55 protein-coding genes and 1 pseudogene (1 of these 56 cut by a window edge) are annotated in these 54757 nt (G+C 69.8%); 19 read left to right on the top strand and 37 right to left on the bottom strand.

Annotation, left to right across the window (positions count from 1 at the left end; genetic code table 11):
• From ACFZCP_RS12920 to ACFZCP_RS12900, 5 genes are all read left to right on the top strand, one after another.
• A protein-coding gene (locus tag ACFZCP_RS12920; RefSeq protein ID WP_391426706.1) for an extracellular solute-binding protein crosses the window boundary here: on the top strand, positions 1-1115 show its 3' portion. Its footprint begins 256 nt before the window's first position; 1115 of the gene's 1371 nt are visible here — the last part of the coding sequence; its start codon lies beyond the left edge, outside the window; it ends in the stop codon at positions 1113-1115.
• The gene (locus ACFZCP_RS12915) at positions 1112-2050 is read left to right on the top strand and encodes a sugar ABC transporter permease (protein ID WP_362696719.1); all 939 of its coding nucleotides are present in this window, start codon (positions 1112-1114) and stop codon (positions 2048-2050) included. Before ACFZCP_RS12920 ends, ACFZCP_RS12915 begins: the two co-directional genes overlap by 4 nt.
• A complete protein-coding gene (locus ACFZCP_RS12910) occupies positions 2047-2916 on the top strand; it encodes an ABC transporter permease subunit (RefSeq protein WP_391426703.1) in 870 nt (289 codons plus the stop codon). The genes ACFZCP_RS12915 and ACFZCP_RS12910 overlap by 4 nt, the downstream gene beginning before the upstream one ends.
• The gene (locus ACFZCP_RS12905; protein ID WP_391426701.1) at positions 2913-3902 is read left to right on the top strand and encodes an alcohol dehydrogenase catalytic domain-containing protein; all 990 of its coding nucleotides are present in this window, start codon (positions 2913-2915) and stop codon (positions 3900-3902) included. Before ACFZCP_RS12910 ends, ACFZCP_RS12905 begins: the two co-directional genes overlap by 4 nt.
• A gap of 162 nt (positions 3903-4064) precedes the next feature.
• Complete coding sequence (locus ACFZCP_RS12900; RefSeq protein WP_391426699.1) at positions 4065-5288, top strand: TerD family protein; 1224 nt, start codon at positions 4065-4067, stop codon at positions 5286-5288.
• A gap of 63 nt (positions 5289-5351) precedes the next feature.
• Here the strand turns inward: ACFZCP_RS12900 and ACFZCP_RS12895 are convergent, their stop codons facing one another.
• From ACFZCP_RS12895 to ACFZCP_RS12870, 6 genes are all read right to left on the bottom strand, one after another.
• Complete coding sequence (locus tag ACFZCP_RS12895; RefSeq protein WP_362696711.1) at positions 5352-5924, bottom strand: helix-turn-helix domain-containing protein; 573 nt, start codon at positions 5922-5924, stop codon at positions 5352-5354.
• A 150-nt stretch (positions 5925-6074) separates the two neighbouring features.
• Positions 6075-6713: a 2'-5' RNA ligase family protein gene (locus ACFZCP_RS12890; RefSeq protein WP_391426696.1), complete on the bottom strand. Its 639-nt coding sequence runs from the start codon at positions 6711-6713 to the stop codon at positions 6075-6077.
• Positions 6714-6770: 57 nt separating this feature from the next.
• A complete protein-coding gene (locus ACFZCP_RS12885) occupies positions 6771-7265 on the bottom strand; it encodes a hypothetical protein (protein ID WP_391426695.1) in 495 nt (164 codons plus the stop codon).
• Between the two features lie 402 nt (positions 7266-7667).
• Entirely contained in the window at positions 7668-9251 is a 1584-nt protein-coding gene (locus ACFZCP_RS12880) for a TROVE domain-containing protein (RefSeq protein WP_391426693.1), read from the bottom strand.
• A 496-nt stretch (positions 9252-9747) separates the two neighbouring features.
• Entirely contained in the window at positions 9748-11199 is a 1452-nt protein-coding gene (locus ACFZCP_RS12875; RefSeq protein WP_391426691.1) for an alkaline phosphatase PhoX, read from the bottom strand.
• Positions 11200-11590: 391 nt separating this feature from the next.
• Positions 11591-13018, bottom strand: coding sequence for a hypothetical protein (locus ACFZCP_RS12870; protein ID WP_391426689.1), 1428 nt, complete (start codon positions 13016-13018; stop codon positions 11591-11593).
• Positions 13019-13284: 266 nt separating this feature from the next.
• Between ACFZCP_RS12870 and ACFZCP_RS12865 the strand changes: the two genes are divergently transcribed.
• On the top strand, positions 13285-15111 hold the full coding sequence (locus ACFZCP_RS12865) for an endonuclease/exonuclease/phosphatase family protein (RefSeq protein ID WP_391426687.1): 1827 nt from the start codon (positions 13285-13287) through the stop codon (positions 15109-15111).
• A 7-nt stretch (positions 15112-15118) separates the two neighbouring features.
• Here the strand turns inward: ACFZCP_RS12865 and ACFZCP_RS12860 are convergent, their stop codons facing one another.
• The 5 genes from ACFZCP_RS12860 to ACFZCP_RS12840 form a co-directional block, all read right to left on the bottom strand.
• A complete protein-coding gene (locus tag ACFZCP_RS12860; RefSeq protein ID WP_391426685.1) occupies positions 15119-15856 on the bottom strand; it encodes an SRPBCC domain-containing protein in 738 nt (245 codons plus the stop codon).
• A 27-nt stretch (positions 15857-15883) separates the two neighbouring features.
• Complete coding sequence (locus ACFZCP_RS12855) at positions 15884-16489, bottom strand: helix-turn-helix domain-containing protein (RefSeq protein ID WP_391426683.1); 606 nt, start codon at positions 16487-16489, stop codon at positions 15884-15886.
• 116 nt (positions 16490-16605) lie between these two features.
• Positions 16606-16884, bottom strand: a complete 279-nt coding sequence (locus tag ACFZCP_RS12850; RefSeq protein ID WP_391426681.1) for a hypothetical protein — start codon at positions 16882-16884, stop codon at positions 16606-16608.
• Positions 16885-16981: 97 nt separating this feature from the next.
• The gene (locus ACFZCP_RS12845; RefSeq protein ID WP_391426679.1) at positions 16982-17677 is read right to left on the bottom strand and encodes a hypothetical protein; all 696 of its coding nucleotides are present in this window, start codon (positions 17675-17677) and stop codon (positions 16982-16984) included.
• Positions 17674-17814: a hypothetical protein gene (locus tag ACFZCP_RS12840; protein WP_391426677.1), complete on the bottom strand. Its 141-nt coding sequence runs from the start codon at positions 17812-17814 to the stop codon at positions 17674-17676. Before ACFZCP_RS12840 ends, ACFZCP_RS12845 begins: the two co-directional genes overlap by 4 nt.
• A 169-nt stretch (positions 17815-17983) precedes the next feature.
• Between ACFZCP_RS12840 and dapA the strand changes: the two genes are divergently transcribed.
• Positions 17984-18877, top strand: a complete 894-nt coding sequence (gene dapA, locus ACFZCP_RS12835; protein WP_391426675.1) for a 4-hydroxy-tetrahydrodipicolinate synthase — start codon at positions 17984-17986, stop codon at positions 18875-18877.
• Here dapA and ACFZCP_RS12830 read toward each other — a convergent pair whose 3' ends face one another.
• Positions 18878-20098 carry a WD40 repeat domain-containing protein gene (locus ACFZCP_RS12830; protein ID WP_391426673.1) on the bottom strand — a complete coding sequence of 407 codons (1221 nt, stop codon included), beginning with the start codon at positions 20096-20098 and terminating at the stop codon, positions 18878-18880. It abuts the gene before it with no gap.
• Entirely contained in the window at positions 20095-20715 is a 621-nt protein-coding gene (locus ACFZCP_RS12825) for a SigE family RNA polymerase sigma factor (protein WP_391426671.1), read from the bottom strand. Before ACFZCP_RS12825 ends, ACFZCP_RS12830 begins: the two co-directional genes overlap by 4 nt.
• Before the next feature lie 139 nt (positions 20716-20854).
• Here ACFZCP_RS12825 and ACFZCP_RS12820 point away from each other — a divergent pair, with 139 nt between their 5' ends.
• The 4 genes from ACFZCP_RS12820 to ACFZCP_RS12805 all read left to right on the top strand — a co-directional run bounded on the left by ACFZCP_RS12820 (position 20855) and on the right by ACFZCP_RS12805 (position 24037).
• Entirely contained in the window at positions 20855-21370 is a 516-nt protein-coding gene (locus ACFZCP_RS12820) for a hypothetical protein (protein WP_391426669.1), read from the top strand.
• Between the two features lie 136 nt (positions 21371-21506).
• The gene (locus ACFZCP_RS12815; RefSeq protein ID WP_391426667.1) at positions 21507-21731 is read left to right on the top strand and encodes a LuxR C-terminal-related transcriptional regulator; all 225 of its coding nucleotides are present in this window, start codon (positions 21507-21509) and stop codon (positions 21729-21731) included.
• A gap of 884 nt (positions 21732-22615) precedes the next feature.
• The gene (locus tag ACFZCP_RS12810) at positions 22616-23221 is read left to right on the top strand and encodes a hypothetical protein (RefSeq protein ID WP_391426665.1); all 606 of its coding nucleotides are present in this window, start codon (positions 22616-22618) and stop codon (positions 23219-23221) included.
• Between the two features lie 297 nt (positions 23222-23518).
• Positions 23519-24037, top strand: a complete 519-nt coding sequence (locus ACFZCP_RS12805; RefSeq protein ID WP_391426663.1) for a hypothetical protein — start codon at positions 23519-23521, stop codon at positions 24035-24037.
• A gap of 154 nt (positions 24038-24191) precedes the next feature.
• Here the strand turns inward: ACFZCP_RS12805 and ACFZCP_RS12800 are convergent, their stop codons facing one another.
• The 5 genes from ACFZCP_RS12800 to ACFZCP_RS12780 form a co-directional block, all read right to left on the bottom strand.
• Positions 24192-24434 (bottom strand): hypothetical protein, encoded by a 243-nt coding sequence (locus ACFZCP_RS12800; protein WP_362680480.1) that lies wholly within the window; start codon positions 24432-24434, stop codon positions 24192-24194.
• Positions 24435-24884: 450 nt separating this feature from the next.
• The gene (locus ACFZCP_RS12795) at positions 24885-25187 is read right to left on the bottom strand and encodes a hypothetical protein (protein WP_391426661.1); all 303 of its coding nucleotides are present in this window, start codon (positions 25185-25187) and stop codon (positions 24885-24887) included.
• Positions 25184-25924 (bottom strand): GntR family transcriptional regulator, encoded by a 741-nt coding sequence (locus ACFZCP_RS12790; RefSeq protein WP_391426659.1) that lies wholly within the window; start codon positions 25922-25924, stop codon positions 25184-25186. The genes ACFZCP_RS12795 and ACFZCP_RS12790 overlap by 4 nt, the downstream gene beginning before the upstream one ends.
• On the bottom strand, positions 25921-26145 hold the full coding sequence (locus ACFZCP_RS12785; RefSeq protein WP_391426657.1) for a hypothetical protein: 225 nt from the start codon (positions 26143-26145) through the stop codon (positions 25921-25923). Before ACFZCP_RS12785 ends, ACFZCP_RS12790 begins: the two co-directional genes overlap by 4 nt.
• Before the next feature lie 516 nt (positions 26146-26661).
• Entirely contained in the window at positions 26662-26946 is a 285-nt protein-coding gene (locus ACFZCP_RS12780; protein ID WP_391426655.1) for a hypothetical protein, read from the bottom strand.
• Positions 26947-27065: 119 nt separating this feature from the next.
• Between ACFZCP_RS12780 and ACFZCP_RS12775 the strand changes: the two genes are divergently transcribed.
• Positions 27066-27479, top strand: a complete 414-nt coding sequence (locus ACFZCP_RS12775) for a peptidoglycan-binding protein (RefSeq protein WP_391426653.1) — start codon at positions 27066-27068, stop codon at positions 27477-27479.
• Between the two features lie 705 nt (positions 27480-28184).
• Here the strand turns inward: ACFZCP_RS12775 and ACFZCP_RS12770 are convergent.
• On the bottom strand, positions 28185-30224 hold the full coding sequence (locus ACFZCP_RS12770) for a TerD family protein (protein WP_391426651.1): 2040 nt from the start codon (positions 30222-30224) through the stop codon (positions 28185-28187).
• Positions 30225-30428: 204 nt separating this feature from the next.
• Positions 30429-30614: pseudogene (locus tag ACFZCP_RS12765) on the bottom strand (hypothetical protein); the annotation flags it as partial.
• A 79-nt stretch (positions 30615-30693) separates the two neighbouring features.
• On the opposite strand from ACFZCP_RS12765, the gene ACFZCP_RS12760 reads away from it, so the two are divergent.
• Positions 30694-31449 carry a UTRA domain-containing protein gene (locus ACFZCP_RS12760; protein ID WP_391426649.1) on the top strand — a complete coding sequence of 252 codons (756 nt, stop codon included), beginning with the start codon at positions 30694-30696 and terminating at the stop codon, positions 31447-31449.
• A 723-nt stretch (positions 31450-32172) separates the two neighbouring features.
• Positions 32173-32517 (top strand): peptide deformylase, encoded by a 345-nt coding sequence (locus ACFZCP_RS12755; protein WP_391426647.1) that lies wholly within the window; start codon positions 32173-32175, stop codon positions 32515-32517.
• Positions 32518-32710: 193 nt separating this feature from the next.
• Here the strand turns inward: ACFZCP_RS12755 and ACFZCP_RS12750 are convergent, their stop codons facing one another.
• The 6 genes from ACFZCP_RS12750 to ACFZCP_RS12725 all read right to left on the bottom strand — a co-directional run bounded on the left by ACFZCP_RS12750 (position 32711) and on the right by ACFZCP_RS12725 (position 40376).
• Positions 32711-34333, bottom strand: coding sequence for a hypothetical protein (locus ACFZCP_RS12750; protein WP_391426645.1), 1623 nt, complete (start codon positions 34331-34333; stop codon positions 32711-32713).
• Positions 34334-34548: 215 nt separating this feature from the next.
• Positions 34549-35019 carry a hypothetical protein gene (locus ACFZCP_RS12745; protein ID WP_391426644.1) on the bottom strand — a complete coding sequence of 157 codons (471 nt, stop codon included), beginning with the start codon at positions 35017-35019 and terminating at the stop codon, positions 34549-34551.
• A 178-nt stretch (positions 35020-35197) separates the two neighbouring features.
• Positions 35198-35890, bottom strand: coding sequence for a hypothetical protein (locus ACFZCP_RS12740; protein WP_391426642.1), 693 nt, complete (start codon positions 35888-35890; stop codon positions 35198-35200).
• Entirely contained in the window at positions 35887-37539 is a 1653-nt protein-coding gene (locus ACFZCP_RS12735) for a polyprenyl synthetase family protein (protein ID WP_391426640.1), read from the bottom strand. Before ACFZCP_RS12735 ends, ACFZCP_RS12740 begins: the two co-directional genes overlap by 4 nt.
• On the bottom strand, positions 37532-38617 hold the full coding sequence (locus ACFZCP_RS12730; RefSeq protein WP_391426639.1) for a hypothetical protein: 1086 nt from the start codon (positions 38615-38617) through the stop codon (positions 37532-37534). Before ACFZCP_RS12730 ends, ACFZCP_RS12735 begins: the two co-directional genes overlap by 8 nt.
• Before the next feature lie 169 nt (positions 38618-38786).
• A complete protein-coding gene (locus tag ACFZCP_RS12725; protein WP_391426637.1) occupies positions 38787-40376 on the bottom strand; it encodes a serine/threonine protein kinase in 1590 nt (529 codons plus the stop codon).
• A 607-nt stretch (positions 40377-40983) separates the two neighbouring features.
• Between ACFZCP_RS12725 and ACFZCP_RS12720 the strand changes: the two genes are divergently transcribed.
• Positions 40984-41598, top strand: a complete 615-nt coding sequence (locus ACFZCP_RS12720) for a hypothetical protein (RefSeq protein ID WP_391426635.1) — start codon at positions 40984-40986, stop codon at positions 41596-41598.
• 20 nt (positions 41599-41618) lie between these two features.
• A complete protein-coding gene (locus tag ACFZCP_RS12715; RefSeq protein WP_391426633.1) occupies positions 41619-42482 on the top strand; it encodes a choice-of-anchor K domain-containing protein in 864 nt (287 codons plus the stop codon).
• Between the two features lie 608 nt (positions 42483-43090).
• Here ACFZCP_RS12715 and dapD read toward each other — a convergent pair.
• The 3 genes from dapD to ACFZCP_RS12700 form a co-directional block, all read right to left on the bottom strand.
• Positions 43091-44077: a 2,3,4,5-tetrahydropyridine-2,6-dicarboxylate N-succinyltransferase gene (dapD, locus tag ACFZCP_RS12710; protein ID WP_391426631.1), complete on the bottom strand. Its 987-nt coding sequence runs from the start codon at positions 44075-44077 to the stop codon at positions 43091-43093.
• 73 nt (positions 44078-44150) lie between these two features.
• The gene (locus ACFZCP_RS12705; protein ID WP_391426629.1) at positions 44151-44690 is read right to left on the bottom strand and encodes a TetR/AcrR family transcriptional regulator; all 540 of its coding nucleotides are present in this window, start codon (positions 44688-44690) and stop codon (positions 44151-44153) included.
• Positions 44690-45013, bottom strand: coding sequence for an SMR family transporter (locus ACFZCP_RS12700; RefSeq protein WP_391426627.1), 324 nt, complete (start codon positions 45011-45013; stop codon positions 44690-44692). The genes ACFZCP_RS12705 and ACFZCP_RS12700 overlap by 1 nt, the downstream gene beginning before the upstream one ends.
• Positions 45014-45212: 199 nt before the next feature.
• On the opposite strand from ACFZCP_RS12700, the gene ACFZCP_RS12695 reads away from it, so the two are divergent.
• Entirely contained in the window at positions 45213-46022 is an 810-nt protein-coding gene (locus ACFZCP_RS12695; RefSeq protein WP_391426625.1) for an AbfB domain-containing protein, read from the top strand.
• 54 nt (positions 46023-46076) lie between these two features.
• On the opposite strand, the gene ACFZCP_RS12690 is transcribed toward ACFZCP_RS12695, so the two are convergent.
• Genes ACFZCP_RS12690 through ACFZCP_RS12655 form a run of 8 tightly spaced genes read right to left on the bottom strand, consistent with a single transcriptional unit; the run spans position 46077 to position 52648 of the window.
• Positions 46077-46409: a metal-sulfur cluster assembly factor gene (locus ACFZCP_RS12690; RefSeq protein WP_031166063.1), complete on the bottom strand. Its 333-nt coding sequence runs from the start codon at positions 46407-46409 to the stop codon at positions 46077-46079.
• A complete protein-coding gene (sufU, locus tag ACFZCP_RS12685; protein WP_362680444.1) occupies positions 46406-46873 on the bottom strand; it encodes a Fe-S cluster assembly sulfur transfer protein SufU in 468 nt (155 codons plus the stop codon). Before sufU ends, ACFZCP_RS12690 begins: the two co-directional genes overlap by 4 nt.
• A 12-nt stretch (positions 46874-46885) precedes the next feature.
• Positions 46886-48142: a cysteine desulfurase gene (locus tag ACFZCP_RS12680; protein ID WP_362680441.1), complete on the bottom strand. Its 1257-nt coding sequence runs from the start codon at positions 48140-48142 to the stop codon at positions 46886-46888.
• Positions 48139-48903 (bottom strand): Fe-S cluster assembly ATPase SufC, encoded by a 765-nt coding sequence (sufC, locus tag ACFZCP_RS12675; protein ID WP_391426623.1) that lies wholly within the window; start codon positions 48901-48903, stop codon positions 48139-48141. Before sufC ends, ACFZCP_RS12680 begins: the two co-directional genes overlap by 4 nt.
• Before the next feature lie 7 nt (positions 48904-48910).
• Positions 48911-49240, bottom strand: a complete 330-nt coding sequence (locus ACFZCP_RS12670) for a bifunctional 3-phenylpropionate/cinnamic acid dioxygenase ferredoxin subunit (RefSeq protein WP_362680435.1) — start codon at positions 49238-49240, stop codon at positions 48911-48913.
• Positions 49237-50421: a Fe-S cluster assembly protein SufD gene (gene sufD / locus ACFZCP_RS12665; protein ID WP_391426621.1), complete on the bottom strand. Its 1185-nt coding sequence runs from the start codon at positions 50419-50421 to the stop codon at positions 49237-49239. Before sufD ends, ACFZCP_RS12670 begins: the two co-directional genes overlap by 4 nt.
• A 56-nt stretch (positions 50422-50477) precedes the next feature.
• Positions 50478-51899, bottom strand: a complete 1422-nt coding sequence (gene sufB, locus ACFZCP_RS12660; RefSeq protein WP_391426620.1) for a Fe-S cluster assembly protein SufB — start codon at positions 51897-51899, stop codon at positions 50478-50480.
• Positions 51896-52648, bottom strand: coding sequence for an ArsR family transcriptional regulator (locus tag ACFZCP_RS12655; protein ID WP_391426618.1), 753 nt, complete (start codon positions 52646-52648; stop codon positions 51896-51898). The genes sufB and ACFZCP_RS12655 overlap by 4 nt, the downstream gene beginning before the upstream one ends.
• A gap of 184 nt (positions 52649-52832) precedes the next feature.
• On the opposite strand from ACFZCP_RS12655, the gene ACFZCP_RS12650 reads away from it, so the two are divergent.
• Together ACFZCP_RS12650 and ACFZCP_RS12645 are read left to right on the top strand one after the other, a co-directional pair.
• Positions 52833-53648 carry an AAC(3) family N-acetyltransferase gene (locus ACFZCP_RS12650; RefSeq protein ID WP_391426616.1) on the top strand — a complete coding sequence of 272 codons (816 nt, stop codon included), beginning with the start codon at positions 52833-52835 and terminating at the stop codon, positions 53646-53648.
• A gap of 31 nt (positions 53649-53679) precedes the next feature.
• The gene (locus ACFZCP_RS12645) at positions 53680-54603 is read left to right on the top strand and encodes an ATP-binding cassette domain-containing protein (protein WP_391426615.1); all 924 of its coding nucleotides are present in this window, start codon (positions 53680-53682) and stop codon (positions 54601-54603) included.
• Positions 54604-54757: the final 154 nt, after the last annotated feature.

Raw genomic sequence — 54757 nt, 5'->3', positions numbered from 1 at the left:
TCAGCCAGGACTTCGCCAACCAGGCCGGCCAGTACGACGTCGCCACGCTCTCCAACTACGAGATACCGATCTACGCCCGCAACGGGTGGCTGCACGACATGGACGCGTACGTCTCCAAGGACCGGCCCTACGACGAGCAGGACGTGCTGAAGCCGATGCGCCAGTCGCTGACCGGCGACGACGGCAGGCTCTACGGGCAGCCCTTCTACGGCGAGTCGTCCTTCCTGATGTACCGCAAGGACGTGTTCGCGGCGAAGGGCCTGACCATGCCGGCCCACCCGACCTGGCAGCAGGTCGCCGGCCTCGCCGCGAAGGCGGACGGTGCACGGCCCGGCATGAAGGGCATCTGCCTGCGGGGACTGCCCGGCTGGGGCGAGCTGATGGCACCGCTCACCACCGTCGTGAACACCTTCGGCGGCACCTGGTTCGACAAGGGCTGGAAAGCCCGCCTGGACTCCCCCGAGTTCGAGAAGGCGACAAAGTTCTATGTCGATCTCGTCCGCAGTCACGGCGAGTCGGGCGCGGCCCAGTCCGGCTTCGCCGAGTGTCTCAACGACATGACCCAGGGCAAGGTCGCCATGTGGTACGACGCCACCTCCGCGGCCGGTCTGCTGGAGGCGGCCGGCTCGCCGGTCAAGGGCAAGCTCGGCTACGCGCCCGCCCCCGTCGAGCGGACGGACTCCTCCGGCTGGCTCTACACCTGGGCCTGGGGCATCCAGAAGGCGTCCCACAACCCCGACAGGGCCTGGAAGTTCATCTCCTGGGCGTCGGGCAAGGGCTACGAGCAACTGGTCGGAGGCACCAGCGGCTGGTCCGACGTCCCGGCGGGCAAGCGGGCGTCGACGTACACGAACGCCGAGTACCGCAAGTCGGCCGCCGCCTTCCAGGAGATGACGAAGGAGGCCATCGAGAGCGCCCGCCCGGACGACCCCGGCGTGCAGCCGCGCCCCGCGCCCGGCATCCAGTTCGTCGGCATCCCCGAGTTCACCGACCTCGGCACCAAGGTCTCCCAGGAGATCAGCGCGGCCATCGCCGGACGCCAGTCCACCGAATCGGCCCTCGAGAAGTCCCAGCAGCTCGCCGAGAAGATCTCCAAGGAGTACGAGGGACGATGACAGCGACGACGACGGTTCCCGTCACGGCAACCCCCGTAAGAACCATGAACCAGCCCTCGGCCCGGCTGCGCGCCTGGGCCACCCGCGGCCCGCTCCTGCCGGCCCTCGTCTTCATGATCGCGGTGACCCAGCTGCCGTTCGTGGCCACGCTGGTGATCTCCTTCTTCGACTGGAACGCCCTCTACCCCAAGGCCCGGCACTTCACCGGCCTCGACAACTACCGCCAGGTGCTGACCGACGCGGACCTGCGCCACTCGGTGTGGACGACCGTGCTGCTCACGGCGGCGGTGGTGCTGGCCAGCCTGGTCCTCGGCCTGGCGCTGGCGCTGCTGCTGGACCGGAGGTTCCGCGGCCGGGGTGCCGTACGCACCCTGCTCATCGCCCCGTTCCTGGTGGTGCCCGTCGCCGCGGCGCTGCTCTGGAAGCATGTGCTCTACAACCCCGAATACGGCCTGCTGAATGGGTTGTTGCACTATGTGGGCGGCCCACAGCCGGACTGGATCTCGCACACCCCGCTGCTCGCGGTCGAGGCCTCCCTGGTGTGGCAGTGGACGCCGTTCATGATGCTGATCCTGCTGGCCGGACTGCAGAGCCGGGACCAGCAGCAGATCGAGGCCGCACGGGTCGACGGCGCGAGCGACTGGCAGATCTTCCGCCACCTCACCCTGCCCCACCTGCGCCGCTACCTCGAACTGGGCGCCCTGCTGGGCTCGATCTACATCGTGCAGAACTTCGACGCGGTGTTCACGATCACCTCCGGCGGCCTCGGCACCGCCAACCTGCCCTACACCGTCTACCAGAGCTTCTACCAGGCCCACGAGAACGGCCTCGCCTCGGCCGCCGGCGTCCTGGTGGTCATCGGCTCGATCATCATCGCGACCTTCGCCCTGCGCGTGGTGTCGTCCCTGTTCCGCGAGGAGGTGTACGGCGCATGAGCGCAACCGCCGCACCGCGCAGCAGCGCAGCCGCCCGGCCGCGCAAGAGCCGCCGCGGACTCGGTCTCGGCCTGGTGGCCTGGCTGGCCGGGATCGTCTTCTTCCTGCCCATCGCCTGGATGGCCCTGACCTCCTTCCACTCCGAGGCGGACGCGGCGACCAACCCGCCCTCCTTCGCCGCCTCCCTCACCCTGGACGGCTACCGCGAGTTCTTCGGCACGGGCGGCGGCGCGAGCCCGTGGCCCGCGCTGATCAACTCCACGGTGGCGTCCGTGGTCTCCACGGTGTGCGTCCTGCTCCTCGCCCTCCCGGCCGCGTACGCGCTGTCCATCCGGCCGGTGAAGAAGTGGACCGACGTCCTGTTCTTCTTCCTGTCCACGAAGATGCTGCCGGTCGTGGCGGGCCTGCTGCCGATCTACCTGTTCGCCAAGAACACCGGCATGCTCGACAACATCTGGCTGCTGGTCGTCCTCTACACCTCCATGAACCTGCCGATCGCGGTGTGGATGATGCAGTCCTTCCTCGCCGAGGTGCCGGTCGCCGTCATCGAGGCGGCGCGGGTGGACGGAGCCCGGCTGCCGATGATCCTCGCGCGCGTGGTGGCCCCGATCGCCCTGCCCGGCATCGCCGCCACCGCCCTGATCTGCTTCATCTTCAGCTGGAACGAACTGCTTTTCGCCCGAGTCCTGACGGGCGTGGTCGCCGAGACCGCCCCCGTCTTCCTGACCGGCTTCATCACCAGCCAGGGCCTGTTCCTGGCCAAGGTGTGCGCCGCGTCGCTCGTCATCTCCCTGCCGGTGCTCGCCGCGGGGTTCGCCGCCCAGGACAAGCTGGTCCAGGGCCTGTCGTTGGGAGCCGTGAAATGAAGGCCGCCGTCATCGAGTCCGTGGGCCGCGCCGTCGTCACCGAGGTCCCGGACCCGACGCCAGGGGCCCGCGAGGTCGTCGTGGAGGTCGCCGCCTGCGGCCTGTGCGGGACCGATCTGCACATTCTCCAGGGCGAGTTCGCACCCAAGCTGCCCATCGTCCCCGGCCACGAGTTCGCGGGCGAGGTGGTCGGGGTGGGCAGCCGGGTCACCGAGCTCGCGGTCGGCGACCGGGTGGCCGTGGACCCCTCCCTGTACTGCTACGAGTGCCGTCAGTGCCGTGCCGGCCACAACAACCTGTGCGAGCGGTGGGCCGCGATCGGCGTGACGACGGCGGGCGGAGCGGCACGGTACGCGCTCGCCCCGGTGGCGAACTGCGTGAAGCTGCCCGAGCATGTGCGCACCCAGGACGCGGCCCTGGTGGAGCCGCTGTCCTGCGCGGTACGCGGCTACGACGTCCTGCGCTCCCGCCTCGGCGCCCACGTGCTCGTCTACGGCTCGGGGACGATGGGCCTGATGATGCTGGAGCTGGCCAAGCGCACCGGTGCGGCGAGCGTGGACGTGGTGGACGTCAACCCCGCCCGCCTGGAGACGGCCCGCCGGCTCGGCGTCTCGGGTGCCGCGGCCGGTCCGGACGAACTGGACCGTCCGCAGGGCTGGGACGTGGTCGTGGACGCGACCGGCAACGCGGCGGCGATCCAGGACGGTCTGGACCGGGTGGCGAAGGCGGGCACGTTCCTGCAGTTCGGGGTGGCGGACTACGCGACGCGGGTGACGATCGACCCGTACCGCATCTACAACCAGGAGATCACCATCACCGGGTCCATGGCGGTGCTGCACAGCTTCGAGCGGGCGGCGGAGCTGTTCGCGAACGGCGTGCTGGACCCCGATGTGTTCATCAGCGACCGGATCCCGCTGGAGCGGTACCCCGAGGCGCTGGAGCAGTTCGCCGCCGGGGTGGGGCGCAAGATCGTGGTGGTGCCCTGAGCCGATCGGCGCGGGGCAATCGGCGCAGGGCGAACAGCGCGGGGCAATCGGCGCAGGGCGAACAGCGCGGGGCGAACGAGTGCAATCGGGTGCGATCGGCTGTCGGGACGGTCGGTAAGGGAACGGTAAAGCGGTGTCGTTCGTTCACCCGGCATGACAGCTATGACCCCTGGCTCGAACATCCCTCTGGCCGTCGCCCGGGTGACGGTGGACGTCGCCGCACCGGTGCGGCTCGACGTGTCGGGCCTGCTGCTCACCGCCGACGGCAAGGTGCGCTCCGACGACGACTTCATCTTCTACAACCAGCCCGCCGGGCCGGGCGTGACGTACACGTCCGGCGGCGGTGCGGCCCCCGACGCGATCACGGTCGACACCGGCGCCGTGCCGCCGGACATCGAGAAGATCGTGGTCACGGCCAGCCCGGACGCGGCCGGCCAGACGTTCCAGGGCATCGAGCCGACGGCCACGATCCGGGATGCGGACGGCGGGTCGGCCCTGGCCACGTTCACGCCGCCCCGGCTCGGCACGGAGACGGCGCTGGTGATCGTGGAGATCTACCGCCGGGGCGGCGCATGGAAGGCCCGCGCCGTGGGACAGGGGTATGCGAACGGGCTCGCGGGCATCGCCACGGACTTCGGTGTGACGGTGGAGGAGCCCGCCGCCTCGCCCGCTGCTCCGGCGCAGCAGCCGCCCGCCCCGGCTGCCCCGCCCGCTCCTCCTGCTCCGCCCGCCCCGCCGGTGCCCGCCGCGCAGGCCCCCGCCGCACCGCCGGCCCCCGCGGCCCCGCCCGCCCCCGTGCCCGGCGCCGGGAAGATCAACCTGGACAAGGGCCGGGTGAGCCTCCAGAAGAACCAGACCGTGTCGCTGGTCAAGGGCGGACGCCCGCTGCTCTCCCTGGTGCAGATGGGCCTGGGCTGGGAGCCCGCGTTCCACGGCCGGGACATCGACCTGGACGCCTCGGTCATCGCCTACGGCCCGCAGCGCAACGCCGTCGACAGCTGCTACTTCGGCAAGCTGACGATCCTGAACGGCGCGATCAGACACTCCGGCGACAACCTCACGGGTGAGGGCGGGGGCGACGACGAGGTGATCACGGTCGACCTCGGCCGTCTCCCGCAGGAGGTCACCGGTCTGGTCTTCACCGTCAACTCCTTCTCCGGACAGAAGTTCACCGAGGTCGCCAAGGCCTACTGCCGACTCATCGACGCGGCCACCGGCGAGGAACTGGTCCGCTTCGACCTCACCCACGCCGAGCCGCAGACGGGCGTGATGATGGCCAAGCTGGTCCGCCAGTTCTCCGGCGAGTGGGACATGACGGCGATGGGCGAGTTCGTGAAGGCGCGGACGGTACGGAACATGGTCGAGCCGGGGGCCCGGGCCCTGTGACACCCTGCGGGCCGGAGCGGAGGAGACCGCCGGTGTGCCTCCCCGCTCCGGCCCGGCCGGTCCTCACCCCGCCGGCCGCAGTCCCTCCGTCAGCAGCGTCAGATAGCGGCGGATCTCACGCCCCTGTCCGTCCGCCAGCTCCGACGCCGTGGCCACCCCGTGGGCCAGCCGCAGCACCTCGATCGGCTCCAGGTCGGCCCGCAGGACCCCGGCGGCCTGCGCCGCCGCCACCAGCCGCGTCGCCGCGCCCTTCACGGACGTACCGCACGCCGTCATCGCGACCGAGCCGCCGTCCGTGACCGCCGAGCCCAGCAGGGACTTCAGACCGCGCGTCTGGATCGTGGCGACACACAGCTCGTTCAGCCACTCCGTCAGCGCCTCGCCCGGCGCCAGCTCCCCGGCCAGTTCGTCGGCGCGCGTCCCCAGGGCCTCGATCCGGTCCACGTACGCCGCCTCCAGCAGCGCCTGCCGCGTCGGGAAGTGCCGGTAGAGCGTGCCCGAGCCGACACCCGCCCGCTTGGCGATGTCGTCGAGCGACGCGTTCTCCCCATGCTCGGCGAAGGCCTCCGCCGCCACCTTCAGCAGACGCTCGTAGTTGCGCCGGGCGTCCGCACGCATGGGCCTCACCTGCGGCATCCAGATACTCCTTGCGAACCGGGAACCCTCCGAGCACTCCACCTTCCCCTCAACCCGCAGGTCGGGCAAGGGGCGAGGTCCTGGACGACGCGCTCGCCCGCAGGTCCGGCAGGGGGCGAGGTCCTGGACGAGACGATCGCGGCCGCCCCGTCACCGCCGCTCGGGCGGCTCATGGTCACCGGTGGCCGGGTCCGGTCCGGGGTCGCGGTGAACCGCGCCGGTGCCCAGCAGGACGGTGGCGCGCGCCCGCATGGGGCCGTCACCGCGGCGGGAGAGCACGGCGATCTCGGCCACGCGCGCGTGCAGGACGCCGAGCCGGGCGGCGTACTCGGCCGCGAGGACGCGGGGTTCACGGGTGCGCCCGAGCGAGAGATGCGGGGTGAAGCGCGCACAACGCCCCGTGCAGGAGGGGAACGGCTCACCCAGTGTGCGCCGGAGCTGCGTCCAGGGGGCGGCACCGGCCGCCGCGGGATCGAGCCACACGGTGGAGCAGGACCGGTGGCGGAAGGCGCGGACCCCGCTGAGCCGGATGTCGAAGGCCTCGCACTGCGCGGCCGCGGAGGCCAGCAACGGGAGCGCCGCCGGGAAGTCGTCCTCCGGGACGAAGCCGAAGAGCAGGTTCACATGGGGCGGCCAGCGGCGGATCTGCGGGTCGTGCTCGGCGCGGATCCGCTGGATGGCGGGCCACAGTCCGGCCGGGGGAAGCCATGCCACGGCGGTCCGGGGTGTGGGGGCCGACTCGATGCGGCCGAGGAGCTCGGCCGGGCCGGACGTCGGGGGGCGGGGCACACCGCCATCATGTCCCCGCCCGCCGACGGCCGCCGCCCCTCGACTCCGGTGGGTGGCTCACTCGACCGACGTGTGCACGGTCACCGAAGTGCTGGAGAAACGCTCGACTCCGGCCCCGTGCATGCGGCTGTGGCTGTGCCGGGACACCCAGCGCTGGTGAACATGGCTGGAGGCCGCGTGCTCGTGCTCGTGCCTCTTCGCCGCCGGACGCTCGTCGTCGCGCCGCATCGCCGCCGGGCCTTTCTGCTCGTGCTTCTTCACCGCGGGACGCTTGCCCTCATGTTTCTTCGCCGTCGGGCGCTTGTCCTCGTGCTTCTTCGCCGCCTGACGCTTGTGGCCGTGCTTCTTCGCCGGATGCCGGGTCGCGTGCGAGTAGGAGTGCCGCTCGCCGTCCGGGGCGCCCCACGTGACCACGGCGTCGGCCTGCGCGGTGGCCACCGCGGACACCTGCTGCGGATCATCGGAGTCGTCGGCGTGGCCGACGCCGGCGCCGAGGGCGGACAGCCCCGCGACGACTGCGGCCGTGAGTGCGGCGCGTCGGAACCTGCGCATGGTGTGACCCTTTCTCACCTGAGCGTGAAATCCTGTTTCCGTATTGATTACTCAGTGTGAGACTAGACCTACGCTTCGTAGTATCTCGCCATCTGGGATCGGGCGCCGTGTCGGCACGTTGCCCGGTGCGCCGCGCCGGCTCGTCGCGTGGGGCGGGCCCGTCCGGAATCAGCGCGCGTAGCGAGTCGTGATCAACGGGTCGTCCTGGTGAGGTCCTTGATCCGGATCATCGGGGCGCGCAGGTGGAGGGTGAGCGCGCGAGCCGGCGAGGGTGAACGATGCGGGGCGCAAGAGGCGGTGCGCAGGTACGGTCCGGCGGTCAGGGCTGGTTCTGTGCACGGTGCACAAGGGTGTGGCCCGCACCCCCCGTAGAAGTGCGGGCCACGATCGGGCCGGCCGCGGTCAGGCCGTCCATGGCCAGCGGGCGTCACGGGCGGCTTCGAGCAGGGACACCATCCGGAAGGCCGAGTCCGACAGACCCCCGAAGGTGTGGCGGTTGCCCGTGCCCGAGGGGCCGTGGCCCGCCCGGTAGCCCTCCAGGTTCCAGGTGTAGACCGGGATGTGCTCCGGGATCTGGGCGGTCGGGTCGCCGTGCCGGTGCGCCGTGTACTGCTCGTCGGTGATGATCAGCACCCGGTCGTGCTTCCTGTAGTGCCGGCGGACCGCCTCGGTGGTGTCCGTGCCTCCCAGGTCGCCGAAGCGCTCCAGGATCTTCAGCACCGACTCGCCCTTGCGGAACTCCACCTTCGCGCTGGTCGAGCCGAACTCGACCAGGTCGGCATCGGCGGCCCGCAGCGCGAGCGCGGTACCGAAGACCGCCGCCGCGTCGGCCCGGGAGAGCTGGGCGCGGTCGGACACCTGCGACCAGAACATCGAGCCCGAGCGGTCGACCAGCACCAGCGTGCGGCCCGGCAGCGCCGGCACGTTGGCCAGCGAGTGACCGAGCGCCTGCTCCAGCGGGTACGCCCAGCGCAGCGAGGGCGCGTGCCGGTACGCGGACAGGTAGCGGAAGGGGAACTGCCGCGAACGCGCCACCTGCTCCGGGTCGCTGATCCTCGCCGCGACCTGGGCGGCGACCTCGTCCGAGACCCCCGCCTCGTCGAAGTTCCGCAGGTTGCGGACCAGTGCCATCGCACCCATGGACGGGATCACGGCCTCCCAGGCCGCCTTGTCCATCGGGCCCTGGAGCCAGCCGGCCAGCGCCTCCCAGGTGATCCCGGCCGCCGCCAGCCGCTCGACGCCGTCGGGCGCGGTGACGACCGCGCGCCGCTGCTCGACGGGCAGCGCCATCAGCTCGCGGTGCGCGGTGAGCAGCGGGAGCGCGGCGGGGGGCACGGCGGTGTCCGGGTTGTGGCGCCGGTCGAGTGCGTAGCGGAACAGCTCGCCCTGCCACGGCTTGTCCGCATCAGGCGCCGCGTGCACCAGGTTGAGGATGTCGCCGAAGCGGTAGCCCTTGGACGCGGTGTCGTACTTCAGCAGCGACTTGGCGTGGTAGAGCCGTCGTACGGCGTCGGCGACGCCGCGCTTGACGGGCTTGGGAAGGGCGCGGCCGTACGTCGCCGTCCAGTAGGCGAGCAGCTCGCCGGGCTCGTCCGGGCGCTGGAGCACACGGTCCACGACCTGCCGGTTGGACGGGCCGTCGGTGGCACCCGCCGCCAGCCGGGCGTGCACGTACTCGGCGGCGCCCACGATCGAGGCCGTCCGCATGTTGCCCTCACCGCGCAGCCAGCCGAGCAGACCGGCCGTCCAGTCCGGGTCGCTGACGGCGAGATCGCGCACGAGGCGGGTGAACCGGTCGTCGCGGTCCCCGGCGTTCTCGTAGAAGGTGTTCTGCGAGACGAAGTGGGAGACGGCGAGCAGGAACAGCTCCGAGCGCGGATCGCGCTCCTGGCCCCGGCCGCCCTCGTGGGTCCGCAGGATCCGGCCGGTGGTGGTCACCGCCGACTTCAGCTGCGCCTTGGCGGTACGCGTGTTGAATCGCGCCATGGTGAATTCCCCCGAATTCATCGTGTGTTTCGGAGGGAGGCGCAGCAAATGGAGGGTGCCCGAGGTCAGGGGTCGGCGGCGGAGATAAACAACTGCTCTACCACTGAGCTACAGCACCCCGAAGGTGCTGACGGGAGTCGAACCCGCGACCGGCTGTGCCCGAAGTATCCGCTGCCTGCGCACCGGACACCCACCATGTGCTGCGCCTCCCGAGATCAGGTCGGCCACGGCGGGGATTCTCTTTGCAAAAGAAGTAGCCGTGGCATGCGCACCGGGAGGTGCATGAAGTTTTCGGTGTCCAGAGATCGAGGCCGGCGGAACCGACGTGATGGTGCTCTGACCCCTGAGCTACACCGGCGCGTCGTGCCGGTGGCGGGACTCGAACCCGCGGCCTCCCCGTTATGAGCGGAAGTAGGTCCTGCCTGTCGCACCTGGACGAGGATCACTTTAGGAGGGGGCCGCGGGAGGGGCGAGCGAATTAATCACCGCACGACGGTCAGTTGCACTTCTGGCGCTTCCAGGGGCCTGTGATGGCGAGCATGATGCCCGGGGTCTGGATGTTGGCGTAGAGGGTCCGGCCGTCGGGCGAGAAGGTGACGCCGGTGAATTCGCTGTATTCCGGCTCCTGCGCGGTGCCGATGTTCAGCTCGTTGCGGGCGATCGGGTAGGTGCGGCCGCTCTCGGTGGCGCCGAACAGGTGCTGGACGCCCTCGCCGTCCTCGGCGATGACGAGGCCGCCGTAGGGGGAGACGGTGATGTTGTCGGGGCCGTCGAAGGCGCCGTCCTGGGAGGGGTCCGGGTTCACGCCGAGCAGCACCTTCAGCGTCAGCGTGCGGCGCTTGGGGTCGTAGAACCAGACCTGGCCGTCGTGCTGGACGGGGCTCTCCGCGCGGGCGAAGGAGGAGACGATGTAGACGCCGGCGTCGCCCCACCACATGCCCTCCAGCTTGCGGGCGCGGGTGACCTGTCCGTCGGTGAACTGCTTGCGCACCGACACGGTCCTGGCGTCACGGTCGGGGACGTCGACCCAGTCGACGCCGTAGACGGTCCCGGTCCTGGTGGCGCGGGACAGGTCGTCCACGTACCTGCCGCCGGAGTCGAAGCACTTGAAGGCCTGGAGCACGCCCGCGTCGTCGGCGAGGGTGCGCAGCTTGCCGCGGCCGTGGCGGAGGCCCTCCGGCGGGGTCCAGCGGTACAGCAGGCCGTTCGGGGTGTCCGCGTCCTCGGTGAGGTAGAGGTGGCCACGCTTGGTGTCGACGACGACGGCCTCGTGGGCGTAGCGGCCGAGCGCCTTGATCGGCTTGGGGTCGCGGTTGGCCCGGCGGTCGGAGGGGTCGACCTCGAAGACGTAGCCGTGGTCCTTGGTCATGCCGTTCTTGCCGGCCTTGTCCTCGGTCTCCTCGCAGGTGAGCCAGGTGTCCCAGGGGGTCCTGCCGCCCGCGCAGTTCTGCGAGGTGCCCGCGATGCCGACCCACTCGGCCACGTGGTCGCGGCGGACCTCGACCACCGTGCAGCCGCCGGAGGCGGCGGGGTCGTAGACGAGGCCCTCGGTCAGCGGCACGGGGTACTGCCAGTTGGCCCGGGGGCCCTTGAGCTCGTGGTTGTTCACGAGGAGGGTGGCGCCGCGGGGGCCGTCGAAGGTGGCGGTGCCGTCGTGGTTGGACGGGGTCGACTCGCCCGACTCCAGCTTGGTCTTTCCGCTGTAGGTGACGACCCGGTACGCGAAGCCCTCGGGCAGCGCGAGGATGCCGTCCGGGTCGGGGACCAGCGGGCCGTAGCCGACCCCGTGGTGGTGCCCGTGCGCCGACTCGCCGTCCACGCTCTCGATGCCGTCCGTGGCGGCGAGGGCGTTCGGAGCGCTGGCGAGGGCGCCGACGCTGCCCGCCAGTGCCACCCCGGCACCGGTGATCGCGGATTTTGTGGCGAAGTCCCTGCGGGTGAGCGACATGGTCTCTCCTGTGACGGTGGGCGTGCCGTGGAGGTGGGGGCCTCGTTGCGGCGCTCACGCTCTCGCCATCCACTGAACGGGAGTTGAACACCCGGCTACTTCAGTGGCCCCTCTTCCATGAATCCGTATGCACCGCCCCATGGCAGACCAAAGCGCCGCCCATGTCCTGCCCTGCGTCGCCCTCGTCGCTCCGCCGTACCCGCACGCGGCCCGGCCCACCCCAGCGGCATGCGGCCCGCACAGGCACTCGGCCCGGCCCACCGCGCAGGCACTCGGCCCGGCCCACCGCAGGGGCGTGCGACCCGCACCGGTACTCGGCCGACCGGCCCATACGGCACGCGGCCCGGACGACGCCCTCGGGCGGTGCCGGGCCGACGTCACCCGTGCGGCTCTATCCCCCCTGCTGCGAACGGGCCTTGAACGCGGCCTTGCGCGCTTCCTTCGCCACCTTCTTGTCCGGATGCAACCGCCCCATCGCCTCCAGCACGTCCGCCGTCGCGGGATGTTCCACCCGCCAGGCCGCGGTGAAGAACCCGCTGTGCTGCTCGGCCAGGCCCTCCACGAGCGCCTGCAGTTCCTCGGAGTTGCCCTCGGCGGCCAGCTGCGCGGCCACCGTGTCGACGGTCAGCCAGAACACCAGCTCCTGCGAGGGCGCGGGAACACCCGAGGCGCCCCGCTCGCTCAGCCACACCCGGGCGAGCCCGCCCAGTTCGGGATCGTCGAGCACGTCCCGCAGCGCGGCCTCGGCCTCGGCGCCGACGAGGGACAGCGCCTGCTGACAGCGCAGCCTGCGCAGCGGCGCCCCGGCGTCGGCGCCCCGCGCCGCCGCCAGCAACTCCCGTGCCGCGGCGAGCGGTTCGCGCCGCCCCAGCCACTGCTCGGTCTCGGCCTGCGCGGCGGACTGCCCGAACTGCGAGGTGCCGTCGAGCAGCACGTCCGCGCCCTTGTCGGCGAGTTCACCGACGGCGGGCGCCTCGAACCCGGCCTCCTGCAGCCGGGCCCGCAGCCCGTACACGCCGAGCGGGGTGAGCCGGACCATGCCGTAGCGGGAGACGTCGGTGTCGTCCACCGGAGCGGCGGGCTCCTCGTCGGCGTCGGCCATCAGCGCCTCGTCGACGGGCCGGTACTCCACGAGCCCGACCGGCTCCAGCATCCGGAACTGGTCGTCCAGGCGCATCATCGCGTCGGAGACCTGCTCCAGGACGTCGTTGGTGGGCTCCCCCATGTCGCTGGGGACGATCATCGAGGCGGCGAGGGCGGGCAGCGGCACCGCGGCCTCTCCGGGGCCGTCCTCGCTGGCGGTCAGCAGATAGAGGTTGCCGAGGACGCCGTCGAGGAACTCCGCCTCGGCCTCCGGGTCCCAGTCGAGTGACGAGAAATCGACGGTGCCGCCCTCGTCCAGGGTGTCGACCAGGTCGTCGAGGTCGGGCACGCTCGCATCCGCGACGACGGTCTCCAGGGCGGTGAGCCAGACGGCGAGCACCTCGTGCGGTGAGCCCGCGGTGAGCCGGGCCAGCTCCTCGCCGGCCGCCACGGTCCCGGCCTCCTCGTCGGCGATCTCGACCAGCCCGGCGTCCACGGCCACCCGCCAGGCCTCGCTCGCGTACGCGGCGGCGTCGTCCCCGCCCAGCCCGAGCACGTCGGCGGCGGCGGGCAGCTGCTCCTCGACCAGTCCGCCACCCGCGTCCACCCGGGTCCCGGGCCCGGCCCAGCGGGCGAGGCGGGCGGCGCGGGAGAGCAACGGTGTGGACAGCGCGGCGCGTGCCAGCTCCGCTTCGGGGTGCAGCCGTACGGGCGGCAGGGGGGCGCTGTCTGACATCGGCTGGTTCTCCTCGGACCGTGAACGGACTCAGCCGCTCAGCCTAGACGGATTTCCACCCATGCCACCCGGTTCATCTCTGCGTCGGGCACCGTACATGGCCGAAACCTTGACAACTCCCGCCGCCAGGCAGGAGATTGACGCGCGTAGAAGTTGGGGGAACGACTGTTCACTCTTTTCTCTGCGTGTCACACAGGGCTACGAGCCCCGCACGCTCCCGTTCCACCCTCGTCCCGGCGCTCACGCATGTCCCCGGAGGGAATCCCTTGCCGAGCAGGTCTTCCGCGCGCCTCGCCGCGCTCATCGTCGCTGCCGTCTGTTCCGCGACGTCGGCCGTCGTCCTCACCTCGCCCGCACACGCCGACTCGGTGCGCATCCACGACGTCCAGGGTGCGACCCGAATATCGCCGTACGCGGGCCAGAAGGTGACGGACGTCCCCGGCATCGTCACGGCCACGCGCACCTACGGCTCCTCCAAAGGGTTCTGGATCCAGGACCCGACCCCGGACGACAACCCGGCCACCAGCGAAGGTGTGTTCGTCTTCACCAGCTCCGCGCCGAAGGTCGCCGTCGGCGACTCGGTCACGGTGACCGGCACGGTCTCCGAGTACGTCCCCGGCGGCACGTCCTCCGGCAACCAGTCGGTCACGGAGATCACCAAGCCGACCGTCACCACCGTCTCCACGGGCAACGCGGTCCCGGCCCCGGTCGTGATCGACAGGCACTCCGTGCCGGACGAGTACACCCCCGCGGGCGACACGGCCGCGAGCGGCTCCGTCAACGGCCTGACCCTGGCCCCGTCGACGTACGCCCTGGACTACTACGAGTCCCTGGAGGGCATGAACGTCCAGGTCGCCGACACCCGCGTGGTCACCGCCACCGACCGGTACAGCGAGCTGTGGGTCACGGTGAAGCCGCGCGAGCACCGCACCCACCGGGGCGGCACGCTCTACGGCTCCTACGACTCCCAGAACACCGGCCGCCTGCAGACCCAGTCGCTGGGCGCCACCGCCGACTTCCCGAAGGCGAACGTCGGCGACACCCTGGAGGGCGCCACCACGGGCCCGCTGGACTTCAACCAGTTCGGCGGCTACACCCTGGTCGCGAGCACGCTCGGCACGCTGAAGAGCGGCGGTCTGCAGCGGGAGACCACGCACAAGCAGGCGCGCGGCGAACTGGCGGTGGCGACCTACAACGTCGAGAACCTCGACCCGTCGGACGCCACGTTCGACAAGCACGCGGCCGCGATCGTGAACAACCTGCAGTCGCCCGACATCGTGTCCCTGGAGGAGATCCAGGACGACAACGGCGCCGAGGACGACGGCACGGTCGACGCGAGCCAGACCGTGAACAAGCTGATCGACGCGATCGTCGCGGCGGGCGGCCCGAAGTACGACTGGCGTTCGATCAACCCGGTCAACGACCAGGACGGCGGCGAGCCGGGCGGCAACATCCGCCAGGTGTTCCTGTTCAACCCCGAGCGGGTGTCCTTCGTGGACCGCGCGGGCGGCGACTCCACCACCGCCGTCGGTGTCACCGAGGTGCACGGCAAGGCGCAGCTGACGGCCTCGCCGGGGCGGATCGACCCGGCCAATGCGGCCTGGGCCAACAGCCGCAAGCCGCTGGCGGGCGAGTTCGTCTTCCGCGGCAAGACCGTCTTCGTGATCGCCAACCACCTCAACTCCAAGGGTGGCGACCAGGGTCTGACCGGGCAGTACCAGCCGCCCGTGCGCAGCTCGGAGATCCAGCGCCACGCACAGGCGACCGAGGTGAACGCGTTCGTCAAGGACATCCTGTCCGTGCAGAAGAACGCGAACGTCATCGCGCTCGGCGACATGAACGACTTCGACTTCTCCGGGACCGCGAAGATCCTGGAGGGCGACGGTGAACTCTGGTCGGCGATCAAGTCGCTGCCGAAGAGCGAGCGGTACACCTACGACTACCAGGGCAACGAGCAGGTCCTGGACCAGATCATGATCAGCCCGGCGATCCGGCGCGGCTGCGACTTCGAGTACGACAGCGTGCACATCAACTCGGAGTTCAACGACCAGATCAGCGACCACGACCCGCAGGTGCTGCGATTCCGCCCGTGACGGTCGCTCAGGACCGGCCGAACACGCCGTTCAGCCAGTCCTGCCAGGCGCCCTCGTTCGCCCGGGCGTCGGCGTCCGGCGCGAAGTCGTGCACGCTGATGCCGACCGGGGCGCCCCAGTGGCCCCGCCCGAAGAAGCGGATGAGGGCGTCGTCGGTGCGCAGTCCGATGAAGTACGGGTCGGCGTAGTCGACCACCGCGTCCAGGGTGCGCCCGCCGGGCCCCTGGGCGCTCACCTTCGCGCCCTCGGCCACGCCGTCCGGCAGGCCGAGGGCGCGGCCCACGGCGGCGAGCGCCTCGGGCGTCTGCGAGGCATCGGGGCCCTGCAGCTGCGCGAAGACGACCGGGCGGGGCGCGAAGTGCGTCAGGTACTCGCGCAGGGTGTGCAGGTAGAAGTCGTTGTGCTTGCTCGCGCCGTCGTACTGGTTGTCCCAGTCGTCGGTGAAGATCCCGCTGTGCACATAGCGCACCCAGGCGCGGCGGCCCTCCTCGCGCGGCTCGATGGTGTAGTCGATCTGGTTGACGGACTGGACCGGGAAGCCGACGTTCTCGCTGCGGTTGGTGTAGCGGTGGGGCGGGTCCCAGGCGGTGACGGTGGACCCGAAGGGTCCGCTGCCACCCACCCGCGGCTCGGGCGGGTCCATCGGCCACAGATAGCCACCGGTTCCGGTGGTGATGGCCTCCCACACCTTCTCGGGCGGGACATCGACCTCGAACTCGCGGGCGATCTCGAATTCCTTGGACATGGCGGAGCTCTCCTGCTCGAAAAAGGCTTACTGGGGGTCGAGTTCGGGCTGGTCCTTGACCGTGGGGTGGAGGGCCACGACGATCCGGTGGTGACGGCCGCCCTCGGTGCCGGGGGCGTCGTACTTGCGGATCAGGGCGCTGACGCCCGCCGTCAGCTCCTGCACGAAGGCGGCGCGGTCGGCGGCGGAGGCGAAGCGGACCTCGCCGTCCAGGGCGTAGGTCGCCAGCCGTTTGCGGGCCCTGTCGGCGCCGGTGATCAGCGCGCCGACGTCACGCACCAGACGGGCGCCGAGCGCCAGCAGCCAGCGCGCGGAGAGCTGGTCACGGAAGCGGTCCGGGTCCGGCTGCACGGGGGCGAGCGCGGCCGGCGAGATGACGTACGACGCGGCGGTCGCACGCATCAGCCGCTCGGTGACATTACCCTTGCGGCGCTCTCCGGCCAGCTCGACCAGGCCGTGCCGCTCCAGCGCCTTCAGGTGGTAGTTCACCTTCTGGCGGGGCAGCCCGACCTGGGCGGCCAGCATCGTGGCGGAGGCCGGCCCGGCGGCCAGCTCGGCGAGCAGCCGGGCCCGTATCGGGTCGAGCGATACGGCTGCGGCCTCGGGGTCCTCGATCACGGTCACATCCAGCATGCACCCACCGTCTCACCGAAAACTTTTTTTGTCCAGGTGGGTCAAGTTGTCGGTGAGAGAGCGACGCGCAGCTCCTGACCTGCGGGGTGCCGCACGAGGCGGCGTGCCGCACGAGGTCAGTGGTGCCGGCGGCGCAGCACGCCCACCGTGGCGAGGGCGGCGGCGCCGGCCGCGCCCGCGACCATCAGGGGGCGCGGATGCTTCTGGGCGGCCTGGGCGGCGCTCGACCGCAGCTGCACGGTCATGGCGCCGGCCTTGTCCCTCAGGTCGGCGGCCCGGGTCAGCGCCCGGCCCTTCACATCGGCCCTGCCGAGCCGGCTACGGGCCTGCTCGAACTGGCGCCGCAGTTCGTCGGGGCCCTTGGCTCCCGAACCGTGCGGGATTCTGTGCGTCATCGGTGTGCCCTTTCCCTGATCACGTCCGGCTGGACGCATCCGATCGCGGTGTCCGCCTCCTCTCCGTACGCATCTGCGGGTGTCCGCCCGAAGACCGTCAGCCCTGCTCCGCTCCCCCGGCGCCGCGTCCGCCGAGACGGGCCAGCTGGGTCTGGAACCAGTCGAGGCGCGCCTGCAACAGGGCCGCCTCGGCGACGAGTTCGGGCACCCCGAGGTCATCGTCTCCCGCCGGCTCCGCACGGGGGGCCGCCGCGGCCGCACCGCTCGCGACCACGCGCAGCCCCTCACCGGCCAGCCGGGCGAATCCGGCGAGCGAGAGGGACGTACGCCCGCGTACGCAGCCCGCACAGGCGGACGCGAGGGCCCGCCAGCCGGGTCTGCCCCAGCCGGCGTCGGCGAGCGCGACCGCGGCCGAGCCGCAGGCGCACGGGCCGGCGGCCGCCGTGCGCACCCGCTGCCGGGCGTAGCGGAAACCGCGCTCGAAGCGGATGTAGGCGCCGAGCACGCAGACGTCGAGCAGCAGCGCTGCCCGGTGCTCCGCGGTGCACAGCAGGGCCTCGGCCGCCGCACGGTCGTGCACGCAGTGGAAGCCGCAGTCGCACAGGCGCGCGGGCGGCCGGTGCCTGCGCCCGTAGACGCAGGCGGCGTCGTCGAGGACGCCGTACGGCAGCGCGCCGCCCAGTGACACACCGGTGAACCCGGCCCGGGTGCCGTCCTGGGACAGCACCGCGTGCGCGATCTTGTAACCGGTCGGCGGCTCCGCCGGGCGTTCCTCCGGGAGCCGGAGCCTCATCGGCCCGCCGGCACCTCTTCGCGGTCCGGCTCGGCCGGTGCGGTGAGGGTGTTCCCCCCGGGGAGCTGCGGCTCCTCGTCGTGGACGACCGGCCGCTCCTCGGCGACTCCGGTGGCCAGTGCCTTGCCGAGCTTCATGGTGCCTCCCATGACCGACGTCGAAGACCGTCCGGGCCCATAGTGACCCATGAAGGGCCGAGTTGGACACACGACCGTCGGCCACCCTCTCAATGAATTAGCAATGCTTAGTTATATTCCGTAGAAGAATTAAGTAGAGCTTCACCATTGTCGCGCCGAGACTACTCCCATGACGTACCGACGCAAGCCCTTCGGCCGCACGCTGTGCGCGATGATCACCCCGTTCACCGAGGCGGGCACGCTCGACCTGGAGGGTGCCCGTCGGCTGGCCGGCCACCTGGTGGCGCAGGGCTGCGACGGGCTGGTGCTGAACGGCACCACGGGCGAGTCGCCGACCACCACGGACACGGAGAAGGCGGAGCTGGTCGCGGCCGTCCGGGAGGCGGTCGGCGAGGGCATCGCGCTGGTGGCCGGTGTCGGCACCGCCGACACGCGGCACACCATCGCCGGGGCTCTGGCGGCCGAGCGGGCGGGCGCCGACGGCGTGCTGGTGGTGACGCCGTACTACAGCAGGCCGCAACAGGAGGCCGTGGAGGCGCACTTCCGCCAGGTCGCCGACGTCGGCGGCCTGCCGGTGATGCTCTACGACATCCCGGGCCGCACCGGCACCCGTATCGAGCCGGAGACGATGATCCGCCTCGCCGAGCACCCGCGGATCGTCGCCGTCAAGGACTGTTCCTACGACTTCCTCGGCACCCAGAAGGTGCTGGCCCGCACGGAGCTGGCGTACTACGCGGGCTGCGACGAGCACGTCCTCGCGCTGTACGCGGTGGGCGCGGCCGGGTGCGTGAGCACGGTCGCCAACGCCGTCCCGGCCCATGTCGCCGCCATCCTCGACGCGTTCGACGCGGGCGAGACGGCCCACGCCGCCGAACTCCAGCTGCGGGCCATGCCGTTCATCGAGGCGATGATGGGCGCGGGCCTGCCCGGCACGGTCACCGCCAAGGCGCTGCTGCCCGAACTCGGCCTGCCCGCGGGCCCGGTGCGCGCACCGCTGCTGCCCGCCGGCCAGGAGACGGCCGACGGGCTGCTGGCGCTCCACAGGGAGCTGACGGCGGTGTGATCAGCGCTCGGCGAAGACCGGCTGCCAGTACCCGGAAGGGTGGTCCTCATCCCAGTTCTGGTACCCGCTGAGCGGGACCACCTTCGTGCTGCCGATCGTGACCAGCACGAGCCGGGGCCGGTACAGCTCCGCGTGCGGATCCCGCTCCCAGGCGATGAGCCGCTTGTCGTCCGCCCAGGCCAGCAGCTCCGCGCCGCGCACCCGGGTGATTTCCCTGCCGGTCAGCGGATCGCGGATCGAGGAGTAGGAGGTGCCGTGCGGCTCCGCCACCAGGCCCCAGGCCGCGAGCTGCCCGTCCGGCGACAGCCGGGCACCCACGTCCCACCTCAGACGGCGTTCGTTCCCGGGCGCGGCGACCTTGCGGCCCGCGCCGTCGTAGAACTGCTCCATTCCGTCCCGGGGCCCCACGACCCGCCCGTACAGCAGGTCGCCGGCGCGGCCGAAGGCGAAGTCCTCCCGGCCCTGGACGGCCCGGTCGGGCGCGACGCGGGCCCAGGTCCCCCTGCCGGAGACCACGTCCAGGATCTCGAAGCCGGTCCGGGGTGTGGACCCGAACCGCGGACCCCAGACGAAGCGGCCCGTGTGCGCGTTGGCGATCTTCGCGAAGGTGTCGGGATTCCCGCTGTACGTCGTGGCGACCAGCCTGCTGCCGTCGCGCGAGAAGGCGAGCCCCGCGACGCCGTGGGACACCGGGATCCACCGCTCGACCTCCCCCGTCGCGAGGTCGAGCAGGCCGATGCGGGCGGCGGGCAGCTTCCGCTCCAGCACGGCGGCGGTCCTCAGGCCCGGGGCGACGGCCACGACCGACCAGCGGGTGTCCTTCTCGTACCGTCCCGTCCTGGAGTTCAGCAACCGGTAGGTGCGCTCACCGATCGCGAGGCCGGCGGTCTGCGGCACGACTCGCGTCGTGTAGTACGCGGCCAGGACCGACTTCCCCGCCCCGATCAGGTCCCGCGGCGGCGACTGGTCCGGGTGGGCCCGGACGTCACCGGAGTAGAGCACACGGGACGGCCGTACGTCGCTCTTCCCGCCGGAGTCCAGCAGCGGCACCCCCGCACCGACGGCGACCACGGCGGCGGCCGCCACGGCGACGGAGGCGAGGCGGCGGGTACGGCGGCGACGGCGCACCCCGAGCACCCGGTCGGCGAACCCCGGCGGCACCGGCGGCTGTTGCGCGGCCTGTTCCCGCAGCGTGTCGCGCACGAGTTCCTCGACGTTCACGGACGCACCTCCACGGGCGAGAAGTCACGGGACTGCCGCTGCCGGGCGCCGGCCGGGCCGGGCGACGTGCCCTCGGGCCCCTCGGCAGCCTGCGCCCGGGGAAGGACACGGCCGGCGCCGCCTTCCGCGGCCAGTTCGGGCGCGAGCGTGCGCAGCCGCGCCAGGGAGCGATGGGTGGTGGAACGTACGGTCCCCACCGAGCAGCCCAGCAGCCGGGCCACGTCGGCCTCGGGCAGGTCCTCGAAGTAGCGGAGCACCAGCACCGTGCGCTGGCGGGCGGTGAGCTTGGCCAGGGCGGTACGCACCACGAGCCGGGCCTCGGCGGCCCCGGACGCGTCCGGGGCCGCGGCGCCCTCCGGCAGCTCGGCGACCGTGACCTCCCGGCGCGGCCATTTCAGCCGCCAGCGACCGATCTGCTGCCGGTAGAGGATCCGCCGGACGTACGCCTCCGGTTCGTCGATGCGCTGCCAGCGGTCGGCCGCCCTGACCAGCGCGTTCTGCAGGAGGTCCTCGGCGGCGTGCCGGTCCCCGCCGGTCAGCAGGACCGCCGTCCTCAACAACGCCGGCGAGCGGCCGGCCACGAACTCCCGGAAGCTCTCCTGTGCCTGGGCATCCATCGTCACCTTCTCTTTCCCCCGGGCCGACCTGCTGTCGGTGCCCTGCATGTCTGGTGACGCGCGGGCGAGGGCGCCACTATGCCTGCCCGGCGGAAGAAATTCCCGCGCCCCGTCCGCCCCCGCGCCCTACGGTGGCCACGTGAGCCGCCCCCTGTTGTTCCTGGACGTCGACGGTCCCCTGAACCCCTACGCGGCCCGGCCGGAGCGCCGCCCCGAGGGGTACACGACGATCCGGGCGTCCGTCCGTCCGGACAGCGGGCGCCTCCTTCGGGTGTGGCTGAACCCGTCCCACGGCCCGGCGCTGCTGTCCCTCGGCTACGACCTGTGCTGGGCCACGACCTGGATGGCCGAGGCCAACCGCTGGATCGCCCCGGTCGTGGGCCTGCCCGAGCTGCCGTACGTCGACTTCGGCACCGCTCTCTTCGCCGAGCGGCCGGACGGGGTCCACTGGAAGACGGAGGCGATCGTGCGGCATGCCGCGGGCCGCCCGTTCGCGTGGGTGGACGACGAGCAGGGCCCGGCGGACAGCGCCTATGTGGCCGCGCACCATCCCGGGCCGGCGCTGCTGCACCACGTGGACCCGAGGACCGGCCTGCGCAGCGAAGATTTCTCGGCCCTGGCGAAGGCCGCGGCCGAGCTCGTGACACGTCTGTGACAGTCGGCGGACACCGCCATGACGTCACTTAAGCAAACTCTAAGAAACAGGTCGAAAAGCCCTAATTCGGATATCTAGCCCTTTGCTTTCGACGACGCGAGCACCAGCACCAGGCCGACCCGCCGAAAGACATCCCATGAGTCTCACCGCCAGCGCCGCCCAGGACGAAGCCCCCGCGCTGGCTCCGCGCGAGCGGGAGACCCTCGGCCACATCGCCGCCGGCCGCACCTATCTGCAGACGGCCCGCCACATGGGACTCTCCCAGCACACGGTCGACGCCTACCTCCGCCGCATCCGGGCCAAGCTCAACATCACGACCACGGCCGAGATGACCCGGCTGGCCATCTCCCTGGGTCTGTGACACGGATCCGGCACAGAGCCGGACGACCGGCAGCGGCCGCGCTCGGGGCGGCCGCCGCCGGTCGCCTGCGTCGCAGGCGCCCTACGCGTCAGTTGTGGCTGTTCTGAGGTCAGTGCAGGTCACGGGCTCATGTTGCCTCACGGGCCGTCCCGGGGCCGTCCTCGGTGTCGCCCGGATCCCGGAAGCGACCTCCGTCACGGTCGCGCCCGCCAGCACCGCCAGGACAGCCCGGTATCTCTGCTCGACAACCGACAACTCCACCAGCGCCAATCCCGGCCTCCTGCCACACGCCGCAACGACGTGCACAGAAAAGCCGATCACGGCCACTGTCAACCATCAGCTGGGACCGAAGTGTCAAGCATCTCCCGGGATCGGACACAAGCGCCTCACCCCAGCGGGATAAGACCTTCTCTCCATCATCAAGCCCCGGCTGCTCCGCTCCGCCGGGCGCGCTCCCGGCTCTGGCTGCGCCCGCGCTCCTGCCTTCGGCCCGCTCGGCGCTGCCGCCGCCGACGCGCGCCCACATGTAGATAGGGCCGGAAGCCATGAGTCGATCACCGCATAGAGCGGCCTACGGTCACGACGATGCCTCCGGCGGGGGATCGGCCGGCACCGGGATGGAGGGGGCGCCGTTTCCGCCCGCGGGTCCGTAGTGGCGTGCGCGGGGTGCTCCCGTCCCGTCCACCACCGACCCAGGCAGAGCCGAGCAGACGCGGCCCATGGCGTCCAGGTCGTTCGTACAGTGGCGCGCTCCACCTGGACGCCATGAACCACGCCCGCTCCACGGTGTGTGGGTCGACGGCGGACGGGACGGGAGCTGGGGAGAGTGGTGGGTTAGGGACGTTTCAACACCTGCGGGAGTGATGGTCGTGCAACATACGACTATGCACCTCGCCTCCATAGCCACCGTCGCGCCATTGCTCACGGCTGGCGCCGCGCTCGTCGTTGGAGGAGTGACGAGGTGGACCCAACGGGGAGTCGCCCGAGATCGGATCCGTTGGGAAGGGAAGCTAGAGATCGCGAAGTTCGATGCGGCTCGGTTCGAGACGACCCTTCAGCACTTCATGGACGCAGCCGATGCCGGAAACCGGTATATGGCAGCGCTGCCGGACATCGACGCGACGGACTTCAAGCAGCGTGAAGAGTACGTATTCGCGATCTTGGTTCCGATTGGTCGGGCACGAGTTGAAGCCCACGCCCTACCCCAGTTCCCGGGCATCGACGAGGTGAAGGCGTCGATCAAGAGGCTTGAGAAGTTGGTGGCCATCCCCGAGAGCAACGATGCGCTCCTGGAGATCTGGGACGCGAAGGGCATCGGTGATGCCATCGCTCTCCTGAGCAAGGGGCGGAGTTCGTACATGCGCGAGGTGACGCAGCTTGAAGTCCCGAATTGGCGGCGCTTGGTACTACGCCGTCGCCACTCGGGGATCCCTACGCAGGAACCGGCTACGCCATCAAGCCGTGCCCTCTTGTCTGACACCAGTGGCTGACACCAACAGGCGCGTACAGGGACGGACAACGCCGGACCTCAGCGAACGACCGGCCCAGGACAGCAGCCGGTTAACCGATGTCGCCAACCTCTCGTAATCGACCTGACAAGGATGAGGTCAGACCTCAAAGCCTTGGCGTCGCATGGACGCCGCCCCTCGCACGTGACTCGGCCATGGAGACTCCGCCGGCCTCAGCGCCGTCTCCGCAGCCGCGACATGGCAGTCCGGAATCGAGGTGCCTGGGAAAGGCGACCGTGGCACGATGCCGACCGACATTCTACTGGTGGGGGCGCGAACATGACCGAAGACGAAGCGCTACGACAACTAAAACGAGTGGCCCGGGAACGGGCACTCGGCCGTCACGTCGGCTCCGACCGGTTCATCCAGACGGGACTCGACGCACTTCTGGCTGGTGTCGACACACCGTCGATAGCGCTCCTGGCCGGACTGACACGGCGCGAGGAGCCCGAAGCGCCGGATCTGTTCGATCAGGTCCTAGACGAGTTGGGTCTGCACTTCGAGGCTCCCGCTGACCCGACTGCCGCTTCCCGGGCCCTGATCTACTGGTTGGCTGAGCAGATAGTCGACGGCTCGCTCGATCCCGCCACTGGTGCCTGTCAGATCTGGCTAGAGATGCTAATCGAACTTGACCTCCGTTGGCCCTACCCCGAGGAGCTGCGCCCGATCGCCCTGTGCGCGAGCGATCTGGAGGACTGGAACGAGAGCTGGGATGCCTCACTGGACGACCTAAAAGCAAAGGCCTTCGAGGCCGCCCAGCACCTCCTGCGCGCTCGACCAGCGGAGGAACCGCCGTAGGGGCGCACGTGCCCCTTGCGTGCCCGATCGTGCGGACACGAGCGGGTATTCACCGGGGAACACCGGATAGCGCGCCAGGATGGCGCAGGTCAGCGTCTCGCCAGGTCAGACCGCATCCGCATACGCGATCTTCCAAACTGGCGCTTCAGTTCGTCTATTGGGGCATAGGTGGACGAGTCCTTCGGTAAGCGATGAACTCCACACCGAATCCGACAGCAGCGAGAGCGACACCCAGCCAGAAGAGCAGCGAGCTATGCCGTTCCACTCCGCCGAACAGCATCACATCCACGCCGAGGATGGGGAGAAAGATCCCTCCTGCGGTGTACCACTGTCCTTTGCGTGCCTTGTTGATCGCCGAAGCCGCACCGAGCAACAGGATCAAGGACATCAGCGCCATCCACACGGCGACACCCTCGCAGCGGATGATCTCCTTTGCAATAGGCCCAGTTCACGCGGTCGCTCACTCGCGGGGGCGTGCCGTCTTCGTGTCCGTGCTCAGGACCGGCTGCACAGCAGCGAAGTACAGCAACCACCGCGCCCACGACTGACCGCCACCGGTCCAAGCGGTCCGGCTGACGTGCTCGACAGACCTCAACAACCGCCCTGCCCGTAGTTCGCATCGAGGGATTGCGCAGCGGCAAGTCAGCGGCCGGCGGTCACCCGTTGGGCCGCCCCTGGGCCGTCCGAGGTCAACCAACGCCGACCAACAACGACAGAAACCCACGGCATCTGAGCTGGTCAGAGCCGTGGGCTTCGTCAGGCTTGCTGGTGAGGCAGACCGGTGATCAGTAGACCGGCAAGTTAGGCCGCATGGAGCAGGCCGAATCCGCCAAACGTGCCGTTCCCATCAGAGGCGATGAGGGTCGCTCACTGCGAGGAGGTGGCCGCGGCTGGTTGCAACGCGGAGAACGTCTCGCAACGCCCCGGTCAGTTCCTTGGCCAACCGTCGCAGATCCTCCGGGCCCTGGTCGTGGTCGCCGAGGGTGTCCGAGGCATGCTCCAGCAGGTCGGCTGCTGTTCCCAGCTGTACCGCTTCGATGTTGTCCGCCAGGCGGGACAAGTAGCCGCCCTTGTCGTCGGTGTTCAGGTAGCAGGGCTTGCCTTCCGGCCCTGACCACGGGAGGAGTCGCAGTTCGTTCGGTGCCGTCATAGTTGCGTCTGCCTCTCGTCGGTCACGTGGTGGGTGGTGAAGACCGCGTCGACGCGATCCCCTGGGAACGCCAGAAGGGCGGCCTCGACGACTCGCCCGGCGGTGTCGGTCGCGACGCGCGTGATCCCGAGGACTGTCTTGGAGCCGGTCCGGAGGGCCGATGCTTCGTCCGGTGTGGGTGGGCGGGCACATACCGTCTCCCGGACGGTTGCCGGCGGCGAGCCCAGAACGGCAAGCCGTAGGGCGGTCTCCTGCCAGGAGGGTTCGTCGTTCAGCACTCCGGCCGGGACCAGGTCGTGCGGGATGTAGATGCGGGCCAGTCCGTGCGGTGACTCTCCCTCGTGGCTGATGCACAAGAACTCTGCGAGGGGGCTGCCCGTCGGCACCTTCAGCAAAGTCGTCAGATGCCCGTCTGCCTGGACCGTGGTGGTACGAACAGTGACGCGCAGGGCCGCTTCAGCAGCGGTCCACGGGTCCAGCGTCCCCCATCCGCCGACGTACGCGATCTTGCGGGGTGGGCGACGGACGAAGTTGCCCTTGCCGTGGATCTTCTCGACCAGGCCTTCGCCCTGGAGGACCGCGAGGGCACTTCGCAGTGTCACCGTGCTGACCTTGTATCGGTCGGCGAGGTCGGCCTCGGATGGAAGACGTTCGCCCGGCTTCATGCGACCGGTCGTGATCTGCTGCCGGAGATCGTCGGCGATGTCGTGACGGCGTGGAGGCACGAACCGGGTCACCGCCTTCTCAGCACGCGAACAGCGGCGAGCCGGGCTCGCGCGTGTATGGTCGGCAGCTCGCCTGACTCGAAGAGGAGTTGCTTGGCGCCCTGGGAGAGTTGGAAGAGGTCACTCACCCGGCATGCTCTGCCGCCGAGTTGGATGATGTCGCCGCGCTGCACGGTGGCCGCGGTGATCTCGACGTTGGACGCCAGCGCGCCGCCAGGCGCCCAGCCGCTCATCGCTCCGCCTCCGCGGGCGCGGAGTGGTGGGATGCCGAGTGACACGGGCAGGCGCACGTCTCGTAGACGACCGGCAGGTCGACCGGTGCGGAGACCGGTGAGGACTCCGTGCAGGCAAGGTGTGTGCCGATACGACAGGCAGTCGACCGGTAGGGGACGGTCGAGGCATCGGCGATGTGGGGCTGTTGGCGAGGAGACATCAGCGGACCCCCGCGAGGCATAACCAGGCTTCAGCGGGCAGATGGGAAGCGACTACCATCACATGTGGCCGTACTCATTCTTCCCAGGCCAGCACGTATGGGCGGACGAGTGCGTTCTCCTCGCCCCTGAGCGGGTGTCGGTGGTTCGCGCTGCCGGAAGCCCGGCCCAGGATGACCGTCGACGCGTCAGCGGGCGCAGGGAAGGCGGTTCTGGCCGGTGGCCGGAAGGGCGCTAAGGGACGGCGATGCCTGCCCTTGGGGGCGTACCGCGCTCTGGTGAGCGAGACGGCACGGCGGATACGGTTGAGCACGCTACTCAGCTCCTATCGCTGATGGCAGGTCCCCCGACATCGCCCGTCGTGGGGACCGCTTTGCGTACGACCGCCCAGAGGGTACGGCCGTTCAGGCTGGTGGCGACGAGACCGAACCGATCGGCTTCCGCCACCGCTTCCAGGACCTCCCGCCATAAATCGGCGGAGAGCGAGTCCGGCACCTCCGCTTCGACCGACGCGTACCGGTCGTGCTCCTCCACTCGCGCGGGGAGCCCGACAGCGGACAGCCGGGCAGCGATGGCCGCCGCGCTAACTCCCGAAGCGGGCACAGGGCCGCTAGCGCCTCAGGCACCGAAGCCGGGACGATCCATCGGATGCAGTAGGGCAGTTCAGGTCAAGTCGATAGGATCGCGCCATCCGTGTTTACATGCACACGTAAAGAGGTTCGATGAGACACACCCGCATACTCCGCCGCGCCACGGTGACCTTGGCGGCAGCCGTCACCATGGGGCTTGGCACGACGACGGCCCACGCGGACCCCGGAATCCCGAACGTCGGTTACGGCTACCCCAACCCGGGCGAGTCGGTCCGCTGCGTGCAGTTCTTCGTGAACAACTACCTCAACCTGCACCTTTTGGAGGACGGCAAGTTCGGTCCCCAGACCGAGTACGGGGTCAGACAGCTCCAGCGGCTCTCCAACTTCAACTGGGCCACCCACGAGCTGGCAATCGACGGGATCTTCGGCAAGGCCACGGGCGAGGTCGTACTCGACCATGTCAAGCGGTACCCCTGGACGATCGACTACGCGAGGGCTTCCCACTGCGCCCACTACGTGCCCTCGTACAGCGTCATCCTCAACTGACGCCTACCGCTGGACCGCCGCCAGCAGCTCGCATCCCCTGATCACCGCGATCTCGCAGCGGCGCCCCTCCCGGGGCGTCGCACGCGTCCGTGCGGCAACGTCCTTCTGCCATCAACGGGCGTAAGACGGCATGTCGAATGGATGTCGAAGCTCTCGGGCGAGGGCCCTCCGCCGGCACGATCGAGCAGGTCAGCGGGCCATCGCAGACGAACCAGCGGAGCGCCTTCTAAGCGCCTGGCCCCTCCGGCGTGAGTGTCTAACTGCGTGACAACGCCGGCGTACAACAACAGACGAGGGCGGACGCCTGCGGACGGTCAACGCAGGTGAGGGACTAGCCAGCCCAAGGCGGAACCCCCGCCCAAGTTGCTTCGGGACGAAGATGTCATCGCGCGAGGTCCCGTCCAAGCGCTTCAGCCGTCGGGACTTGCTCTGGTCGACGGCCGACAGCGTGGCTCAGCCCACCAGGGGGACAACGAGGCGCGCGTGCACCTGTACGGTCGGCTGACCCTGCGGGAACTTGCCTCGGGTGCCACCAGTGCTCCAACACCACTTTGCCGCTGGTCAGCGCAGCAACCACCGCCAAAAGCCCCGAGCTTCCCAAGCTCAGGGCGCTCAACCCGTTTCCGCCAGCGTGGCCTGTTGATACGAGGCTTGTGGTCAGTTGCGCGTAAACCGCGGCCACGTGCAACTGACCACGGCCGGGCGTCACCCCGTTCCGGCACGTTCCTTCGCTGATGCTTGCTGGGGCGTCGGGCGGTCCAAGTGGACCACCACGGTGGTGTAGAAGCGGTGGACGGCGTCGTCGACGCTACGGATGAAGCCGGATTCAGCGTTTCCTCGGCTGCTCCCCATGGTTTTGAACAAGGACAAGCGGAAGCCGGTGATGTGGGTGGAGTTGTTCTTCGGGAGCATGTCCGCCGGCTCCGGGCGGAGCCGTTCCAGCGTGCCCCGTGGTCCCCCGGTCTCTCCTTCGACCAGGGTTTCGATGTGGAGGTCTGCCGGTGCCTCGGCCAAGCGACGGATGAGGCGTTTGGCCCAGCTCAGCGGGTATCCTTGCTCGGGTGCGGGGATCTCGATGGAGGTGCGGAGCTTGCCGGTGCGCAGGTCGGCGCTGATCGCGAGAATTCCGGGTGCGCCCTCGATTCGGAGCTCTGCCTGAAGTCTGCCGTCGAGGCAGAGCTCATCGGCCAGGCGGCTGCGTCGAGCTTTCGGATCGGCTCCACGCTTGGCGCGCTGGACGGGCAGTACCTTCTGCCCGAGTTCGCCACCGAGGCTGAGGCAGATCTGACGGATCAGCCGTTCCCAGCTCTCGACCACGTCCAGGGCGCGCGCATCTCCCTGGCACAGGGTTTCGTCGTCGATACCGTTGCGCACGGGGACCCAGGCCGATCCCATGTTCTGGAAGCCGTGGCAGCCGGAGTTCTCATCCCGCAGGTAGTGCAGCAGTTCCTGGAGCAGCCAGGCATGTGCCTTGTCTCCGACGCCCTCGTGCCGGATCAGCATCTGTGCCTGGTGGGTGACTTCGGCCCAGGACAGGTGCCAGAGGGCCACCTTGTGCTTGCGTCGACCGTCGATCTTCACATCGACGAGCGGGCTGCCTTCGAGCGCGACATCGTTCGACAGTGTGATCATGGCTTCGTAGCCACGGCGTGCGGCGATGTCCACGTAGGCCTGCACCTGTTCGGGCTTAAGGTCGTTGCCGTTGGTCTTGGTCTCCACCAGCGCGGTCCACAGTTTCCCGGCCCGCTCGACACGGATCACCCCGTCGGGGCGCCGCGGTGTATCGCCGTGAGGCAAGGAAACCTCGGTGAACGTCTCCATACGGCCCGCCGGTGCTCCGAACGCCGCCGTGAGTCTCCGGCCGAATTCCGGCACCTGGGCCATCACCGAAAGCAGTACCGAGGTAGCACGCATCTCCCGGTCCCGGTCGCTTTTGAGTACCGAGACCGGAAAGAGCCTGGCCTGCTTCCAGGACTCATTGTCCGCCAGAGACTTCCTGGCCACCTTGGGCACCGTGACCTTCTTCTTCGCGGTGCGAGGCCGTGCCACCTTCTTCAGCCCCACCTCGTTGCCGGGCGGGCGGGGAGCCGGAACCAAGCCCGGCGCCACCTGTGGCTCCTGCCCAACGGCTGAAGCGGAAGCCGCCGTATCAGCCTGCTCGCTGCTCTCTGAGCCGGTCAGCGCTTCCTCAGCGTCGGCGTCATCCTCGATGTCGACACCGAAGTCCGTAGCCAGGCCTGGCAGGCCGGTGTCGTAGCCCTGTCCGACGGCACGGAACTTCCACTCTTCCCCACGCCGATACAACTCACCGAAGATGATCGCGCTCACCGTGCCGGCGTCATCAATGGCGAACCTGAGGAGGCTCTCGCCGCCCCCGTCGGCCAATGTCACCTTCAGATCTTCCAGCTCCCCGAAACCGTCTCCCTCGTAGCGGCTCGCCGCCACGACGATCCGGTCGATGCCGGACGGCACCGCGGTCAAGTCGAAGGTGATCCGGTCCTCGTCCCCGCTCTCCGTCGGCGTCTTCCCAAGCAGTTGCACGCTCCCGTCAGCGGCAACCGGGTGGTTGTAGAAATAGAAGTCGCCGTCATTGCGTACCTTGCCGTTCGCATCCAGCAGCAGGACAGAGACATCCGCATCACCTTCACCGGTCGGGCTGACCCAGCTCAAACTGACGATTACCGAACCGATGTTCTCACTCAGGGCCGCCAGCGCCACGTTCGAGCCCTTGGCCATCTCATGCATGAAGCCCCCCAGATCTCGCCACTCGGGTACTTGGCTGCCCCCACCCAGGCTGCCTACCCCGCGCCGCGCGCATGTGACGTACGGCACAACTAGAGACTGTAGTAGCCAATGACGAGGCCGGTGGGACCATCCGGAAACAACAAGCGGCGAGAACCAAGGGTCAACAGAGCAGCTCCACAAGCCCCGTCAGCCCGACTGAAAGAAGAGGAGCCCGAACCGATCGGCCTCCGCCATCACTTCCAGGACCTCCCGCCAGGACTCGGCGGAGAGGGATTCCGGTACCTCCGCTTCGACCGACGTGTATCGGTCGTGCTCCTCCACCCGCACGGGGAGCCCGACGGCGGACAGCCGGGCGGCGATGACCGCCGCGCTAACTCCCGAAGCGGGCACAGGACAGCCTCCGTCACCGGCAAATCACTTTCAGTAAAGCTAGTTAACTAGGTTAGAGCTAGTGGACTAGATTTTCCATATGCCTGAACAGCCGCCCTATCTCCGCATCGCCGACGAACTCCGGCGGCGGATCGCGGAGCACGTGTGGGAGCCGGGGGACCGCCTGCCCTCCCGCACCCAGATCGGCCAGGAATGCGGCGTGGGCGAGAACGTGGTCCGGCGGGCGCAGGAACTGCTGATCTCCCAGGGTGTGCTGGAGGGGCGGGCAGGTTCGGGCACGTACGTCGCCGAGCCCCGGCAACGAGTCCGCGTCGTCCGGTCATCGGCCCGGGAGCAACCCAGCGGATCGCCGTTCCGCGCGGACATGAAGGCCGTCGGCAGGCAAGGCGATTGGGAAAGCCGGACCGACGCCAAGGTCCCGGCGCCGGCGGACATCGCTGCACGTCTTGGCATCACCGAGGGCGACCTGTGCGTCCGGACGACGTACGAGTTCCTTGCCGACGGCAGGCCCGTACAGCTGTCCACGAGCTGGGAGCCGTACGACCTCACCGCCGGCACTCTCGTCGTGCTGCCGGAGGGCGGGCCCCACGCGGGCGCCGGAGTGGTGAACCGGATGGCCGCGATCGGTGTCACGGTCAGCCACGCGGTGGAGCAGCCTGAGCCGCGGACGGCGACCGCCGAGGAGGCGTCGCTACTCGGCATCCAGAAGGCCGCACTCGTCACGCACATCCGGCGGACGTACTACAGCGACCAGGGACGGCCCGTGGAGACGGCCGACATCGTGGTGCCTGCGGCTCACTGCGAGATCGTCTATGAGATCCCGATCAGCCGGTAACCCCATCCAGGGTTCGCCGTATGACCGACGACGCTCCGTCCTGTCCCGAGTGCAGGCAGCCCCTGAGGTCGGGTGGTCTGGTGCTCGCCGGGCGGGATGACGATGACCGGCGGACCTGCCGGTCGTTGTGGCGGTGCGCCGACCGGCATACGTGGTGGCGGTGGGCGGACCGGCCGGAGGAACCGTTGGAGGTCTGCCCAGTTCCGGAGCTGTTTCGCTGACATCCCATGCTGACATCAGCAGGGCCGGACGGCGGCATACGGCAACGCCCCCGGGCGACCGCCGGACCAGCCGACGACGGCACCGGGGCGGGCGTGGACCGGGCTCCTAAAGCGGGTGTCGCAGGTTCGAATCTTGCCGGGGCACAACGCATCACCGCTCTGACCTGGGGTTTATCTCCCAGGGAGGGGGCCTGTTCGGCCTCGGACGTCTCGTCCGGGGCCATTTGCGTGAGCGGTGCGTGAGCGGACGGAGAGTTGATCTCCCGAATGCCGACCGACGGATCAGCATCACCCGGCACGGCCTCTTCCGCCTTGCGGGCCCGCGGCACGAGCCGGGCTGCGGCCTCGGCGATCGCCAGGTCCGCCTCGGGCAGCAGGGTCGTGTACGTGACCGCCGTGATGGTGATCGAGGAGTGGCCGAGCATCTCCTGGATGTCCTTCAGGTCGGCCCCGGCCGCGTGGGCGAGTGTAGATCGGCATCGCCCGCGCCGCCGGCGTCGTCATGCCAGCCGACGACGCCCCCGCCGTCATCCTCCTCAACCCCCGAATCACCGACCGCTCCGAGGAGACCGACGAGCAGTACGAGGGCTGCCTCAGCTTCTTCGACGTCCGCGGCCTCGTCCCCCGCCCGGCTGAAGATCACGGTGTAGGCCACCACCCTGGCGGGCGGGACCACGACCACCGAGTACGAACGCGGCCTCGCCCGCCTCATCCACCACGAAATCGACCACCTCGACGGCCGGCTGTACTCCGCCGGAATGCGAACCGGCGTCGACCCGATCCCGTGGAGGAATACCGGCAGACCGGGCGAGCTTGGGCTTACGAGTATGAGGCGAGAACGGAATGACTGGCCTCGTCCGCTGCTGCAGATCACCGGCGCAGCACTCGGCCAGGCATCGGAGCTCGTGGCGGGTCCATCCCCTGCGCAACCTGGAGGCACGGGGCACGCTGGTCCGGGACGGCTGAAGCCGGCGCATCCGCCGTCTGGTCCGGTGATGAGGGCCGACCGCTCGCAGCCTGTTGTGCGGCTGTCCGGGCCTTCAGCCTTCCGTTCCGGGAGGGTTGATCTGCCCGGTCAGGTGTACGGGCTTGAGCTTGCCGATGGCCACGCTGCCGTTCGTGTAGCGGCCCGGTCGTGCGTCCGCGTCAGGAGTGACGATGAGCGTGTACACCAGCCGCCTGCGGTCCGTCGTGTCGGCGTTGATGTGCGGGTTGCGGGTGAACTCCAGCACCTTGCCGCCCGGGCGGACGTTGGCGTCGCACGACCCGCCTTTGCCCGGGTTGGTGCTGTCGAGGAAGTAGCGGTAGTCCACATGCCCGGTGAAGGTGTATCCGTCCGGCGCGGTGAAGGTGTGCAGGATGTTGCCCGGGTTGACGGGAGCGTCGTTGTCGGACCATACCTGCACGTTGATGACCTGCGGTTTGCCACCGCCGGGCACGGTCTGCGGGATGGTGATCTGCTCGACGTGCAGCCGCGTTTCGTCCCCTGCTTTCCGGCCGCCCGTGTCCTCGCCGTCGACGACCTTGGTGTTGTCGTCCGCGCCGTTTCCGTGGTGCGTGCCGGACTTGCCGGCGGCGACCTTGATGACCTCGCGGAGCCGGTTGTGTTCGCAGTCCGCGATGTACAGGTTGCCCTTGGCGTCGAGCGCGATCCCCAGGGGCTGGTTCAGTTGCGCGTTCTGCGCCTCGAAGCCGTCGCCGTTGTAGTCCCACTTGTACTTCACTCCGGCGATGGTCTCGATCCTGGAGTCGAGTACGACCTTGCGGACCGTGTGGCTTTCCCGGCAGGTGACGAAGACGGTGTCCTCGCTGTCGATGGCCAGCCCGATCGGGCCGTGGAGCTTGGCCGACTCGGGGTGACCTTGGTCGCCGGTGTGCCCCCAGTCGACCCTCGCCATACCGATCACGTTCTCGATGGTGCGTTTCTTGAGGTCGACCCGGCGTACGCGGTGGTTGTCCTGGTCGGCGATGTAGAGCAGGCCCTGGCTGTCGAAGGCCAGCCCGGTGGGGTGGTTGAGCTTGGCGCTGCCCACCTGCCCGCCGTCGCCTTCGTTGCCCCCGTCATCCAGCTTCCCGACGACCGTGCTCACGACACGGTCCTGGGTGACCATCAGCACCCGGCGGTGGTGGTAGTCGGAGATGTACACGTTGTCGCGGGCGTCCACTGCGAGACCGGTCCAGTCGCCCAACGACAGGTTGAGGTTGGTCGCCTGACGGGACCTGGGGTCATCGGCACCACCGGCGAAGGTGGACAGCCTCGCGCCCTTGCCGACGACGCCGTTGGTCGCGACCACCTTGTACACCCGCTGATTGCCGTGGTCGGCGATATAGAGGTTGCCCTGCGAATCCAGCGCCAGTCCGCCCGGCCAGGTGAGTTCGACGGCCGTCGCCTGCCCGTTGGTCTTGTTGCCGCTGCCGCCCCCGGCGATCGTCGTGATGCGTCCCGTGGGGTCGATCTTCCGCACTCGGTGGTTGTTCCGGTCGGAGAAGTAGATGTGACCGGAAGGCGCGACCACTACCCCGGTCGGCCTGCACAGCTTGGCCTCGGTTGCCGCTGAGCCGTCGCCTTCGAAGCCATCGCTGCTCATTCCCGCGATGGTCCAGATCGTGCCGGGTTCGTAGTCGTCCATCTCGGAGGTGGCGGAGCCGGCGGTGGCCGTCATGCGTGTACTCCTTACGCGGGGAAGGGTCGGCAGTTGCCTCGTCTGCGCGAATATGCGTGCGGAACCCAGACAGACGATCGACTATCCGCATTGAATATTCGCAAAACATCACATTGCGTAACGAATGGGGTGAAAATTGACCCACATGCCGCCCCGTTGCCGGTGGCTCCGGGCTCAGTGCCGGAGCCACCGTTGGGACTGGCGTCGGTGGGGGATCAGTCCTCGTCGGGGCCGAGGACGCGGCCCTTGAGCCTGACGGGGTCGGCGGTGCCCACGCGGAGCTCTCCGTCGGTGTAGCGGCCCGGCGTCGCACCGTCGAGGGCGGAGACCTGCGCCGCGTAGCCGAGGCACTCCTGGTTGCTGGACAGGTACGGGTTGTGGGTGAAGGTCAGCCTGCGACCTCCGTCACCCACGGTGCCCTGAGTGGTCTTGAGGTTGCCCTTCGCCTGGAGGGTGTTGACGTCGTGGTAGGCCCAGGAGAGCCAGCCGGTGAAGTAGAAGCCCGTGGGCGCCTTGAGGGTGAAGGTGATGTCGCCGGGGTTCACCGGGCCGGGGACGGTGCTGAGGGCGCCAAAGCTGAGATGGGCCGGTACGCCTCCAGGTTCGTCCTCGACGATGCCCTGCTGGAGGATGTACAGCTTCTTCTCGTCCCCCTGCTTGACGGGGGCCTGTGTCTGCGTGGCCATGGCTTCCCTTCTGTGGATGGGTGTTGTCCGCGCGTGCGGATCCGCCGGTGGCGGGCTTGTGGAGGGCTCGGCTGCCGGTGGGCTTCGGTATCGGGCGCCTTGAGCTCCGGTGGGGTCTGGTATCGGGCGTGGTTGCTCGCGCGGGCCTGGTGGAGTGGTGACCGACGCACGCGGGTGTTCAGTCGCTGCCGGGGGCGGGCGGAGTGTCGGCGGGTGCGTGATCGGCCAAGAGCGGCCCGAGGACGACGAGGGCGCCGAGAACGATGTCCTCGTAGAGGTAGAACCCCGCTTCCAGGGGCGGCAGTTCGGCCTCTGTGCCCTCCGCCTGGGCCCCTGGAGCGGCGTCATGTCCTGGGTCGTTGTCGGCCTCGCCCTGGGCCATGGGCGGGCCGAGCAGGTCGGTGAGGTCCTGCGCGGCGCCCTGAAAGGCGGCACGGGCGGTGGTGGCCAGCAGGCGGAGCGGGAGGTCGAGAGCGGCGGCGGTGCGCTGGCCGGGAATCAGCTTCGCCGCCGTGGGGGCCTCCGCGGCGGTGGCGGCGAGCCACTGCACGGGCAGCGTGCAGGCGGAGATGATCCGCTCGGCGGGCATCAGGGACGGTGGTTCGCCGTCGACCATGAGGTCCTCCCATTCCATGAGGTCGAAGAGGAACTGGCCGCCCTTGTAGAGGGGCCAGGGACGGACCGCGTCGAGCAGGGAGCGGGCTCGTGCGGGCTCGCGTCGGCGCAGGGCCACGCCCTGCCGGGCCAGGGTGCACAGGCACTGACGCAGACAGCTGTTGACCTGCCCGAGGAAAGCGAACGTCCGGTGGTCGGTCGGGGTCAGCGGGCCGGTGGTGTGGTCGGCCGACGGGGGTGTGGTCGTAGTGGTCACAGTGGCCTTGAGGTGACGTAGTGGGCGATCTGCCGTAGCACGGCTTTGCCTTCGTTCTCGGGGATGATCCGCAGGTCTTCTTCGAAGCGGGCGATGCCTTCGGCCGCGAGCCGGTCGGCGAGGTCGGTGGCGTATTCGATGGAGCCGTGCCGCCGCATGGCGGCCAGGAGTTCCTCGGCGTGCTGCTGGGTCTTGTCGGTGCGGCGCTGCCGCAGGACATCGAAGAGGCGTGGCCGCTCGTGGGCGTGGGCGGTCCGGAAGAGGTGGATCAGCATCACGGTGCGCTTGCCTTCGAGCAGGTCCCCGAGAGGCTCCTTGCCGTAGAGGGCTTCCTCGCCGATCAGGTTCAGGATGTCGTCCTGGATCTGGAAGGCGATGCCGATCAGGCGGAACGCCTCGTCGAACCGGCCCAGGACCGCGGGGTCGGTGACGCCGGCGCAGACGGCGCCGATGCGGCAGGGGCTGATGCAGGTGTACCAGCCGGTCTTCTTGGTGCTCATCGTGAAGTAGGCGTCGTCGGCGTCGGGAACGATGTCGTGGCGGATCCAGCCCAGTTCCATGGCCTGGCCCTCGATGGACTCCCGGCACATGTGCATGGCCTCGTGGATGAGGCCGAGGGTGCGCACAAGGCCCAGCGTTTCGAGGTTGGACAGGACGGCGTCGACGGCAAGGAGGTTCAGCCCGTCGCCGACGTTGACGGCGAGGCCCAGGCCGTGTTCCTCGTGCATGGTGGGCAGGCCGCGCCGATGGGTGGATTCGTCGGCGATGTCGTCGTGGACGAGGAAGCCGTTGTGGAACAGCTCCAGTGCTGCGGCGGCGCGTACGGCGTCTTCGGGGCGTCCGCCGAATGCGGCGCAGGCCGCGATGGTCAGGGTGGGGCGCAGGCCCTTGCCCTGCCGGGCGGGGTAGGAGCGCATGAGGTCGTACAGCGCGGCGCGGGGTTCGCGGTCCGGCAGGAGCCGTTCGATCTCCTCGTTGGTGCGGGCCCGGCACCGGCGCATGGTCTCCATCAGGTCCGCGTCGCGGACGGTGTCCTCCAGCGACCAGCTCGTGCTGGTCCGGCCGTCCCACAGCAGACGCGGGGCCGTGATGGTCGTCTCGCCGATCAGCGGGGGTGGGGCGGGCGCGTCCTCCGGCGAGCGCCGGGCGAGGAAGTCCAGTGCCGTCCAGTCGACCGGCTCGGCGGCCGGCTCCCGGGCGGCAGTTGCCACACTGCCCCACAGCTGGGGGGCCTGTTCGCGGTAGGCGCCCCAGAGTTCCTGCATGCTGCGCAGGCCGGCCGCGCGCTGGGACAGCAGCGTGAAGGCACGCCACACGGCGAGGGTGTCGTCCCTGGAGCCGCGGACGTCAAGACTGTCGGGCAGGACCTGCTCGACGGGCGGACGTTGGAGGTCGAACAGCAGGTTCATGGCCCGGTTGTCGAAGACGACCTCGACGTCCGGGTCCGGGCAGCGGTCCTGGCGTACGACGATGCGGCTGTGCCGCGTGGTGAGCGTGGCGTGGCTGTCGTCGTTGAAGTGCAGCCCGAGCCGGATGCCGCGCAGTTGGTCGGCGGCGGCGGCGAGGATGGCCGGCGCCCGGTCGGACAGGGCGGCGACGGTCTCGTCGAGCAGTCGGGCCCCCGTGAACGCGGGCATGGTCTCAGTCATGGGCACCACCGGCGAACTCCACGATGCCCTCGGTGCGAAAGCCGATGGCGCGTCCGCCGACCCTGCCCTCGACCGTGCACGGGCCCAGCGTCTCGTGCACGCTGAACGGGTGCAGGCTCGTCTCGGACGGGTTGGCGATCCGGCCCGCCGTGTGCGAGCGGAAGTCGAGGACGAGACGGTCGTCCCCGAGCCGGGCGGTGATCAGCAGCCGGCCGGGCACCTCGGCCATCGGCGGCGTGGCGAGCACGTCCGCGAGCGGCGGCACCGTCACCACCCGGTCGCGGTCCAGGCTGCCGCTGACCGCGACCCGCAGGTTGCGGCGCGGAAAGTGACGAATCATGCGCCCGTCGCGCCACAACATCACCGACCCGTTGGCCGCGTCCGCCGGACGCGCGGGCTGGATCAGGGTGAACACCACCGCGGAGGGCGGAGCGGCACCGGCCGGGCCGGAAGGATCGTTGACGAACCCGAACACCCAGCCACCCAGCGTCGGCCAGGACCAGCGGCCGCGAACCCGTTCGTGATAGCCCAGCAGGTCCGTCGCCGTCTGCGTCCCGTCACCGTGCCGCAGGGTGCCCGAGCCGAGGACGCCGGGCTCCGACTGCCATCGCAGGTGCTCGTCCTCGCCGAAGGGCGCGCACTGCGAGGTGCACGGCCTGCTGGTCCGGGTCAGTAGCACGTCGGCGGCCGCCCCCCTGGACCGCGCCGCCACCCGAAACGTGCCCGGCTCACCGTGCGGATGCGGTAACCGGAAAGCGGACCAGGGAAGTTCGGGCTGATCGGCGTTGAACTGCGTCGAACTCCAGCCGTGCCCCTTCTCGTAGACGAGAAGGATCGCCATGTGCTGACCCTCGGCCGCCGTGCCGGTACCGCTGCGCCGCCCCGTGGCCGGAGCGCCCGGATCCGCGACGACCGCACGGGTGGAGGACCCCAGTACGGACAGGTTGGCGATCAGAGCTTGCCGTCCGCACCGTGACAGGAACGCGTAGTGCAGCCACTTGCGGTCGAGTGGGTGAGTGAGAGGAGTGTGCGGGAAGGGGCCTGGGGGCCCCAGTTTCGCGAGGGTCGCCGTGGACACGTTTGAACACTAACGCATCGTTTCCAAACAGTCACAGTCAGTGACACTCGAACGGGTGGCCTGATGCCGAAGAAACGTTCACCTCCATATTCGGGGTTTGAAATCACAAAGAGCCGCCCTGGCGAACACTCCGCCACGGACGGCTCCAGTGCGTGCGCCGCCTTTCTCGCTAGTCGTCGTCCCCGAGAATGCTCGCTTTCAGGCGTACTTCCGGCTGGCCCGCGATCACCGCTCGCCCGTCGGTGTACCGGCCCGGCTCGGCGTCCGACCCGGCCCGGACGCCGAGGGTGTACACCAGGGCCGCTGCCGGATTGCCGGGTGTGTTCAGACGGGGTTCGTCCGTCACGGACAGCGACTTGCCGCCCTCGTGCACCGCTGCCGTCGGCTCCGGAGCTGCGCCCACGGAGCCGTCGACGCGGTAGTACGCGCACGTCGCCCGGCCGTCGAACGAGAGTCCCGTCGGAGCGGTGAAACGGTGCTCCACGCGCCCGGGTGCCCAGGCGTCCGTGGACGAGACCCGTACATGGATCAACTCGCTGCCACCTCGCGGGATCTCCAGCCCGACTTCCTGGCGTACCAGCAGCCGCGCGGCCGTCGCCGTGGCGGCAGCCCGGTCTGCGTCATGGACGTCTCCGGCTTCGCCGTCCGGTTCCGGAGTCTCGTCCTGTTCCGGAGTCTCGTCCTGTTCCGGCTCGGCGGTCTGGGAGGCAACGGCGGTGAGGGGCAGGGCCACGATCCGGTGGTGGAAGTTGTCCGCCACGAGCAGCCGCCCGGCCGGGTCCACGGCCAGACCGCACGGATAGGCAAGCGAACCGCCGGCGGTGTTCTCCGCCGGCTCATCTGTCGCGGCCGCCGCCGCACCGACCGATGGATCCGGCCCCGCGACGACACGGGCCACTCCGTCGGCCAGCCGCCACACGCGGTGTCCGTTCATGTCGGCGACATAGACGGCCTCCTGGGCGTCGACCGCCACGGCGCACGGGGCGCTCCAGTCGACGACCGTGGCGTCGGCGTTCCCGCCCGGCGGCTCCGCCAGCACGTGAAGGGTCCCGTCCGTGCCCAGCGACAGCACCCGGCGGCCCACCGGGTCAGCGATATACAGCCGACCCGATGCGTCGGTCGCCAGACCCGCCGGCGCGAACGCCTCGCCGGCGTCGGCCGCACCGGAGTGTCCGCATGCCGCGACGACCGTGCTGATGACACCGTCTCCGCCGACCCTGCGCACCCTGGGAGTGCCCGCTTCGCCCACGTACAGCGATCCGGAGCCGTCCACGGCCAGAGCGCAGGGAGCGTCCAGCCGGGCGCGGTCGGCGGGCCCACCGTCGCCGTCGTCACCGCGCGAGCCATCTCCCGCAACGGTGTCGATGACGCCCGAGGGGTCGATCCGGCGGACCCGGTGGTTCATCTCATCGGCGATGAACACACCCCCGTCCGCATCGACAGCGAGGGCGGCCGGGAAGCCCAGGCGGGCCCGCACCGCGTCCGAGCCGTCGCCGGCGAAGCCCCGCAGTCCGTCCCCGGCGACCGTGGTCAGTACGCCGGAGCCGTCGATCCGGCGGACCCGGTGGTTGGCGTGGTCGGCGATGAATACGTCTCCTCGCCCCACGGCCACATCCGCGGGGAAGGCCAACTGCGCTCCGGCTGCCGGACGCCCGTCCCCGGAGAATCCGGCGGTGCCGTTTCCCGCCACGGTGATCAGCGGGTCGTGCCCGTGCGGGGATCCCGGCTCGCGCGTCCGGGCCTCAGCCTTCGCCGTCACGCCGTCACCACCCGGCACCGTCGCAGTGGTGCCTGGGCGGCGCCTCTCACCTTCCATGGCTTCGTCACCCGCATGTCGGTCTCCTCTCCGAGCCGTCGCTGCCCTCCCTGCATACCGGCCGGAGCGCAAACCGCGGGAGCAGCGCACCGAAGGCTCCACCCGCACGAGGGAGGAGCCACGGGGGGCAGGCGGCGAGTGGCCAGGCCGAGGCAGACGGCCACGGACACCGACCTTCAGCAGGCGTGGTTGCTGCGCTGCGCATCCATGCGCCCCTCATACCTCAACTCCACTCGAACAAGTGACGCAGAATCGATCCCGCATTCCAAACGGGGGAACGGCTGCATATCGCCCGCAGGACCCGGCTAACCATGGACGCAGATGACGGCCAGGTGCATTCCGTTTGTCTGCCGCAAGGCCCCGGCCGAAGCCGCCGACGGCGTCCTGCGTTCCGCCTCCGGAGACCGCTCCCATGGCGTCCCGTGCTCCGTGAACTGCGCGGCATGCCGTGTCCGGCCCTGCCCGACTCCCACGGGCCGGGCGGGGTGGTCCGCGCCAGGGCGTCCCCTTACTCCGCACGCTTCGACCACAGCCCCAGGAGGACTTGGAAATGGCCACTGAAGTGCAGTCCGCAAAGAAGGAAGCGTACAAACGGGGAGAGGAGCAGGGGCGGGCCGACGCGCTCGCCGGACGCCCGTACGCCAACCCGCCGCGCGACGGCGCACGCGGGGAGACGGACCACTACGCGAACGGCTACGACTGGGGTTACGAACAGGGCCGTGCGCAGAAGCTGGACCTGGTGGTCTGGCAGGAGGGCGGGGTCGAGGACGCCCCCGGGGGCCTCGGCACCACCATCAACATCTGTGTCCGTACGCCCAATTGGAGCGAGACCGTCGACGCCGGTGAACGGGAGCACGTCTTCACCGCCCCGACCGGATTCCGCTGGAACGGCATGGTGGGTGCCCAGTACAAGCGCATCGACCAGACCACGGGCGGCAACCTGCCGCCCGTCCAGTCCAAGGTGAGCGAGGACGGGCGCACGCTGACCTTCACCTACCACGTGCACCTGAACACGAACGGTGAGGACAAGGACCTTATCGCCTACACCTGCGGCCTCGAAGCCGTCGACGGCGCCATGCTCGGCCGCTTCACCGACGGCGTCGCCCAGATCGGCACCGCGCCCCCGGCCAAGCTCAAGGCCGAGGTCATCGAGGACGAGGACTGAGAGAGCAGGAGTCAGACACCATGACCACCGTCGTCACTTCCGGCATCTTCCCGTCCACCAGTCCGGCCGCCTCGCCGATCAACGGCCTGGGCACCGCCGACGTCAGGTGGGGCAGCAGCGGTTCCCAGAGTGGGTACCAGTTCCGCGGTTCGGCTGCGGACGTCGAGCTCGACGGTACCGAGTTCGTCGTCGGTACCTTCGTGCACCGCAATCTCCCCACCAACGTCAGCCCGGACAAGTTCAACGTCGCGCTCGCCATCAACGTCATGTTCCAGGACGGCAGCACGACCGATCTGAACTTCACCTTCCATCACTACGAGACACCCAACACCACCGGCAGCAGCCCCGTGGACGATGACCTGGTCGACCTGCAGGAGTTCATCCACCCCCAGCCCGTCACGATCGACGGGAAGCAGTACAAGGCGGTCCTGAGCGGCTTCAAGCGGGGCGGCCAGATCGTCCGGCAGTTCCGCAGCCCCGAGGGCGGAGTCAACTTCGCCGAGGTCGTCTGCATGTTCACCGTCGACGAGCCGGACGTGATCATCTCCGACCTGCGCTATCTGGGCAACGGCACGGGCCAGCCCGACGAATACATCGAGATCTTCAACAAGGGCGGCGCGCCCCAGGACCTGACCGGCTGGGTCGTGGAGTCCAAGCCCACCGGGCACGCCTACACCTTCCCCCCAGGGACGGTCATCCAGCCCGGCCAGCGCTACCGGGTCTACACCGACGAGGTCCGCCAGGAGTTCGGCGGATTTTCCTTCGGCTCCTCCGAGCAGGTCTGGCGTGACGAGGGCGGCATCGGCCGCCTGGTCCACGACGGCTTCGTCGTGGACCAGTACCCCTACCTCGACAAGGGCTTCAACAAGAGCGCCGCGCCGTAGCAGGTCCTCACCTGACGACACGGCGTTCCTGGATGTACCCGGAGCGGACACATCCAGGGCATAGCGCAGCGGAAAACACCACGGACCAGCGAGAACTATTGAGCGTAGTTTCCCTGGTCCGCAGTGCTTTCGCGGCGAACCCGCAGGTCAGCCCCCGCCCTCGTCATTTGATCCTCTTGTGACGCATCGGACGTCTCGACGTCTCGCCCCTTGCTGCGTGAGGCAACGATGCCGCAGCCCTCTGCCCAGGCGGAACCCTTCGCTTTGCCCGTCAGAACACGGACTTCATGCGTGGACATGCGTGAGCGATGCGTGAGCGGACCGTCCGGCACGAGGCGCCACGAGCGGGATGGAGCGTGCTGCCGCGTGGCGCTGATCAGGTGAAACAGCACCACGCGGCAGCGGCGAACACCACCCGGCAAGGATTCGATCCCACTCCTAAAGCGGTGCTCGTGGCGGGCTCCCCTGCGACAGACAAGCGCCCTCCCGGGCCGTCCTCGGGCCGTGGAAGGGCGCTCGACGATGACCAACGCCGACAACTGCCGACAGCTCGACAGCAGGTCAGGACGCTGATCGGTAAGGCGGCCGCAGGTCACGGCCGCCGTTGATCAGTTGTGGCTGTGCAGGATGTCGTTCAGGCCGCCCCACACCGCGTTGTTCGGGCGGGCCTCGACGACACCGGTGACCGAGTTGCGGCGGAAGAGGATGTTGGAGGCGCCGTTGAGCTCGCGGGCCTTGACGATCTGGCCGTCGGGCATCGTCACCCGGGTGCCCGCCGTGACGTACAGGCCGGCCTCCACCACGCACTCGTCGCCGAGCGCGATGCCGACGCCCGCCTCGGCGCCGATCAGGCAGCGCTCGCCGATGGAGATGATCACGTTGCCGCCGCCGGACAGCGTGCCCATGGTGGACGCGCCGCCTCCGATGTCCGAGCCGTCGCCGACCACGACACCCGCGGAGATCCGGCCCTCGACCATGGAGGTGCCGAGCGTGCCCGCGTTGAAGTTGACGAAGCCCTCGTGCATGACCGTGGTGCCCTCGGCGAGGTGCGCGCCCAGGCGGACCCGGTCGGCGTCGGCGATCCGCACGCCCTTCGGGGCGACGTAGTCGGTCATGCGCGGGAACTTGTCGATCGAGGTGACCTGGAGGTGCAGGCCCTCGGCGCGGGCGTTCAGCCGGACCTTCTCGATCTCGTCCACGGCGACCGGGCCGAGCGAGGTCCAGGCGACGTTGGCGAGGAGGCCGAAGATGCCGTCCAGGCTCTGGCCGTGCGGCTTGACCAGGCGGTGCGAGAGCAGGTGCAGGCGCAGGTAGGCGTCGTGCGTGTCGATCGGCTTCTCGTCGAGCGAGGAGATGACCGTACGGACCGCGACCACCTCGACACCCCGGCGGGCGTCGGGGCCGATCGCCGCGGTCGCACCGCTGCCGAGCAGTTCGACGGCCCGCTCGGCGGTGAGGCGCTCGGTGCCGGAGGGGCCGGGCTCCGCGACCAGGTCGGGGGCCGGGAACCAGGTGTCGAGAACGGTGCCGTCGGAGGCGAGGGTGGCAAGACCGGCGGCGACGGCGCCGGTGGTACGGGAAGCAGTGTCGGTCATGCGGAAAACCTAACGTGGGGAGGGTCGCGGGGGCGAACCCGCACCGGGGACGTCTCATGTGACGGGCGCGGGTTCAGGGGATCACCCGAGCCAGCACGGCGCGCGCGTACGCCTCGTCGTACGAACCGCCCGTGAGCAGCACCTGGAGACAGATGCCGTCCATCAGGGCGAGCAGCGCACGCGCCGTGACCGGATCCGTGCGCCGCTCCAGCAGCGCCGCCGCGCCCTCGGTCCACTCGGCGGCGACGGGGCGCAGCGCGGGCCGGCGCAGCGCCGCCAGATACAGCTCGTACTCCAGCTCCACGCCCGTGCGGTCACCGCCCAGCCACGCGCCGAGCGCTCGGGCGAGGTCCGCGGCGAGGTCGCCCCGGCCGTCCCCGCTCTCGGGCAGCCGCTCGGCCAGCACCGTGCCGAAGCCCTCGTTCGCCTGCCGCAGCGCGGCCACCATCAGCTCTTCCAGGGTGGCGAAGTGATACGTCGTCGAGCCGAGCGGCACGTCCGCCTCGGCGGCGACGGAGCGGTGGCTCAGCCCGGAGATGCCGTCCCGGCCGACCACACGGATCGCGGCGTCGATGATGCGCCGGCGCCGGTCGGGGTCGTAGCGGCGGGGCATCAGTGGCTCGCCCCGCCCAGGTTCAGCACGACCACTCCCCCGACGATCAGCAGGATCCCGGCGACCTTGGTGACGCTCAGCCCCTCCCCGAACAGCAGCAGCCCGAGGACGGCGATGGCCGCGGTGCCCACCCCGGACCAGATCGCGTACGCGGTGCCGATCTGCACGGTCTTCAGCGTCTGGGCGAGCAGCGCGAAGGAGACGACGTAGCCCAGGGCCGTCACGAGCGAGGGCCACAGCCGGCTGAAGCCCGCGCTGTACTTCATCGCCGTCGTCGCGGCGACCTCGCAGGCTATGGCGCCGGCGAGCAAGAGATATCCCATGCGTACTAGCGTACACATCATATGTACAGGCGTACGCAACGAGAAAGTTTCATTTTCATGGAAATCGCTCGCCGAAACGCCCTACGGCCGTGCCCGGACTCCACTAATGTGCGGCCCCTCGGCATCACATCTGCCACACGATTCGTTCACCTCACCCTCACGCCCCCGGCTGCCGCCGGGCGGCGGTGGAGACCCACGCATGCCTGACAACACCCCCCGCCCTCCGCAGCGCCGGCCCTGGGAGGCCGACTGGGAACCCGACAGCGCCCGGGCGTCCGGCGCCCGAAGACTCCTGCTCGCCGGTGCACTGGCCCTGACCGCCGTCACCGCCTGCATCACCGGCTTAGCCGTGAACGACGGGACCCCCGAGCCGAAAGCCGCCCGGCCGGCGAGCACGGCCCCGGCGGACGACGGCCCCGGCCTGCTCTCCTTCGCCTCTCCCCCCGCGCGGACAACCGGTCCCCCGAGGAGCACGGGCGCCATGACCCCGACCCCGGTGGCCCCGCAGGCGGCGTCCGCCCCCACGGCCACACCGAAGCACGCCCCTGCCGCGCCGCCGGAACGGCAGGCGAGTTCCCCCGGGCCCACGCCGAAGGCGGTCTCCGTCCGCTCCCTCAACTACCCGGACCGCTACTGGCACATCGTCGGCGACCAGGTGAACCTCGACCCGGTCCCCTCACCCTCCGACCGCCGGGCCGCCACCTTCAGGCTCGTCGAAGGCCTCTTCGACGCCCGCTGCTACTCCTTCGCCACGGCCGGCGGCGGCTATCTGCGCCACCGCGGCTTCCTGCTGCGCGCCGAGCACAGCGACGGCTCGTCCCTCTTCCGCCAGGACGCCACGTTCTGCCCGCGCACGTCCTCCTTCACCGGCGCGACCATGCTGGAGTCGCTCAACTACCCCGGCCGCTTCCTGCGCCACCAGAACTTCCGGCTGAAACTGGACCCGGCCCAAAACAGCGATCTGTACCGGGCGGACTCGGCGTTCCTGCTGGTGGACGCGGTGGCCTGAACGCACGGAAGCGGCGGCACCCGTAGGCGCCGCCGCTTCCCGCACGCTGATGTCTCAGACGTTGAACCCGAGCGCCCTCAGCTGCTCACGGCCGTCGTCCGTGATCTTGTCGGGGCCCCACGGGGGCATCCAGACCCAGTTGATGCGCAGTTCGTTCACGAGGCCGTCCGTGGCGGACTTCGCCTGGTCCTCGATGACGTCCGTCAGCGGGCAGGCCGCCGACGTCAGGGTCATGTCGATCGTCGCGATGTTCGCGTCGTCGATGTGGATGCCGTAGATCAGGCCGAGGTTGACGACGTCGATACCCAGCTCGGGGTCGACGACGTCGTACAGCGCCTCGCGGAGTTCTTCCTCCGAGGCCGGCTTCATCTCAGCGGTCTCGCTCATGCGGTCTTCCTTTCGGCGGCGGCGCCACCCAGCGCCTGGGCCGTCGCGTCCTTCCACGCCATCCAGCTCAGGAGGGCGCACTTGACCCGGGCGGGGTACTTGGAGACACCGGCGAACGCGACCGCGTCCTCCAGCACCTCCTCCATCGCGTCGTCCGGCTCGATCCGGCCCTTGGACTGCATCAGCTCCAGGAAGGTCTCCTGGATCTTCTGCGCCTCGGGCAGTTCCCTGCCGACGAGGAGCTCGTTCAGCACGGACGCCGAGGCCTGGCTGATGGAGCAGCCCTGGCCCTCGTACGAGACGTCCTCGATCGTCGTTCCGTCGTACTTCACGCGAAGGGTGATCTCGTCGCCGCACGTCGGGTTCACGTGGTGCACCTCGGCGTCGCCATCCCTCAGACCACGCCCGTGCGGGTTCTTGTAGTGGTCCAGGATGACTTCCTGGTACATCGAGTCCAGCTTCACCTGTCAGGCCCCTCAGCCGAAGAAGTTCCGTACGTGCTCCAGACCGTCGACCAGAGCGTCGATCTCGGCCGGTGTGGAGTACAGATAGAACGACGCTCGCGTGGTCGCAGGAATTCCGTAGCGCAGGCAGACGGGCCGCGCGCAGTGGTGGCCGACGCGCACCGCGATGCCCTGCTCGTCGAGGACCTGGCCCACGTCGTGCGGGTGGATGTCGCCGAGCGTGAAGGAGATCGCCGCGCCCCGGTCCTCGGCCGTGGTCGGGCCGATGATCCTCAGGTCCGGGACCTCGGCCAGACGCTTGACCGCGTACTCGGTCAGCGCGTGCTCATGGGCGAGGACCTTGTCCATGCCGATCGAGTTCAGGTAGTCGATCGCGGCGCCGAGACCGACCGCCTGGGCGATCGGGGGCGTGCCCGCCTCGAACTTGTGGGGCGCCGGGGCGTACGTCGACGAGTGCATCGACACGGTCTCGATCATCTCGCCGCCGCCGAGGAACGGAGGCAGGTCCTCCAGCAGCTCCTGGCGGCCCCACAGCACGCCGATGCCGGTCGGGCCGCACATCTTGTGGCCGGTGAAGGCCACGAAGTCGGCCTGCAGGGCCTGTACGTCCATCGGCATGTGGGGCGCGGCCTGGGAGGCGTCGATGCAGACCAGGGCACCGACCTCCTGGGCGCGGCGCACTATCGTCTCGACCGGGTTGACCGTGCCCAGGATGTTCGACACCAGCACGAAGGAGACGATCTTCGTCTTCTCGGTGATGACCTCGTCGATGTTGGACAGGTCCAGGCGGCCGTCGTCGGTGAGGCCGAACCACTTCAGCTTCGCGCCCGTGCGCTGCGAGAGCAGCTGCCACGGCACGATGTTGGAGTGGTGCTCCATCTCCGTGATGACGATCTCGGTCTCGTGGTCCACCCGGTAGGGCTCGTCGGCCCAGCCCAGCATGTTCGCCACGAGGTTGAGCGACTCGGAGGCGTTCTTGGTGAAGATCACCTCGTCGCGACTCGGCGCGTTGATGAACTCCGCCACCTTGTCACGCGCGCCCTCGTACAGCGCCGTGGCCTCCTCGGCGAGGACGTGGACGCCGCGGTGGACGTTGGCGTTGTGCTGCTCGTAGTACTCGGAGAGCACGTCGAGCACCTGGCGCGGCGTCTGCGAGGTCGCCGCGTTGTCCAGGTAGACGAGCTTCTTGCCGTCGTGGAGCACGCGGTCCAGGATCGGGAAGTCCTTGCGGAGCGCCTCGGTGTCGAGGAGGCCCGGCAGCTGTGTCACGCGGATGCGCCACCCTTCGTGTAGGCCTCGTAGCCCTCGTCCTCCAGCTTGTCGGCGAGCTCGGCGCCGCCGGACTCGACGATGCGGCCCGCGGAGAAGACGTGGACGTAGTCGGGCTTGATGTAGCGCAGGATGCGCGTGTAGTGGGTGATCAGCAGGGTGCCGACCTCGCCGGTCTCGCGGACGCGGTTGACGCCCTCGGAGACGATGCGCAGGGCGTCGACGTCCAGACCGGAGTCCGTCTCGTCGAGGATCGCGACCTTCGGCTTGAGCAGTTCGAGCTGGAGGATCTCGTGGCGCTTCTTCTCACCGCCGGAGAAGCCCTCGTTGACGTTGCGCTCGGCGAAGGAGGGGTCCATGTTGAGGCGCTCCATGGCCCCCTTGACCTCCTTCACCCAGGTACGCAGCTTCGGGGCCTCGCCGCGGATCGCGGTGGCGGAGGTGCGCAGGAAGTTGGAGACCGAGACGCCGGGGACCTCGACCGGGTACTGCATCGCCAGGAACAGGCCCGCGCGGGCGCGCTCGTCGACGGACATCTCCAGGACGTCCTCGCCGTCGAGGGTGACGGTCCCGCCGGTGATCGTGTACTTCGGGTGACCCGCGAGCGAGTAGGCGAGGGTGGACTTGCCGGAGCCGTTGGGGCCCATGATGGCGTGCGTCTCGCCCTGCTTCACGGTGAGGTCGACGCCCTTGAGGATCTCCTTCGTGGCGTTGTCGGCCTCGACGGTGACGTGCAGGTCTCGGATTTCAAGCGTTGCCATGGGTGCCTCAGGACTCCTGGGTGAGGGAGACGAGAACGTCGTCCCCTTCGATCTTTACGGGGTATACGGGGACGGGGCGCGTCGCGGGGAGGCCGGACGGCTTGCCGGTGCGCAGGTCGAAGGCGGAGCCGTGCAGCCAGCACTCGATCTGGCAGTCCTCCACCTCGCCCTCGGAGAGCGAGACGTTCGCGTGCGAGCAGATGTCGTTGATCGCGAACACCTCCCCCTCGGTCTTCACGACCGAGACCGGCGTGCCGTCGAGTTCCACCCGCTTCGGGGTGTCCTCCTCCAGCTCGCTCAGCCCACAGGCGCGCAGGAACGTCGACGGGGCAGTCATGCGACCGACGCCTCCAGCTCCTGTTCGATCTTGGCGATGAGGCGCTCCTCGATGTCCGCGACGCCGATCTGCTGGACCAGCTCGGCGAAGAAGCCGCGGACCACGAGGCGGCGGGCGTCGTGCTCCGGGATGCCGCGGGCCATCAGGTAGAAGAGCTGCTCGTCGTCGAAGCGGCCGGTCGCGGAGGCGTGGCCGGCGCCGACGATCTCGCCGGTCTCGATCTCCAGGTTCGGCACCGAGTCGACGCGCGCGCCGTCGGTCAGCACCAGGTTGCGGTTCATCTCGTAGGTGTCCGTGCCCTCGGCGCTGGCCTCGATCAGCACGTCACCGATCCACACGGCGTGCGCTTCCTCGCCCTGGAGCGCGCCCTTGTAGACGACGTTCGACTTGCAGTGCGGGGTGTTGTGGGTGACCAGGAGGCGGTGCTCCTGGTGCTGGCCCGCATCGGTGAAGTACAGGCCGAACAGCTCGGCCTCGCCGCCGGTGCCGGCGTAGGAGACGCGCGGGTGCAGCCGGACGAGGTCGCCGCCGAAGGTGACCACGAACGACTTGAGGGTGGCGTCCCGGCCGATCAGCGCGTTGTGCTGGCCGACGTGCACGGCCTTGTCGTCCCAGTCCTGGACGGAGACGACGGTCAGCTTGGCGCCGTCGCCCAGGACGTAGTCGACGTTGGCGGCGAGCACCGCGTCACCGGTGTGGTCGATGACGACGACGGCCTCGGCGAAGGCGCCCAGCTCGATCACCTGGTGGCCGTAGGCGACCCCGCCCTCGCCGTGCACCGCGATGCGGATCGGCTCGGTGAGCACCGTCTCCTTGGGGACGGTGACCACGCCGGCCTGCTGGAAGGCGGAGTACGCCTGGGCGGCGACGCGGTCCACCGGGGTGCCCGCCCTGCCGATCCGCGCGTCGTCGCGGCCGACGGTCTCGACGGTGACACCCTCGGGGGCCTCGACGGCGACCTTCACGCCCGCGCCATTGGCGACGGCGGTGCCGTCGTGCAGACCGCGCAGCCGCTCCAGCGGGGTGAACCGCCACTCCTCCTCGCGCCCGTGCGGGACCGGGAAGTCCGCCACGTCGAAGGACGGGGGCGCGCTCATGCGCGTGGCGACGGTCGACTCGGCGGCGACCGCGATCTGACCGGCGGTGGTCGAACCGACCGGGATGTTCTGAGCCTCAGCCATGGCTGTCGTTGTGCTCTCTTCCTACGTCAAGAAATCTTCGGGCTTCAGGAGGCGGGTCAGCCGACCGCGCCCTCCATCTGCAGCTCGATCAGCCGGTTGAGTTCGAGGGCGTACTCCATCGGCAGCTCCTTGGCGATCGGCTCGACGAAGCCGCGCACGATCATCGCCATCGCCTCGAACTCGGTCAGACCACGGCTCATCAGGTAGAAGAGCTGATCCTCGGAGACCTTGGAGACGGTCGCCTCGTGACCCATGGACACGTCGTCCTCGCGGACGTCGACGTACGGGTACGTGTCGGAGCGGGAGATGGTGTCGACGAGCAGCGCGTCGCACAGCACGTTCGACTTCGAGCCGTGGGCACCCTCGCCGATCTCGACCAGGCCGCGGTACGAGGTGCGGCCGCCGCCGCGCGCCACGGACTTGGAGACGATGTTGGACGAGGTGTTCGGCGCCATGTGGACCATCTTGGAGCCGGCGTCCTGGTGCTGGCCCTCGCCCGCGAAGGCGATGGAGAGGGTCTCGCCCTTGGCGTGCTCGCCCATCAGGTAGACGGCCGGGTACTTCATCGTCACCTTGGAGCCGATGTTGCCGTCGATCCACTCCATGGTCGCGCCCTCGTAGGCCACGGCGCGCTTGGTGACCAGGTTGTAGACGTTGTTCGACCAGTTCTGGATGGTCGTGTAACGGCAGCGGGCGTTCTTCTTGACGATGATCTCCACGACCGCGCTGTGCAGCGAGTCGCTCTTGTAGATCGGGGCCGTGCAGCCCTCGACGTAGTGCACGTAGGCACCCTCGTCGACGATGATCAGGGTCCGCTCGAACTGGCCCATGTTCTCCGTGTTGATACGGAAGTAGGCCTGGAGCGGGATCTCGACGTGCACGCCCTTCGGCACGTAGATGAAGGAGCCGCCCGACCACACGGCGGTGTTCAGGGAGGCGAACTTGTTGTCACCGACCGGGATGACCGTGCCGAAGTACTCCTTGAAGAGCTCCGGGTGCTCCTTCAGCGCGGTGTCGGTGTCGAGGAAGATGACGCCCTGCTCCTCCAGGTCCTCGCGGATCTGGTGGTAGACGACCTCCGACTCGTACTGGGCGGCGACACCGGCGACGAGGCGCTGCTTCTCGGCCTCCGGGATGCCCAGCTTGTCGTAGGTGTTCTTGATGTCCTCGGGCAGGTCCTCCCAGGACTCCGCCTGCTTCTCCGTGGAACGCACGAAGTACTTGATGTTGTCGAAGTCGATGCCCGACAGGTCCGAGCCCCAGTTCGGCATGGGCTTCTTCTCGAAGAGGCGCAGGCCCTTGAGGCGGAGCTTGGTCATCCACTCCGGCTCGGACTTCTTCGCCGAGATGTCCCGGACCACGTCCTCGTTCAGACCACGCTTCGCGGAGGCGCCGGCCTCGTCGGAGTCGGCCCAACCGTATTCGTACGTGCCCAGGCCCTCGAGTTCGGGGTGGGCAGTCTCCGTGGGGAGAGTCATGCGGGGTTCCTCCCGGCCGTGCTTGCAGATGCTTGGTGGCTCTGGTGATCGGTCTTCGAAATCTTGGGGATGAACGTCGTGCAGACGCCGTCGCCGTGGGCGATGGTCGCCAGTCGCTGGACGTGGGTGCCGAGGAGCTCGGCGAAGATCTCCGTCTCCGCCTCGCACAGCTGCGGGAACTGTTCCGCCACGTGGGCGACCGGGCAGTGGTGCTGGCACAGCTGTTCGCCGACCGGTGCGCTACGCGCCGTAGCAGCGTACCCGTCGACGCTCAGGGCCTTGGCGAGCGCTTCGGCGCGTTGGTCGGGGCCGACATCCTCGATCGCCTTGCGGTACGCGCCGGCCTGGGCGGCGATGCGGGCGCGGGCGAAGGCGGCGACCGCGTCGGCGCCGCCCTCCTGCTCGGCGATCCAGCGCAGGGCGTCCACGGCGAGCTTGTCGTACGACTGGTCGAAGGCGTCGCGGCCGCAGTCCGTCAGTGCGAAGACCTTGGCGGGGCGGCCACGGGTCCGGGCGCCGTACACGCGCTGCTCGCGCGCCTCCACGACGTCGTCGGCGACCAGGGCGTCCAGGTGGCGCCGGACGGCGGCCTGGGTCAGGCCCAGCCGGCCGGCCAGCTCGGCGACGGTCGACGGGCCGTGGTCCAGGATGGACCGCGCGACTCGGTTGCGCGTCGAGCGCTCTCCGGTCGCCAGCTCCTCGTGCGGGGGACCCACCGGGGTCTCCCGAGCCTCGCCGACGTTTTTCACAACGCCATTGTTGCGTAATTCCTCGGAGACTGACAAGCCACGTCCCGATCAACGGACGGTGCCCTGCATCACTTAGGCATACCTAATCTGACCTGCGGAAATGATCTTCTGATCGATCATCCGGTGAGGTCCTCACGGCCATTTCGGTGGCGCCGCGCAGGCCCGTCGGGAAGACTCCGGAGACATGCCCATACCCCCTCCGACCGGCCCTCTTGTCACCCGCGACACCCTCGCCACGCAGCTGCGCCTGCTGGGTGTCGAGACCGGCGAGACCCTTTTGGTACACAGCTCGCTCAGTTCCCTCGGCTGGGTCAACGGAGGGGCCGTCGCCGTCGTCCAGGGGCTCCTCGACGCCCTCGGCGCCTCCGGCACGCTCGTCGTCCCGACCCAGTCCGCGGACCTGTCCGACCCGGCCGTGTGGAGCAACCCTCCGGTCCCCGAGGAGTGGTGGGACAGGATCCGCGCCACGATGCCCGAGTACGACCCGCTGATCACGCCCACGCGCGGGGTCGGCGTGGTCCCGGAGACCGTGCGCACCTGGCCGGGCGCCCTGCGCAGCGCCCACCCGCAGACCTCGTTCGCGGCGCTCGGGCCGCGTGCCGCCGAGATCACCGAGGGCCATGCCCCCGACTGCCGGCTGGGCGAGCGCAGCCCGCTCGCCCGGCTGGAGAAGCTGGGCGCCCGCGTCCTGCTGCTGGGCACGGGATACGAGGCCTGCACCAGCTTCCACCTGGCCGAGTACCGCATCCCCTCCCCGCTGGTGCGGGTGGGCCGCCCGGCTCCGGGCGGCGGCTGGGAGACGGTGACCGAGGTGTCCATCACCTCGGACCGCTTCGACGAGCTGGGCCACGACTTCGAACGGGACCGCCCCGTCGTACGGGGAAAGGCCGGCGCGGCCGCCGTACGGCTGTTCCCGGTGGCCGATGCGGTGGCCTACGCCGAGCGGTGGCTGGCGGTGCACCGCCCCCGTGAGGAGGAGTTCCTGCACCCCCGCGTCTGAGCGGTGCGGCACCTCCCTAGACTCTGGATCCATGCGAAGTGAGCCCGTGGTCCAGGTCCAGGCCCTGGTGAAGCGGTACGGCACGAAGACCGCGGTGAACGGCCTCGACCTGGTGGCCCGGGCGGGCGTGACCGCCGTCCTCGGCCCCAACGGGGCGGGAAAGACGACCACGGTCGAGATCTGCGAGGGGTACCGGAAGCCGGATTCCGGCACGGTGCGCGTCCTGGGCCTCGACCCGGTGGGACAGTCCGCCGAGCTGCGTCCCCGCATCGGTGTGATGCTCCAGTCCGGCGGTGTGTACTCCGGCGCCCGGGCGGACGAGATGCTGCGGCACATCGCCGGCCTGCACGCGCATCCGCTGGACGTGGACGCGCTGATCGAGCGCCTCGGGCTCGGCTCCTGCGGGCGCACCGGCTACCGCCGGCTGTCCGGCGGCCAGCAGCAGCGCCTCGCGCTCGCCATGGCCGTGGTGGGGCGCCCCGAGCTGGTGTTCCTGGACGAGCCGACCGCGGGCCTCGACCCGCAGGCCCGCCGGGCCACCTGGGGCCTGGTGAAGGACCTGCGTGCCGACGGCGTCTCGGTGATCCTCACCACGCACCACATGGACGAGGCCGAGCAGCTCGCCGACGACGTGGCGATCATCGACGGCGGCCGGGTCATCGCCCAGGGCTCCCCCGAGGAGCTGTGCAAGGGCGGTGCCGAGAACACGCTGCGCTTCACCGGCCGCCCGGGGCTCGACGTGGGCTCGCTGCTCAAGGCGCTCCCGGCCGACTGCACGGCCGCCGAGCTGACCCCGGGCGGCTACCGGGTCGTCGGCAAGGTGGACCCGCAGCTGCTGGCCACGGTGACCTCCTGGTGCGCCCAGCACGGGGTGATGCCGGACCGGATCTCGGTGGAGCGGCACACTCTTGAGGACGTCTTTCTCGAACTGACCGGCAAGGAGCTGCGCTCGTGATTCCGGCTCACACGAAGATCGGCCGGGGGTCCGGGGGTTGCCCCCCGGAAGGACACAGCCTCGAACTGACCGGCAAGGAGCTGCGCTCGTGATTCCGGCTCACACGAAGATCGGCCGGGGGTCCGGGGGTTGCCCCCCGGAAGGACACAGCCTC

Source organism: Streptomyces sp. NPDC007971 (genome assembly GCF_042958635.1).
Classification (GTDB): Bacteria; Actinomycetota; Actinomycetes; order Streptomycetales; family Streptomycetaceae; genus Streptomyces.
This window is presented reverse-complemented; position numbering and strand designations above follow the sequence as displayed.

Excerpts from the sequence above, each read along its gene's own strand:
- ACFZCP_RS12900 (WP_391426699.1), top strand. The coding sequence starts at position 4,065 with ATGACCCCTGGCTCGAACATCCCTCTGGCCGTCGCCCGGGTGACGGTG.
- ACFZCP_RS12855 (WP_391426683.1), bottom strand. The coding sequence starts at position 16,489 with ATGCTGGATGTGACCGTGATCGAGGACCCCGAGGCCGCAGCCGTATCG.
- ACFZCP_RS12870 (WP_391426689.1), bottom strand. The coding sequence starts at position 13,018 with ATGTCAGACAGCGCCCCCCTGCCGCCCGTACGGCTGCACCCCGAAGCG.
- ACFZCP_RS12795 (WP_391426661.1), bottom strand. The coding sequence starts at position 25,187 with ATGACGGCACCGAACGAACTGCGACTCCTCCCGTGGTCAGGGCCGGAA.
- ACFZCP_RS12845 (WP_391426679.1), bottom strand. The coding sequence starts at position 17,677 with ATGAGGCTCCGGCTCCCGGAGGAACGCCCGGCGGAGCCGCCGACCGGT.
- ACFZCP_RS12825 (WP_391426671.1), bottom strand. The coding sequence starts at position 20,715 with ATGGATGCCCAGGCACAGGAGAGCTTCCGGGAGTTCGTGGCCGGCCGC.
- ACFZCP_RS12760 (WP_391426649.1), top strand. The coding sequence starts at position 30,694 with ATGCCTGAACAGCCGCCCTATCTCCGCATCGCCGACGAACTCCGGCGG.
- ACFZCP_RS12875 (WP_391426691.1), bottom strand. The coding sequence starts at position 11,199 with ATGTCGCTCACCCGCAGGGACTTCGCCACAAAATCCGCGATCACCGGT.
- ACFZCP_RS12905 (WP_391426701.1), top strand. The coding sequence starts at position 2,913 with ATGAAGGCCGCCGTCATCGAGTCCGTGGGCCGCGCCGTCGTCACCGAG.
- dapA (WP_391426675.1), top strand. The coding sequence starts at position 17,984 with ATGACGTACCGACGCAAGCCCTTCGGCCGCACGCTGTGCGCGATGATC.
- dapD (WP_391426631.1), bottom strand. The coding sequence starts at position 44,077 with ATGACCGACACTGCTTCCCGTACCACCGGCGCCGTCGCCGCCGGTCTT.
- ACFZCP_RS12895 (WP_362696711.1), bottom strand. The coding sequence starts at position 5,924 with ATGCCGCAGGTGAGGCCCATGCGTGCGGACGCCCGGCGCAACTACGAG.
- ACFZCP_RS12755 (WP_391426647.1), top strand. The coding sequence starts at position 32,173 with ATGCCAGCCGACGACGCCCCCGCCGTCATCCTCCTCAACCCCCGAATC.
- ACFZCP_RS12915 (WP_362696719.1), top strand. The coding sequence starts at position 1,112 with ATGACAGCGACGACGACGGTTCCCGTCACGGCAACCCCCGTAAGAACC.
- ACFZCP_RS12695 (WP_391426625.1), top strand. The coding sequence starts at position 45,213 with ATGCCTGACAACACCCCCCGCCCTCCGCAGCGCCGGCCCTGGGAGGCC.
- ACFZCP_RS12910 (WP_391426703.1), top strand. The coding sequence starts at position 2,047 with ATGAGCGCAACCGCCGCACCGCGCAGCAGCGCAGCCGCCCGGCCGCGC.
- ACFZCP_RS12860 (WP_391426685.1), bottom strand. The coding sequence starts at position 15,856 with ATGTCCAAGGAATTCGAGATCGCCCGCGAGTTCGAGGTCGATGTCCCG.
- ACFZCP_RS12880 (WP_391426693.1), bottom strand. The coding sequence starts at position 9,251 with ATGGCGCGATTCAACACGCGTACCGCCAAGGCGCAGCTGAAGTCGGCG.
- ACFZCP_RS12670 (WP_362680435.1), bottom strand. The coding sequence starts at position 49,240 with ATGACTGCCCCGTCGACGTTCCTGCGCGCCTGTGGGCTGAGCGAGCTG.
- ACFZCP_RS12770 (WP_391426651.1), bottom strand. The coding sequence starts at position 30,224 with ATGCATGAGATGGCCAAGGGCTCGAACGTGGCGCTGGCGGCCCTGAGT.
- ACFZCP_RS12815 (WP_391426667.1), top strand. The coding sequence starts at position 21,507 with ATGAGTCTCACCGCCAGCGCCGCCCAGGACGAAGCCCCCGCGCTGGCT.
- ACFZCP_RS12715 (WP_391426633.1), top strand. The coding sequence starts at position 41,619 with ATGACCACCGTCGTCACTTCCGGCATCTTCCCGTCCACCAGTCCGGCC.
- ACFZCP_RS12700 (WP_391426627.1), bottom strand. The coding sequence starts at position 45,013 with ATGGGATATCTCTTGCTCGCCGGCGCCATAGCCTGCGAGGTCGCCGCG.
- ACFZCP_RS12850 (WP_391426681.1), bottom strand. The coding sequence starts at position 16,884 with ATGACGCACAGAATCCCGCACGGTTCGGGAGCCAAGGGCCCCGACGAA.
- ACFZCP_RS12775 (WP_391426653.1), top strand. The coding sequence starts at position 27,066 with ATGAGACACACCCGCATACTCCGCCGCGCCACGGTGACCTTGGCGGCA.
- ACFZCP_RS12800 (WP_362680480.1), bottom strand. The coding sequence starts at position 24,434 with ATGGCGCTGATGTCCTTGATCCTGTTGCTCGGTGCGGCTTCGGCGATC.
- ACFZCP_RS12840 (WP_391426677.1), bottom strand. The coding sequence starts at position 17,814 with ATGAAGCTCGGCAAGGCACTGGCCACCGGAGTCGCCGAGGAGCGGCCG.
- sufD (WP_391426621.1), bottom strand. The coding sequence starts at position 50,421 with ATGGCTGAGGCTCAGAACATCCCGGTCGGTTCGACCACCGCCGGTCAG.
- ACFZCP_RS12810 (WP_391426665.1), top strand. The coding sequence starts at position 22,616 with ATGCACCTCGCCTCCATAGCCACCGTCGCGCCATTGCTCACGGCTGGC.
- ACFZCP_RS12785 (WP_391426657.1), bottom strand. The coding sequence starts at position 26,145 with ATGAGCGGCTGGGCGCCTGGCGGCGCGCTGGCGTCCAACGTCGAGATC.
- ACFZCP_RS12745 (WP_391426644.1), bottom strand. The coding sequence starts at position 35,019 with ATGGCCACGCAGACACAGGCCCCCGTCAAGCAGGGGGACGAGAAGAAG.
- sufC (WP_391426623.1), bottom strand. The coding sequence starts at position 48,903 with ATGGCAACGCTTGAAATCCGAGACCTGCACGTCACCGTCGAGGCCGAC.
- ACFZCP_RS12885 (WP_391426695.1), bottom strand. The coding sequence starts at position 7,265 with ATGCGCAGGTTCCGACGCGCCGCACTCACGGCCGCAGTCGTCGCGGGG.
- ACFZCP_RS12720 (WP_391426635.1), top strand. The coding sequence starts at position 40,984 with ATGGCCACTGAAGTGCAGTCCGCAAAGAAGGAAGCGTACAAACGGGGA.
- ACFZCP_RS12735 (WP_391426640.1), bottom strand. The coding sequence starts at position 37,539 with ATGACTGAGACCATGCCCGCGTTCACGGGGGCCCGACTGCTCGACGAG.
- ACFZCP_RS12805 (WP_391426663.1), top strand. The coding sequence starts at position 23,519 with ATGACCGAAGACGAAGCGCTACGACAACTAAAACGAGTGGCCCGGGAA.
- sufB (WP_391426620.1), bottom strand. The coding sequence starts at position 51,899 with ATGACTCTCCCCACGGAGACTGCCCACCCCGAACTCGAGGGCCTGGGC.
- ACFZCP_RS12750 (WP_391426645.1), bottom strand. The coding sequence starts at position 34,333 with ATGACGGCCACCGCCGGCTCCGCCACCTCCGAGATGGACGACTACGAA.
- ACFZCP_RS12690 (WP_031166063.1), bottom strand. The coding sequence starts at position 46,409 with ATGAGCGAGACCGCTGAGATGAAGCCGGCCTCGGAGGAAGAACTCCGC.
- ACFZCP_RS12650 (WP_391426616.1), top strand. The coding sequence starts at position 52,833 with ATGCCCATACCCCCTCCGACCGGCCCTCTTGTCACCCGCGACACCCTC.
- ACFZCP_RS12705 (WP_391426629.1), bottom strand. The coding sequence starts at position 44,690 with ATGCCCCGCCGCTACGACCCCGACCGGCGCCGGCGCATCATCGACGCC.
- ACFZCP_RS12645 (WP_391426615.1), top strand. The coding sequence starts at position 53,680 with ATGCGAAGTGAGCCCGTGGTCCAGGTCCAGGCCCTGGTGAAGCGGTAC.